At 54.7% G+C, this 57,671-nt stretch carries 41 protein-coding genes (1 of these 41 running past the window's edge); 25 read left to right on the forward strand and 16 right to left on the reverse strand.

The features are described 5' to 3' along the window. Nucleotides 1–422: 422 nt before the first annotated feature. A complete protein-coding gene (locus DQG23_RS36355; protein WP_113035955.1) occupies nt 423–2,654 on the reverse strand; it encodes a helix-turn-helix domain-containing protein in 2,232 nt (743 codons plus the stop codon). A 279-nt stretch (nt 2,655–2,933) separates the two neighbouring features. Between DQG23_RS36355 and DQG23_RS36360 the strand changes: the two genes are divergently transcribed. The 4 genes from DQG23_RS36360 to DQG23_RS36380 all read left to right on the forward strand — a co-directional run bounded on the left by DQG23_RS36360 (nt 2,934) and on the right by DQG23_RS36380 (nt 8,259). After that, nucleotides 2,934–4,583 carry an extracellular solute-binding protein gene (locus DQG23_RS36360; RefSeq protein ID WP_113035956.1) on the forward strand — a complete coding sequence of 550 codons (1,650 nt, stop codon included), beginning with the start codon at nt 2,934–2,936 and terminating at the stop codon, nt 4,581–4,583. A 117-nt stretch (nt 4,584–4,700) separates the two neighbouring features. Beyond that, nucleotides 4,701–5,996 (forward strand): Gfo/Idh/MocA family protein, encoded by a 1,296-nt coding sequence (locus tag DQG23_RS36365; protein ID WP_113035957.1) that lies wholly within the window; start codon nt 4,701–4,703, stop codon nt 5,994–5,996. A 460-nt stretch (nt 5,997–6,456) separates the two neighbouring features. Beyond that, nucleotides 6,457–7,356, forward strand: coding sequence for an ABC transporter permease (locus DQG23_RS36375; protein WP_113035999.1), 900 nt, complete (start codon nt 6,457–6,459; stop codon nt 7,354–7,356). A gap of 18 nt (nt 7,357–7,374) precedes the next feature. Beyond that, nucleotides 7,375–8,259 carry a carbohydrate ABC transporter permease gene (locus tag DQG23_RS36380; protein ID WP_113035959.1) on the forward strand — a complete coding sequence of 295 codons (885 nt, stop codon included), beginning with the start codon at nt 7,375–7,377 and terminating at the stop codon, nt 8,257–8,259. Nucleotides 8,260–8,587: 328 nt separating this feature from the next. Here DQG23_RS36380 and DQG23_RS36385 read toward each other — a convergent pair whose 3' ends face one another. The 3 genes from DQG23_RS36385 to DQG23_RS42405 all read right to left on the reverse strand — a co-directional run bounded on the left by DQG23_RS36385 (nt 8,588) and on the right by DQG23_RS42405 (nt 11,527). Next, nucleotides 8,588–9,649, reverse strand: coding sequence for a Gfo/Idh/MocA family protein (locus DQG23_RS36385; RefSeq protein ID WP_113035960.1), 1,062 nt, complete (start codon nt 9,647–9,649; stop codon nt 8,588–8,590). Between the two features lie 133 nt (nt 9,650–9,782). Then, the gene (locus tag DQG23_RS36390; RefSeq protein ID WP_113035961.1) at nt 9,783–11,354 is read right to left on the reverse strand and encodes an FAD-dependent oxidoreductase; all 1,572 of its coding nucleotides are present in this window, start codon (nt 11,352–11,354) and stop codon (nt 9,783–9,785) included. Beyond that, entirely contained in the window at nt 11,351–11,527 is a 177-nt protein-coding gene (locus DQG23_RS42405; protein ID WP_158560882.1) for a hypothetical protein, read from the reverse strand. The genes DQG23_RS36390 and DQG23_RS42405 overlap by 4 nt, the downstream gene beginning before the upstream one ends. Nucleotides 11,528–11,807: 280 nt before the next feature. Here DQG23_RS42405 and DQG23_RS36395 point away from each other — a divergent pair, with 280 nt between their 5' ends. The 7 genes from DQG23_RS36395 (at nt 11,808) to DQG23_RS42410 (ending at nt 24,834) form a co-directional block, all read left to right on the forward strand. Further along, nucleotides 11,808–13,352, forward strand: a complete 1,545-nt coding sequence (locus tag DQG23_RS36395) for an extracellular solute-binding protein (RefSeq protein WP_113035962.1) — start codon at nt 11,808–11,810, stop codon at nt 13,350–13,352. Between the two features lie 84 nt (nt 13,353–13,436). Then, the gene (locus tag DQG23_RS36400; RefSeq protein WP_113035963.1) at nt 13,437–15,284 is read left to right on the forward strand and encodes a sensor histidine kinase; all 1,848 of its coding nucleotides are present in this window, start codon (nt 13,437–13,439) and stop codon (nt 15,282–15,284) included. A gap of 368 nt (nt 15,285–15,652) precedes the next feature. Then, complete coding sequence (locus DQG23_RS36405) at nt 15,653–17,251, forward strand: response regulator (RefSeq protein ID WP_113035964.1); 1,599 nt, start codon at nt 15,653–15,655, stop codon at nt 17,249–17,251. 165 nt (nt 17,252–17,416) lie between these two features. Continuing rightward, nucleotides 17,417–18,187 (forward strand): hypothetical protein, encoded by a 771-nt coding sequence (locus tag DQG23_RS36410; RefSeq protein ID WP_146762452.1) that lies wholly within the window; start codon nt 17,417–17,419, stop codon nt 18,185–18,187. Between the two features lie 138 nt (nt 18,188–18,325). Beyond that, nucleotides 18,326–18,823 carry a GyrI-like domain-containing protein gene (locus DQG23_RS36415; protein ID WP_113035966.1) on the forward strand — a complete coding sequence of 166 codons (498 nt, stop codon included), beginning with the start codon at nt 18,326–18,328 and terminating at the stop codon, nt 18,821–18,823. Nucleotides 18,824–19,209: 386 nt separating this feature from the next. Continuing rightward, nucleotides 19,210–23,040 carry a family 10 glycosylhydrolase gene (locus DQG23_RS36420; RefSeq protein WP_158560883.1) on the forward strand — a complete coding sequence of 1,277 codons (3,831 nt, stop codon included), beginning with the start codon at nt 19,210–19,212 and terminating at the stop codon, nt 23,038–23,040. Nucleotides 23,041–23,064: 24 nt separating this feature from the next. Beyond that, nucleotides 23,065–24,834 carry an S-layer homology domain-containing protein gene (locus DQG23_RS42410; protein ID WP_158560884.1) on the forward strand — a complete coding sequence of 590 codons (1,770 nt, stop codon included), beginning with the start codon at nt 23,065–23,067 and terminating at the stop codon, nt 24,832–24,834. Between the two features lie 476 nt (nt 24,835–25,310). On the opposite strand, the gene DQG23_RS36435 is transcribed toward DQG23_RS42410, so the two are convergent. Then, complete coding sequence (locus tag DQG23_RS36435) at nt 25,311–26,375, reverse strand: Gfo/Idh/MocA family protein (protein ID WP_158560885.1); 1,065 nt, start codon at nt 26,373–26,375, stop codon at nt 25,311–25,313. 304 nt (nt 26,376–26,679) lie between these two features. On the opposite strand from DQG23_RS36435, the gene DQG23_RS36440 reads away from it, so the two are divergent. The 4 genes from DQG23_RS36440 to DQG23_RS36455 all read left to right on the forward strand — a co-directional run bounded on the left by DQG23_RS36440 (nt 26,680) and on the right by DQG23_RS36455 (nt 31,512). After that, nucleotides 26,680–26,973, forward strand: coding sequence for a small, acid-soluble spore protein, alpha/beta type (locus DQG23_RS36440; RefSeq protein ID WP_113035971.1), 294 nt, complete (start codon nt 26,680–26,682; stop codon nt 26,971–26,973). Between the two features lie 174 nt (nt 26,974–27,147). Next, nucleotides 27,148–28,212 carry an acyltransferase gene (locus DQG23_RS36445; protein WP_113035972.1) on the forward strand — a complete coding sequence of 355 codons (1,065 nt, stop codon included), beginning with the start codon at nt 27,148–27,150 and terminating at the stop codon, nt 28,210–28,212. 806 nt (nt 28,213–29,018) lie between these two features. Next, nucleotides 29,019–29,567, forward strand: coding sequence for a spore protease YyaC (gene yyaC / locus DQG23_RS36450; RefSeq protein ID WP_158560886.1), 549 nt, complete (start codon nt 29,019–29,021; stop codon nt 29,565–29,567). Nucleotides 29,568–29,622: 55 nt separating this feature from the next. Further along, entirely contained in the window at nt 29,623–31,512 is a 1,890-nt protein-coding gene (locus DQG23_RS36455) for an ABC transporter ATP-binding protein (RefSeq protein WP_238178211.1), read from the forward strand. On the opposite strand, the gene DQG23_RS36460 is transcribed toward DQG23_RS36455, so the two are convergent. Beyond that, nucleotides 31,509–32,294: a hypothetical protein gene (locus DQG23_RS36460; protein WP_146762455.1), complete on the reverse strand. Its 786-nt coding sequence runs from the start codon at nt 32,292–32,294 to the stop codon at nt 31,509–31,511. The two genes, DQG23_RS36455 and DQG23_RS36460, sit on opposite strands and share 4 nt — an antisense overlap. Before the next feature lie 148 nt (nt 32,295–32,442). On the opposite strand from DQG23_RS36460, the gene DQG23_RS36465 reads away from it, so the two are divergent. The 6 genes from DQG23_RS36465 (at nt 32,443) to DQG23_RS36500 (ending at nt 40,404) form a co-directional block, all read left to right on the forward strand. Continuing rightward, nucleotides 32,443–32,781 carry a hypothetical protein gene (locus tag DQG23_RS36465; RefSeq protein WP_238178212.1) on the forward strand — a complete coding sequence of 113 codons (339 nt, stop codon included), beginning with the start codon at nt 32,443–32,445 and terminating at the stop codon, nt 32,779–32,781. Nucleotides 32,782–33,305: 524 nt separating this feature from the next. After that, entirely contained in the window at nt 33,306–34,373 is a 1,068-nt protein-coding gene (locus DQG23_RS36475) for a glycoside hydrolase family 15 protein (protein ID WP_113035976.1), read from the forward strand. A 400-nt stretch (nt 34,374–34,773) separates the two neighbouring features. Continuing rightward, nucleotides 34,774–35,325: a DUF4912 domain-containing protein gene (locus DQG23_RS36480; RefSeq protein ID WP_158560887.1), complete on the forward strand. Its 552-nt coding sequence runs from the start codon at nt 34,774–34,776 to the stop codon at nt 35,323–35,325. Between the two features lie 57 nt (nt 35,326–35,382). Further along, nucleotides 35,383–37,806 carry a sugar phosphate nucleotidyltransferase gene (locus tag DQG23_RS36485; protein WP_158560888.1) on the forward strand — a complete coding sequence of 808 codons (2,424 nt, stop codon included), beginning with the start codon at nt 35,383–35,385 and terminating at the stop codon, nt 37,804–37,806. A gap of 115 nt (nt 37,807–37,921) precedes the next feature. Next, entirely contained in the window at nt 37,922–38,401 is a 480-nt protein-coding gene (locus DQG23_RS36490) for a GlcG/HbpS family heme-binding protein (protein WP_113035979.1), read from the forward strand. A 545-nt stretch (nt 38,402–38,946) separates the two neighbouring features. Further along, nucleotides 38,947–40,404, forward strand: a complete 1,458-nt coding sequence (locus tag DQG23_RS36500) for an MDR family MFS transporter (protein WP_238178213.1) — start codon at nt 38,947–38,949, stop codon at nt 40,402–40,404. A 274-nt stretch (nt 40,405–40,678) separates the two neighbouring features. Here DQG23_RS36500 and DQG23_RS36505 read toward each other — a convergent pair whose 3' ends face one another. From DQG23_RS36505 to DQG23_RS36515, 3 genes are all read right to left on the reverse strand, one after another. Continuing rightward, nucleotides 40,679–42,286: an MDR family MFS transporter gene (locus DQG23_RS36505; RefSeq protein WP_113035981.1), complete on the reverse strand. Its 1,608-nt coding sequence runs from the start codon at nt 42,284–42,286 to the stop codon at nt 40,679–40,681. A gap of 9 nt (nt 42,287–42,295) precedes the next feature. Next, nucleotides 42,296–42,739 carry a MarR family winged helix-turn-helix transcriptional regulator gene (locus DQG23_RS36510; RefSeq protein WP_113035982.1) on the reverse strand — a complete coding sequence of 148 codons (444 nt, stop codon included), beginning with the start codon at nt 42,737–42,739 and terminating at the stop codon, nt 42,296–42,298. Between the two features lie 346 nt (nt 42,740–43,085). Then, on the reverse strand, nt 43,086–43,934 hold the full coding sequence (locus DQG23_RS36515; protein ID WP_113035983.1) for an alpha/beta hydrolase family protein: 849 nt from the start codon (nt 43,932–43,934) through the stop codon (nt 43,086–43,088). Between the two features lie 147 nt (nt 43,935–44,081). Between DQG23_RS36515 and DQG23_RS36520 the strand changes: the two genes are divergently transcribed. Both DQG23_RS36520 and DQG23_RS36525 read left to right on the forward strand, forming a co-directional pair. After that, nucleotides 44,082–44,819: a WecB/TagA/CpsF family glycosyltransferase gene (locus tag DQG23_RS36520; protein WP_113035984.1), complete on the forward strand. Its 738-nt coding sequence runs from the start codon at nt 44,082–44,084 to the stop codon at nt 44,817–44,819. 563 nt (nt 44,820–45,382) lie between these two features. Continuing rightward, nucleotides 45,383–46,360, forward strand: coding sequence for a Gfo/Idh/MocA family protein (locus DQG23_RS36525; RefSeq protein WP_238178214.1), 978 nt, complete (start codon nt 45,383–45,385; stop codon nt 46,358–46,360). Between the two features lie 172 nt (nt 46,361–46,532). Here DQG23_RS36525 and DQG23_RS36530 read toward each other — a convergent pair whose 3' ends face one another. From DQG23_RS36530 to DQG23_RS36560, 7 genes are all read right to left on the reverse strand, one after another. Then, on the reverse strand, nt 46,533–47,711 hold the full coding sequence (locus tag DQG23_RS36530) for a M20 family metallopeptidase (protein WP_238178215.1): 1,179 nt from the start codon (nt 47,709–47,711) through the stop codon (nt 46,533–46,535). A 24-nt stretch (nt 47,712–47,735) separates the two neighbouring features. After that, nucleotides 47,736–48,851, reverse strand: a complete 1,116-nt coding sequence (locus tag DQG23_RS36535) for an alanine racemase (protein WP_113035985.1) — start codon at nt 48,849–48,851, stop codon at nt 47,736–47,738. A 25-nt stretch (nt 48,852–48,876) separates the two neighbouring features. Further along, nucleotides 48,877–50,517, reverse strand: coding sequence for a response regulator transcription factor (locus tag DQG23_RS36540; protein WP_113035986.1), 1,641 nt, complete (start codon nt 50,515–50,517; stop codon nt 48,877–48,879). After that, the gene (locus tag DQG23_RS36545) at nt 50,492–52,252 is read right to left on the reverse strand and encodes a sensor histidine kinase (protein ID WP_113035987.1); all 1,761 of its coding nucleotides are present in this window, start codon (nt 52,250–52,252) and stop codon (nt 50,492–50,494) included. The genes DQG23_RS36540 and DQG23_RS36545 overlap by 26 nt, the downstream gene beginning before the upstream one ends. Before the next feature lie 46 nt (nt 52,253–52,298). Beyond that, nucleotides 52,299–53,117, reverse strand: coding sequence for a carbohydrate ABC transporter permease (locus DQG23_RS36550; RefSeq protein ID WP_113035988.1), 819 nt, complete (start codon nt 53,115–53,117; stop codon nt 52,299–52,301). After that, nucleotides 53,114–53,995 (reverse strand): carbohydrate ABC transporter permease, encoded by an 882-nt coding sequence (locus DQG23_RS36555; protein ID WP_113035989.1) that lies wholly within the window; start codon nt 53,993–53,995, stop codon nt 53,114–53,116. Before DQG23_RS36555 ends, DQG23_RS36550 begins: the two co-directional genes overlap by 4 nt. 193 nt (nt 53,996–54,188) lie before the next feature. Beyond that, the gene (locus DQG23_RS36560) at nt 54,189–55,481 is read right to left on the reverse strand and encodes an ABC transporter substrate-binding protein (RefSeq protein ID WP_238178216.1); all 1,293 of its coding nucleotides are present in this window, start codon (nt 55,479–55,481) and stop codon (nt 54,189–54,191) included. A gap of 326 nt (nt 55,482–55,807) precedes the next feature. Here DQG23_RS36560 and DQG23_RS36565 point away from each other — a divergent pair, with 326 nt between their 5' ends. After that, nucleotides 55,808–56,503 (forward strand): DUF1961 family protein, encoded by a 696-nt coding sequence (locus tag DQG23_RS36565; protein ID WP_113036004.1) that lies wholly within the window; start codon nt 55,808–55,810, stop codon nt 56,501–56,503. A gap of 174 nt (nt 56,504–56,677) precedes the next feature. After that, a protein-coding gene (locus DQG23_RS36570) for a chondroitinase family polysaccharide lyase (RefSeq protein ID WP_158560889.1) crosses the window boundary here: on the forward strand, nt 56,678–57,671 show its 5' portion. Its footprint extends 2,228 nt past the window's final position; only the first 994 of its 3,222 coding nucleotides appear in the window; the start codon lies at nt 56,678–56,680; its stop codon lies off the right edge, out of view.

Below are 57,671 nucleotides of genomic sequence, written 5' to 3' on the forward strand. Positions count from 1 at the left end.
GAGAACGAGCAGTTTACCTGCGAAATAGTGAGGCCAGCCTCATGAACAATAAGGTTTTCTACACTAATCGCACGGTTCGTGCATTACCATTACGATACCCGTGTTTGCTTGATAACCAGGTCAGAAATCCCTAGTATAAGACTTGAAAGGCTACCAGGGCTATTTCAATAATCCGCGAGTCGGTCCTGTCGCGTGAAGGAAAAGACGCCTCCAAAAACACTCGATAAGAGCGTGGATGGAGGCGTCTTTTTCAGTTTATCGGAGAGTATGTCGCGGAAGCATCTCTAAATCTCGGTAAACCCGCCTGTCCTTATCTTATGCTTACGAAGTCGCATTTTTCGAAAGCGTTTATCCTTGTGTTCATTCCTGCCAAGGGCGGGGATGCCGGCATGGAAAATTGTTTTGCGGCAGTCCCGTTTACCCTACTTCTGCGGATTCAAAATTTTATCGCGGCGGTATTCCCCTGGCGTAATGCCGGTCAGACGCCGGAACATCCGCGTGAACGAGTTGGCGTTCTGGTAGCCGACCTTGGCCGCGATGTCCTGGATTTTCTCCTCGGTTGCCTCAAGCATTTCCTTCGCTTTCTCGATGCGATAGCCGTTCAAATAATCGCTCAAGTTTTGCCCCGTCTTCTCCTTGAAGTAGTTCCGCAAATAACCGGTCGAGATGTTCAGCCGGTCGGCGATCAAATCCTGGTAAATATCGTCCCCGTAATGCTCTTCGATGAAACGGACGACAAAATCGACGATCGGGTCGCGGGCTTCACGTTTGTCCCGGATGAGGGCCGACGCTTGCCTGAGCAGATGCCCGAAAAACGCGTCGTAATGCTCTACGGAGACGAGCCGCTCGATCTGGTCGAACGGGGAGCCTTGCGTATACAACTCATGCGTATCGATTTTGTGGGCCATGAGCGCCATCAGCACTTTGGATATGACATCGCTCGCAAATTGGCGGTAATGCAAGGCGGCCGCTTCGCTCTTGGCAAGCCGGTGGAGCGAGCCGCGCGCAAGGGCGAGCAGCTGCGCTTCATTCCCCGCCTCCAGCATGGCGGCGAAGCTGCGTTCTTCTTCGGACGACCACAAGATAAGCGGTTCGGTGGCGCCCGGGGCTTCCACGATTTGCGTCGCGTCGTCCAGCTTGCGGCTTCTGACCATTTCGCAGGCTGTTTCGTAAGCGGAGGTGAACTCCGACGGCTCCCACAGGCGATGCTGGCAGGCGATCGTGAGCTGGTAATAGGCTTTGTCTTGATCGAATACCCGTTTGAAGTAGCGAAGCTTTCCGAATATTTCGGAAGCAACGTCTTCATCCGTGAATACGATCACCATGATGCGGTCTTTCTCGATCTGCATCGTCATCGAGTCCCGGAACGCCTCGTTTATATTCAAATTGATAAATTCCAGAATATAAGTAGCCTTAAGCGGATGCTCGTTGCCAAGAAGCTCGTACTCCCGGGTATAGTGAACATGAAACATGATAAAATGAAACGGACGTTTCGTGTCGATCAGCGACTGCATCTCGATATCCGCCGCATGGATGCTTTTGATTTTGTCCAAGTAGCCGTATTTTTGCAACAATGAATTTTTGCGGTGAACCGATTCGATAATATGCTCAAGCCCTTCGCTGATCATATTGAATTCGTGGATATTGCTGCTGGGCCCGACGACCGGATTCATCTGCCTCAGCGACTCGACGATGCGCTGCACCGGATTTTTGAAGCGGACGCTGAGCAGTACGGATATGGCAACACTGGCTGCAATCGAGGCGGCGAACAGCGCAAACAGCAGCACGTTCATTTCCAAAAGTCGGGAAGCTACGCTTTGATAAGGTACGACGCTGACATAAGTAAGACCGGACAACGAACCCTGCTGATAGAAAAAATAGTTGTCCGCATGCAGCGCATAGTCCCGGTCAGGCGTCAGATCCGGCAGCTTGCCGGGCCGGGAGCCTGTGCTGAAGAACAGTTGCCCGTCCCGGTTCATAATATAGAACGGATTGTCCGGCGCTTCCTTCAAGGCGGCGAACATGCGATCCGCATCGACGAGCGCCACCGCGTAAAATTGACTGCCAATCTGGCTTTTGACGATAATCGGGAAGTAGCGGCCTTTGTCCGGTGACACGAGATTTGTTTGGTATATCCGAAATTCGGACGAAGGAAAAGCGCGGAAATGAAAGTCCTCTGCAAATTGTTTGGCCCAGAAGTCAGCGCCGTATTCCCGGCTGACATAATATTTGCCGAACATGTCCTCCGCCCGCGTATAGCCGTTTTTGTCGATGACGAAGCCTTGCTCCTTGAAGTAAATGAAAACGTTCTCTAAATCCAGGTTGTAGTTTCCGACGATCGTTTTAAACTCGTCAGCCAGCTCATTGATGATCGGAAAATCGGAGTCGATATTTCCTTTCTTGAGCGCGGCAACCGAATTGTCGAAATAGTATCGGGTCAATAGATCGTCAAGCTGGCTTAGCTGCTTCTCATAGCCGTCTACCGTCTTGGAAACGCTAATCGAATTGGAAGCGATCAGTTGATCTCGCATTTGACTGAAGAAAAATTGATAAGCAATCACGTTGAAGGCGAAGGAAATAAAGATGACAATCATGAACCCAAGCAGAAGCCTGGCAAACAACGATTTGCCGTTAAACCGGATGCGGCGTTTCATGGTGTCTGTCCTCCATTCCTCGGGCGTTAGCGTACGAATAGTATAATCGATGGAACCGATTTCAACCAGACTTCCCGGCTATTCCGTTTCGCAGCTCTTATTCCGGATCGCAGAAACATCGCTTTTTGGCGGATTTGTTCCGGTTCGGAATAAATGCGGCGAAACGGCTTGTTGTTTAATCGGAGAGGAAGCGTTTACTATGGGCTCAGGAACCAAACGTCGACACGCGGTGTTCGGGTGTCCAAAATAAACATGAAACAGAAAGGGGTTACAAAGTAAATGAAACGAACGGTCAAAATGATGCTCAGCTTAAGCTTGATAGCGGTTCCAGTACTTGCCGCATGCGGCAAGACGGACGAGTCGGGAGGAAAAGAGCCGGCTGACTCGGGCAAGCAGGGAACGGAGGCAAGCAAGACGGTGCCGGAGAAATACGATCCGCCGATCGAATTGACGACGGTGAATTACAGTTTCCCGACTACGAAGTTTGCAGACGGGGAAGACATCAATAACAACATTTGGACGCGGACGCTTCTGGAGAAGTACGGAGTCAAGGTAAAAACGTTGTGGTACGTGCCGGAAACGGAGTATCTCAAAAAGACGAACCTGATGATCGCATCAGGGGAAGTGCCCGATTTCTTCGCGGCGACTCCTCAGCAGTTCCGGCAATTATATGAAGCGGGTCAGCTCGAAGATATGACGAAGGTGTACAATGACTACGCGCCGGAATCGATCAAGAAAGTGATGCAGGAGGCCGGAGAAACGGTGCTGAAATCGGCTACGATCGACGGCAAGCTGATGGCGATACCGTGGTCCGGAGTTGCCAAGGAAAGCCCGGCTATTCTCTGGATTCGCAAAGACTGGAAAGAGAAGCTGGGGCTTCCCGATCCGAAGACGATCGACGATTTGGCCGCAATCTCCGAAGCTTTCACGAAGAAAGATCCGGACGGAAACGGCAAAGACGATACGTTCGGTCTGGCGATGGATAAGGATCTCGCGATGGCGGGCGGGCTGATGAACGGCTTCGGCGCCTATACCGATTTCTGGATCAAAGATGCTTCCGGCAGCTTGGCCTACAGCGAGATTCAGCCTCAGATGAAGCAGGCGCTGGCGAAGCTCGCCGACATGTATAAAGCGGGTCATTTCGATCCGGAATTTATCGTCAAGGACGGCAACAAAGTGAATGAAAGCATCGGCGCCGGCAAAATCGGCATGATGATCGGCGGCCGCGGATCAGCGAACTATCCGCTCGTCACGCTTACCCCGAACCAGGAGTGGCAGGCGTACCCGATGCCGACAGTGGACGGGCAGCCGTTCAAGGCGCAGCTGCCGCTTAATATTTTCAGCTATTATTGGGTTGTGAAAAAAGGGACGAAGCATCCGGAAGCCATATTCAAGATGATGGACTTCTGGCTGCAGACTTTCTACTACAACAAGTCCGAAGATGTATTTAACAAGTTCGTTGTACCTGCTTCCGCGGTTTGGACGTACTCGCCGGCCAAAATTTATTTGCCGGACATCAACATCGAAAATTATCGGAAAGCCGTCGCTTTGGAGGAAGGCAAAATCAAGCCCGAAGATCTTACTCCGAATCAAAAAACGATGATTGACCGGATGAATCAGTATAAAGGCGGACAGAAAAACCTGTGGGGCGAAGTCGCGCAGAACGGCCCCGGCGGGTCAGCCTCTATCATCGACCTCATTATCAAGGAAGACCGGTTCGTGCCGAACCAGTTCTATACGACGCCGACGGCGACGATGGCCGAGCGCAACGAGCAGCTGAAGAAGCTGAGAAACGAAACGTTCGTGAAGATCGTAACGGGTAACCAGGGGATCGATGCGTTCGACAAGTATGCGGCCGATTGGAAGAAGCAGGGCGGGGACATTATCACGAAGGAAGTAAACGACTGGTACGCGACTCAGAAAAAATAATTCGTATGTATCGGATCTGATGCAAATGATTGTGCTTCTGAACCAATTTGATCACGCTATTGTGTATCAATAATAACCTGTCGGAATCCGTTTCCGATTGCATGAAAGGAAGACCCCATGAATACGTCAGAAGGTTTCATTTCGGCCAATCGTCCCGTAACCGCGGTGATCGTAGGCGCCGGGCATCGCAGTCTCGTATACGCCTCCTATGCGGAGCAACATCCGGTGGAGCTGAGCATCGTCGCGGTAGTCGATCCCGATCCGGTGCGCAGGCAGCTCGTGGCGGATCAGTATAAGCTGGCGGCCGACATGTGCTTCGAATCGGTGGAGCAGCTGATCGCAAGACCCCGGCTGGCGGATGCCGCAATCAACGGGACGATGGACTCGGTCCACGTCCGAACCTCTTTGCCTTTGCTGCAGGCGGGTTATCATATTTTGCTGGAAAAACCGATCGGCATTTCCGAGGAAGAAACGCTGGAGCTTATGCAAACGGCCGAACGCTGCGAGCGTCTGGTGATGGTGTGCCATGTATTGAGATACGCGCCCTTCTATGCCGCAATCCGGCAAATCATCGAGGACGGCGAAATCGGGGGCATCGTCAATATCCAGACCTCGGAAAATGTCAGCTACCACCATATGGCGATGGGGTTTGTGCGCGGGAAATGGAACCGCAAGGATACGGGCGGCTCCTCCATGCTGATGGCCAAATGCTGCCATGATCTCGATCTGATCGCTTGGATGAAAGGCGGCGTAAGACCGGTGAGCGTCAGCAGCTTCGGCGGCCTGTTGCAGTTCCGTCCCGAGAGGGCGCCGGAAGGGGCGGGCACCCGCTGCCTCGCCGATTGCCAGATCGAGGAATCCTGCATGTACTCCGCGCGCAAGCACTATGTCGAGCAAGGGTTGTGGGTGCCGTACGTTTCGTACAACGAGCATCTCGGGGTGAAGCAAACGCAGGAGCAGATTTTGGAGTCGCTGCGGACGGATAATCCGTACGGGCGCTGCGTGTGGCATTGCGATAACGATGTCGTGGATCATCAGACCGTCATCGTGGAATTTGAGGACGGCAGCACGGCCTCCCATAATTTGAACGGGGCTACGTCCCGGCCATGCCGCTCGATGCATATCGTTGGCGAGAAAGGCGAAATTCAAGGCGTGCTGGAGGACGGCTATTTCGTCGTCAGGCACCCCGATCCGCGTCAAGGCAGCGAGTATTCGGAGCGCAAGGTGGAGCTGAACGTGTCCATGAATATGCATGGCGGAGGCGACCTCAGGCTTGTGGCGGATTTCGTGAACGCGCTTCGCGGCGGTACGCCGTCGTTATCCTCCACTTCCTTGGAGAAATCCGTCTACGGCCATCGGATCGGCTTCGGAGCGGATCGGTCGCGGGAGGAAGGCAGGATCATTTCTTTGTAATCCGTCAGATGCCATATCAGCCGGTAGCGAATGCGGGCTCAGAAGTCAACAACTGGTATGCGACTTAGATAAAAGAATACGCCTGTATCCAATCCCCGAAAGGCGCAGCGACTGCGCCTTTCGGAGTTTTGGCGGGGAAGCCCTTATTCCTTGACGCAGCAACTATTCCGAACGGAGGCGTCGGGGCATTTTCTGCGCAAAGGAATAAAAGTGGCGAAACGGCTCGTTGTAACGGGAACGCATCGCAGCTACGATGGGATTACCGTCCGGCGGCCGATGCGGCGGTCTGCGCGACAGCCGATAAGTAGGCCAAGGAGTCCGCCGCTGTATAGCTGCGCCGGACAGGGCGACGGCGCAAGCTTAAACGGTCCGCGAGCGTATACGGTCAAGGACATCAAGGAAAGGGGCATACGATTGTTATGAGACAGACATGCAAGGGGAGGCGACGGCTTTGAGAGCGATGATAACCGCAAAGCGGCTGAGAGAATTGCCGCTCCATCTGATGATATTGCCGGGCGCCGTCATCGTATTCATCTATCATTACATTCCGCTGGGCGGACTCGTCATGGCGTTCCAGAAATATATTCCGGCCAAAGGCATTTTCGGCTCGGAATGGGTGGGGCTGCGCAATTTCACGTATATCTTCAGCTTGCCGAGCACGATGGAGGTGTTCTGGAATACGCTGTTCATCGCGATGATGAAAATTGTTGCCGGGCTCGTTGCGCCGATCGTGACCGCGCTGCTGCTGAACGAAATCGGCAAAGCCGCCTTCAAGCGGACGGTGCAAACGCTCATTTATTTACCGCATTTTTTGTCGTGGACGATTTTGGCCGGTATTTTGATCGATATTTTATCGCCGGGACAAGGAATCGTCAATCAGGTGCTCGGCTTGGCGGGTATCGAGCCGATCTTTTTTCTCGGGGATAACAACTGGTTTCCTTATACGATTGTCATCTCCAATGAATGGAAGGAATTCGGCTTCAGCACGATCATCTACTTGGCCGCGCTGTCGGGCGTAGACCCGTCGCTGTATGAGTCGGCCGTTATCGACGGAGCCGGCAAGTGGCGGCAAACATGGCACATTACGCTGCCCGGCATCCGGCCGGTCATCATCCTGCTTATGACGCTTAGTCTGGGGCAAATTTTGAATGCGGGCTTCGAGCAGGTGTTCAACCTGTACAGTCCGTACGTATACGAAAGCGGCGATATTATCGACACGATGGTTTATCGGATGGGCCTGGAGAACGCCCAATATAGCCTGGCAACCGCTGTCGGATTGCTGAAATCGGTCGTATCGCTTGCGATGATCTCGGTATCGTATTTGCTGGCTTACCGACTGGCCAATTATCGCATCTTCTAGAGAAAGGGGGAGCCGGAGATGGTTGAAAATCCGTCATTGGGCCGTAAGCTGTTTGTTGCCGGAAATTACATTTTTATGGCGTTTCTAGCCTTCCTGTGCCTGTTTCCTATCATCCATGTTCTCGCGGTATCGTTCAGCTCGAGCTCAGCCGCGGCGGCGGGGAGAGTCGGGCTATGGCCGGTCGAATTCACGCTCAAGGCTTACGAATTCGTCGTCCGCAAAGAGGAATTTACCCGGTCGTTCGGCATATCGCTGCAGCGGCTTGTGCTGGGAACGGTCATTAACATGGTTATGTGCGTCGTGATCGCCTATCCTTTGTCCAAAGAGGCGCGCGACTTTAAAATGCGCACGATTTACGTCTGGTACTTCTTCCTTACCGTTCTGTTTGGCGGAGGGCTTATTCCGACCTATATGACCGTGAAGCACACCGGGTTGATGGACACGGTTTGGGCGCTCGTGCTGCCGGGAGCGGTTCCGGTGTTCAACGTCATTTTGCTGCTTAACTTTTTCCGGGGTCTGCCAAGAGAATTGGAGGAAGCCGCCTTCATCGACGGCGCGGGACATATGCGTACGCTGTGGAGCTTGTTTATCCCGCTGTCCAAGCCGGTGCTCGCAACGGTGCTGCTGTTTACGATGGTAGGCCACTGGAACGCCTGGTTCGACGGGCTCATCTATATGAACGATCCGACCAACTATCCGCTGCAGAGTTACTTGCAAACGGTCGTTATCCAGCAGGATTTGAGCGCTATGTCGGACAGTGACGTGGAAATGATGAAGCAATTGTCCAGCAAGACGGTCAAATCGGCGCAAATTTTCCTCGGCGCATTGCCGATATTGGCTGTGTATCCGTTCCTGCAGCGGTTTTTCGTCAAAGGGATCGTGCTCGGCAGCGTGAAAGGTTGAGCTTGATGGTAAAAGACGGGCTCAGGATTCGCGATTGCAGTCCGGATGCCCGGCGCTTGCCGTGACGGCAAGCGCCGGAAATAGAGGTTGCAAGAATCGTTAGCCTTGTGAAACATTAGAAATGGAGGCCGCAGTTCGACTTGCCCAATTGGAGCAGGAACTTCGCTGTCACTCCAGATGCGCCAATGTCATGCTTGGCACAAAAAAGAACCGTCCATTTCCGGACGGTTCTTTTGTCGTTGCGGATAATCTGTGCAGGAAGTTACGCGTGCGCAGCTCCAAACGTGCTGAAGCTGCATAACGGCAGCCGGTCGACCGCAGGCATCAATTAGAACGAAATTTCCGTTCCTTTTTCCGCGGATTCGTAAATGCCGCACAAAATTTTCATCATTTCCACGCCGTCCTCGACAGGGCTAAGCGTTTCTTTGCGGCCGAAGCACATATCGATGAAGTGATCGATCTCGTCTTGGAAGCCGGCGATGAAATCGAAGCCTTTGTTGTTGATTTGCGGATCGATGTTAAGAATCGTGTTGTATTTCTCGGTGATGAAGCTAAGTTCCGGTTCGAGCTCGACGCCGCCTTTGTCGCCGTACATTTTGACGGTGATTTCGTCTTTCTTCGCGTGCAGCGTGAAGCTGACGTCAACGAGCAGCGATGCGCCGTTCTCGAAGCGGATCAGGGCGTTGGCCATATCTTCGACGTTGTTCGCATCAGGCGTGTAATCAGCTGCTCTGTACTGAGCCAGGTTCTGAATGTGGGAACGGTTTCCGAGCTTCTTGTACGTGTTGCCGCTGATCGTTTTGACCTTCGGACGTCCCATCAAGTACCAGCAAAGGTCGATGACGTGTACGCCGATATCGATGATCGGGCCGCCGCCGGAGCGTTCCGTGTCAGCAAACCAGCCGCCCGGGTTGCCGAAACGGCGGATGCACGAAGCCTTCGCGTAGTAAATCTCGCCAAGATCGCCGTTCTCCATGAATTCTTTGACGATGCGCGTATTGGACGCGTAGCGGCGGACGAAGCCGACCTGCAGCGTTTTGCCGCTTTTCTTAACGGCCGCTTCCACTTCAAAAGCTTCTTCGACGGTTTTGCAAAGCGGCTTTTCGCAAAGCACGTTTTTGCCGGCGTTCAGCGCGGCGATGCTGATCGGCGCGTGCGAGTTGTTCCAGGTGCAGACGCTTACGGCGTCGATGCTGCCGTCTTCCAGCAATTTATTATAGTCCGTATAAACGTTAGGGATGTTGTATTTTTCGGCTTTCGCGCGGGCGCGTTCCTCGTTCAAGTCGCAGATCGCGACAAGCTCGACTTCCGGATTTTTGGCGTAAGCGCCCAGATGGGATTCGGAGATGGATCCGGCACCGATGACGCCGATACGAATTTTTTGGCTCATGAAACGAAGCACCTCTTTCTAGTCGTTAACGTTAAAATGGTCGTTCTTAAAAGGGCTCTTTCGAACGTATCTCCTATGTCGGAAGCCGTAAGCCGGGGCGTCGCGCCGGAACCGTGAGAAAGCCGCGTTAAGCCTATACGGGCCGCGTCGTCGGCCAAGACAGCTCGATTCCGCGCTGGGCAAGCATCCGCTGGTAGTCGGTCAGCAAATCGTCCTGATTGCGGACGGCCCGCGGCGCGGTTTGCCGATCCAAACAGAATGCGGCTAGATAACCCGCGGCTTCGCCGATGTTCCATTCGACGGGATGAAGCCGATAGCAGCCGTTCGTAATATGCGTGACGCCGAGATTTTTGCAGGCGGGCAGCAGATTGTTCATTCGCACCGGTATCAGGCTGCCGAGCGGGATTTGGAACGGCAGACTGGAAACGTCCACATAGTTCCGTCCTTCCGTGCTCGGGTGCAGATCGATCCGGTAACAACCGATTCCGACGGAATCGGCGAACACTTCCGCTTGTTTCTCCGGCCGGGCGGCTGTCGCGACATGCTGCTCGAGTACGGTAAACTCCGCGCGAATACGTCTGGATTCCCGGATATATGGGTATTTGGCAAGCCCGTCCTCCGTACCGACGACATCGCGGCGAAGCCGCAGCCCGGGGTAACCGGCTTTGCCGTCCGGACGCGGCGCCTCGGTTTGCATCCAATACAGAAGCGACAAGCTCAGCTGCTTGGCCTGCTCCAAATGACGCGCTTTCTCCTCGGGGCTGACGTCGATGATCGAACCGAGCCAGTAGTCATTCTGCGGCCAGTTGATAAGCGAAATATCGCTCTTGTACGTGCCCGGCGCAAAATGCGACTTGTCGGCGATCTTCCGGTAGTTGAACAGCGAAACCGACTTGCCGTCCGGAAACAGCTCGTAACGGACAGGCTCCAGCGTGTGCGGCTTGACGCCTGTCCAGCTGAGCAGCCGGTCCGGCCAAAAGTCCGCTTTGTACTCGCGCCAGAAGGCATAGTCGCGCGGCTTGTCGATCGTATGATCTTCGCCCTCCAGATGGTCCATGGCGAAGCAGTACGTAAACGACTGCATATTCATCGGTCTGGCCGTGTCGAGCGCGTTCGGCTCGCCGGTTTCGGCCTTCGATTCTGCGCCGGTTACATACTCCGCGCCGGCAAGCGGCAGCAAATCGCCGCACTCGGTCGCATCGAGGAAAAACGGCGCGACGATGACCGATTCGCTGCCGCTTTCGAGGCTGCGTACGGTCACGGAACGCACATTGTCGGCTTCGCTTTCCGCGCGCACGGGCTCATGGCGAAGCAGCAGCGTCAGCTGCCCGCTATGCAAGTAAGGCGCAAGCATCTGCTCGAGAACGGCAAGCGCAGCCCTCGGCTCGTGGCAAAGACGGCTGACGAAGCCGCCGCCCGGGTTCCATTCCGCGTTCGCGCGCGCCTCCGGCGTTACCGGAAAATGATTCCGGTAATACGAACGGACGCCGTCGCGGAACTGCCGGTATGTCCGCGTGCAGCCGAAGGTTTCGATCCACGGATGCTCGTCCGGCGGAACGGCTTGACTTGTCAATTGACCGCCGATCCAATCGGTTTCTTCCGTCATAATAACGGTCCTGCCCGCAGTCAACGCTGCCAGCGCAGCGGCGAAACCGCCAGTACCGCCGCCGATAACCGCAATATCCGCATGCAGCTCACGATTCATCCGCGCCACCCCCCGAACGAAACGGCGTTGCTCCGGGTATTCGAGCGGCGTTCAAGAAGCCCTTCCGCTTCCATTTTAGTTCCTTCATATTCTAGCATATAGGCGTGTTCATAGCCATGGCTCAGCCGCTTTTGAACAGCTGCTGCGGACTTGTCGCATATAATATTTTTCATGATGTCGCTCCCCCCAGGATATTATAAAAATCATCCATTCTCATGTTAGCTTGCTTAGGAGGGAAAAGGTAGGCGACGGCAATGACTTTCTTTGGTCAATCGGTGACAGGAATTTTTCGCCGCCGGAAACGGCATACATGCTCTCAGCACCGGGAAGCCGCGCGGTTGTCATGATTTGACAAGACAAAGTCATCGGCGCCCACTGGTTTTGACGACATATTGCGACTACAATGATAAAATGGATCATTACGCTCCGAAGACGGTCGGAAGGAGGGAAGGCATGAGGATCACATCATCTCGGATTATCGCGGCAGCTCTGCTGCCTGTCGTCGCCGGAATCGTCTCGGGCTGCGAGACGGACGGATCGCCGAACGGCCAGTCGCCGTCAGGAAAATTCCACGTTTCCAAAGATGCGGGAAAACGAATGACGATTTCGATCGTCGCGAACAGCCAGGGCAGCACCTTCCCTGACGGTACGGACGAGAACCACAATGAATATTTGGACTATATCGAGCAAAATACGAACCTGGATATTAAAGTGACGCTACCGCCCCTCGACGGGTATGACGATAAGCTGAGCGTCATGATGTCGTCCGGCGATCTTCCCGATATGCTCAACGCGCCGAATCCTTCCTGGTTCATCAACTACGTCAACCGGAACGCGCTGATGCCGCTTGACGACGTGATCGAGCGCTACGGACCGGAGCTGAAGGAACGGATTCCGCAGGAAGCTTGGGAGAACGTCACGGTTAACGGTCATATATACGCGGTGCCGAGCCTTAACGAAGTGAAAGGCGCGGAAATCATGTACGTGCGCAAGGATTGGCTGGACCGGTTAGGGCTGCAGCCGCCCAGAACGCTGGACGAGTATTACAAGGTCATGAAGGCGTTTGCGGAGCGCGACCCGGACGGGAATGGCAAGAACGATACGATCGGGTTTGCGATTCTGGAGCGGCTGGGCCGTACGGCTCCGATTTTCGGAGCGTTCGGTACGCAGATCATGCAGTCGGCGTGGTACGAAAGGGACGGCCGCCTTGTTGCGGGCGCCACCTTGCCCGAGACGAAGGAAGCGCTCGCTTTTTTGGCCAAGCTGTACGAGGAGAAGCTGCTCGATCCGCTTTTTCCGTTAAATAAATCGGCGAACTTTCAGGAGAAAATCGTGTCGGGCAAAGTCGGCTTGTTCTCGGCGGCCTGGTCGGACACGCGCGGCCCGATCGAAGCCAGCCGTAAAAAGGATCCGAATGCCGTATGGATCCCGCTTGAATTCCCGATCGGCCCGAACGGCAGCAAAGGGACCTACGATATGAGCTTGGTCCGTTCCTATAACGTAATCCCGGCGACGAGCAAGAATGCCGAAGGCGTCATCCGTTTTCTTAATTTTATCGGCGGCAAGGGGCACCGCGACTTGAAGCTCGGCTTCGAGAACGAAATATGGACCAAGGTCGACGGGAAAATGATCACGAATTTCGAGGAGCATACGAAGCACTACTACAGGGGGATTTACAGCGCGCTTGCCGATACGATCGAGCCCGACGTCAGCAAGGACCGCCTCGATTCCCTCGGCGAGCAGTTCAATTTATGGGACAATCTGCAGCGGATCGAGCGTAGTTTAATTCGGTCGAAATTTACCGGAACGCCGACGCCGGCGATGGGCAAATACAATGTCCGTCTGCTGAAGGAGCAGGATGAAGCATTTACGAAAATCGTGCTGGGCGCGGCGCCGCTGTCGGAATTCGACGCGTTCGTCGAGCGGTGGTACAGCGAAGGCGGAGAAGAAATCACCCGCGAAGTCAATGAATGGTACGATCGGCGCCAAATGAAGTAAGCGTGATGAACGGCGGTACGGTCGGACCATGAAACCGATACAGATTAAAATTCGTTTTGCGGTATTTTTGAAGGGGGGAGCGGCGTGAAAGCATTGCCGGCATGGCTGTACAAGCAGTTTACGCAGCATATTCAGGTGAGGCTGACCTGTTACTTTCTGCTCATCCTTTTGCCGCTTGTCGCTATCAGTTTATTTGCCAACATCCGTTCGCAGCAAACCTTGGAAAAGCAAATCGGAGACCGGACCAAGGGGGCGCTCACCGCGGCCGTCGAATATGTCGATCTCGCCTTGCAGAACGTGGACGCTTTGTCTACCCAGATCGCCTCGGATCAAAATTTGATCCGGCTGCTCAATCGTGTCGGTACCGACCTTTCGCCGGGCGCGATACTCGAATTTTCGCATCTGATGCGGGAAGTGACCAACATAAGCGCGATCAATCCGATATTGTCGCATATTTCCATTTTGCATGCGCCATCGGGTATGCTGGTTTCCTCGAATTTCGGGGGCAAGCAGGTGGAGAACGCCCAGCAATTCGAATGGGTGCGCAGCACCATGGAGGCGAACGGAGGGAACCAGCTTTTTCTGCCGACGGAGGAAGAGGCGAAGAAGTACGCCAATAACGATCTCAACGGATTGTACAGCCTGAACAATTTGTCTTTCGTCCGGACGATGGACGTTTATAATCAGCAGCGGCAGCCGAACGTCGTCATTCTTACGACCAACAGGGAGACGCTTGTGAAGCTGACGAGCGCGCTGCTGCCGTCGCAAAAAGCGCAAATCTACTTATATGTAGGCAAGCGGCTGGTAACGAGTACAAGCAGCGACGTGCTGCCGCCGGAGTGGGACGACGACAACAAGGACATGCTCGTGAAAACGTCGGAAGCGACGGGCGAGCAGCTGATCATGATCCGGGCCAAATCGCGCCAAAGCAATTGGTCGGTCGTCATGGTGCAGCCGATGGAAGAGCTCAGGCAGGAAACCGAGCAGCTCCAGATTTTCACGATCATCATTATCGGAATCAGCGTGCTGCTTGCATTCTGGATCGCTTGGATCATATACCGCAACATCACGTCGCCGCTCGAAAGTCTGGCGCACGGCATGAAGCAAATGCGGCTCGGCAATTTGAACGTCCGGCTCGAGAACAACCGCAAGGATCAGCTCGGTTATTTGACCGGCGCCTTCAACCAGATGGCGGAGGATCAGCTGCAGCTCATCCAGGGGCATTACGAGCAGGAGCTGCGGATGTCGAAGACGGAGCTGAAATTTTTGCAGTCGCAGATCAATCCGCATTTTCTGTATAACACGCTCGATTCGATTTATTGGGCGGCGAAGGACTACGATGCGGACGAGATCAGCGAGATGGTGTTGAACTTATCGAAATTTTTCCGGTTAAGCTTGAGCAAGGGGCGGGAGTCGTTTACCGTAAGCGAAACGATCGATCATCTGCACTATTATTTGCGGGTTCAGCAGATCCGGTTTTCCGAGCATTTTGCGGTCGAATACGAGGTGGCGGAGGAAAGCCGAACCGTTCCGGTGCTCAAGTTGCTGCTCCAGCCGATCGTGGAAAATGCGATCCTGCACGGGCTGGAAGCGATGGATCGCGGCGGATTGCTGCGGATTGCCGCCCGGATCGAAGACGACAAGCTTGTGCTGCAGGTGCGGGACAATGGAAAAGGCATACCCGCCGAACGGCTGGATTACATTCGAGGCACGCTCGATAAGCTGAAGGATTCGCCGCTCAAGCTGACTCCGTTCGGCGACGGGGCGGCAGGCGGAGAGCTGTTCGGTCTGCGCAATGTCGCCGCGAGGATGAATATGTATTACGGCGATGAAGCCGAGCTTCGCATCGAGAGTGAGGAAGGAGACGGCACGGTCGCAACCTTGCTGCTCCCTCTGGACAAGTGCTTGGAGGATACAACGGGGATGGCTTGACGGAGCGGACGGCTTTCATGACTTGGAAAACCGCTAGGAGGATGGTATAACGGTCGGAAAGTTTACGTGCCGCCTTTGACCTCGCGTTCTCCCTTAACTTACATTCATGGAACGCGAGGTCAACGAAGGCTCGAGGCCGTTATACCTAGTCGTTTGTTGAACCAAAGAGAACAGAATGAAATGGAGAAAGGGAATTGCCTTGCAGCGAGTTTTGGCTTTGCGTTCCATATTTCCGAAGGCCTATTCAATGAGAGAAACACAAAACAAGATGTCTGAAGCGGCAAGGCAATCCCTTTCGGAATGCAACGGACTCCTGCTCAGGGGTTCAACTTGAAAGTCAGGCGTAACGGGAAGGGAGACAAGTCAACATGAACCTGATGATCGTTGAGGACGAGCTGCGTCTGCGGACGAGCTTGGCCGAAAAAATACCGTGGGACGCGAACGGCATCGAAGTCGTCGGCTTGGCCGCAAACGGTATCGAGGCGCTGCAGCTGATCGAGCTGATCAGACCCGACCTCATTTTGCTCGATATTCAGATGCCGCACATGGACGGCCTGACATTCGTAAGAAAAGTCCGGGAGCGGGATCCGGACATGAAATGCGTCATCCTGAGCGGCCACGATAATTTTACGTATGCGCAAACCGCGATGGAGCTTGGCGTCAGTAAATATTTGCTCAAGCCCGCAGGGGACACGGACATTTTGCAGGCCGTCTTGGAAGCGGCGGAGCAGCTGCGCCGGGAGCTCGAGCAGCGGCACGACCAGTCGGAGCTGCAGAGCAAGTGGAAAGAGCATCTGCCGCATCTTCAGGATATGTTTCTGCAGAGCTGGATAGGGGGAAATTACGCTTCGTGGGAGATCGAGCTGCGCAGCCGCGAGCTGCAGATCGAACTGCCGGCCGAAGCGGTATATGCGGTCGCGCTGTTCGACATCGATCCGCTCTCCGAAGGGGAAACGCGGTTTTTGCCTGCAGACGTGCCGCTGCTGCGGTTTTCGCTTCATAGTATCGCGCGGGAAAGCTTTGCTTCCCAATCATGTCTGACCTGCACCGATGTGGAAGGCAAAACGGCCGCGATTTTCACGCTTCCGGAGACGTTGTCCGAGAACGAAGCGCTGCTTCAGGTGCAGGCGGCGGCGACAAAGCTGCTTAACGTGTTTAAGCAATGCCTGAAGGTGACGGCAAGCGCCGGCATCAGCGGCAGTACGCGCGTTCGGGACGGCGTCGGCAAGCTGTACAGGCAGGCGGGGAAGGCGCTGCAGGCGCGTCTTGTGCACGGCAGCGACATCGCTATCCCGTTTCGCGAGGAATATGGTGCGGGCGGCGGCCCGGCTCCTTCGCCGGACAGGGAGAAGGAGCTTGAAATCGGCTTCGAAACCGGCGATGCCGACAAATTGTCGAGCGCTTTAAGCGCGATCTGGACTCAAGGGCTGGAGAGCGTAAATTCCGCAGACGAGGTTCGCGGGCATTTGTACTACGTGAGCTGCCTGCTCGGCCGGATGATCCAGCGTCAAGGCTGGAGTCTGCAGCATGTAGCGGGAGAGGACGCCGCCTTTTTTCACAATCTGCAGGCGCTTGCGGAGAAAGAGCAGGCTTACGCCTGGCTGCAGCGGATCGCGGCGCGCATGGTCGAGTGCCGGCAGTCGGAGCGCAAATCCGCCGTGCATAAGACGATCCGCCAAATTCTAGAAATCGTCGACCAGGACATGGATAAAGAAATTACGCTGTTTACCGTAGCGGACCGGCTGTACGTCAATTCGTCCTATTTGAGCAGGCTGTTCAAGCAGGAAATGGGCAAGCCGTTTACGAACTACGTGCAGGAACGCAAAATGGAGCGCGCCAAACAGCTGCTGCTCGGCGGCTCGAAGGTGTACGACGCGGCGTCGATGGTCGGCTACAAGGATGTTAGCCATTTTACGCGCGTTTTCCGCAAATATTGGGGCGTTACGCCGGGCGAGATGAAGCCTTAGAGTAATTGTCTCGCCGCTTTTTATAAAGCTTGGACTCCGCTGGCGAAGCGAGTTCGAGCTTTTTTTGCGTTTCGCGGGTACGGCTGAAGGAATGGCTTGCTTTTTCGCGAAGTATTGTTTGCTGATTATCAAACGGTATTAATGCATTTTATTATGAGTATGGCGGTGGCACTGTTGTTTAAAGAAATGAACTGGTTCCCGTTCGTATCCTATACAGATAAATGGCATATTGATGAGACTGCGCCGTTCGACATGCAAACGGATCGTCTTACCGAACGGTTGCTGGAAGTGACGGATCGAAGCGGAGCCTATACCGTCAGGCTGGAATGGCATCCCGAGTTTGACCCGGACGGAGGCTTCCATGTCTTTTTGTTCAAAAAAACGGAATACAAGCTTGAAGTGTTCGGTACCGTGCGTGAAGATGTGGTAATTAGTAATCTTTACCACAAAGATACGCGGGATTTTCAACAGCTAAGGCGTTACCTGGAGGAATGCATTTATCTTGTCAATCTGCTTTCCACCGATTATGTCAAATGGAAAGAGAAGTTTCGCGGTAAGACTGTTACGGAGGCTCCTTATCTGTACTGTTTGGTGGGGAACATAGTAAATTATCGTTTATACGGAGAGGACAAAGAACCACGTAAAGGCGTCAAGGTATTCTCGGCAGGCACGAAAGTGTACTGTTTTCCTCCTTTGTGGGGAGACGGCTACGAAAGCATCAAGGTAATAGGCAAACCGAAGGATTCCGCGAAGCTTATTACCGTCATCATCGACGCCAAGCATGTGACCAATTGGAGGCTGCAAAAGGTATACAATTCCTACGTCGTAAGGACCATGCTCGGCAACGGCGGCTGGAAGATGAAGCAAGAGGCGAAGGCCATAATCGAAAATATGGTGAAGTGGCTCCCGGAACGCACGGAGCAAGCTGGTATTTAATAAAAGAGGAATTCATCCCAATATGTAGAAATATTGAGATGAATTTCTTTTTTTATCTGGAGGAAGTTCGGGCGGCGAGTTTACGGGCAAATCCCGGGATCGCTCCTTCTATACGATTATAGATGAGGAGTGGAACGTATGAGTGAGCAGGTGCAGGCGGAGGGGGAAGTAAGCGAGGTTATCGTCGTGCGGCTTCCGGAGATGAAAATGGTCGGGTTTCCGGTCAATGTTTCGTTTCGGGACGGCGTCTTCAGCAACATCGGTTTAGCGAAGCGGAAGTTTATGGAAAATAAAGCGGCTATCAAGCATGCGGTCGATCCGGACACGTATTGGGCGCCATGGTTCAACTGCGACGTGATGTTTACATACTTTTACTGCCTTCAGGTAAACAAGCTGTCGGACATTCCGGAAGGGATGATGGGCTTTACGATTCCGGCTGCGACGTACGCGGCGGTTCGTTATGAAGGGCCGCATCCTTGGTCGCCGGATCCGTATGGTCTGCTTGCCGAGTTCCGTCAAAGCAGCGGGCTGGAAAATTACGAAAAGGGCATGATTCTTGAAAAATACCGTTTTGACGCCGACTGTGTCCCTAACGAATATATCGCCATCGAGGTGTTCGGCCCGGTGAAGGCATAGGCTCGGCGCTTATCCTCCGGTGATCTTGAGCTAAGTTTGACTTGCCGTTCACTCCTAAGTCCCTCTCGAAAGCTGAAATAGGAACAACTCTGGTTGTCTCCGATGTTCGCTATATGAAGGGGCTTTTTTGCTTGTTTATTAGAAAATGTATCGTGCAAGCTGCTCTTAACCTCCGAAACGCCTGCCGGTGTCAAGGACGCCCCGGACGTTTATCCTTGTACGAAAATCGGTTTCGGTTTTGTTTCGTTTATGGCGCGCTGCGGCGGTTGTTTCGGTAAAAAGTCATATTGCGCCACGAAATGGTCATGACGTTCACCTATAAGCTGAAAGCGTTCCCAACTATAATGACGTGGATAGCGATTACTATATACTGGGAAGGTGGAGTTATGGGAAAAAGAACGTACAAGCTCAACGTATTGCTTATCGTCTGTTTGTTGTTCTCTCTGGTGCCGGCTCTCGGCGCGGCAGCCGCAGCGGAAACGGGCTCGGGAGACGCCTCCGTTTCGCAAGACGTGTATGCGGTTTCATCGGACGGGAATAAGAAGCTGAAGATGAACTACGTTAATTTTAATGTGAATAGTCCGACGCAAGTGGGCAATTATTTGGCGATTTATACAAGCGGTACGACGGTACATAATGACTCCGCGAATGTTGCGCTGAGGCCTGGCAGCATTTTTGTAAAAAGCGGGAATGCCGCGCTCCAAGTGGACTCGCAAGGCAAGGTGCTGAGGCTTGCCGGCCCGATAGGAGAGATCGACCCTGCGACAAAGAAGCCGAAAGCCTGGGAAGCGAATCAGTATGTCGAGATTCCGCAAGGCGGCTATGTCATTCTTGCAAGCGATGACGATTTCCCCGGGAAGCTATTCCGCAGAGGGTTGTACGAAACCTTCAAGGAGGGGGACACCATCTCTCTGCAAAAAGGCGGGCAAACCGTAACGGCATCCGATCTGTTAAGCCCAAGCCTGCAGCTTAAGACGGTATCCGGAACGAACGTAACGTCCGCTATCTATAACATTGAAGGCATCGTTCATCACTTTACCGCAGGCGCGGGCCTGACGGTCAAGGTCGGCGACGCCGATGCAGCGATTCAGGCGAACGGTTCGTTCAGCCAAACGGTTGCGCTGACGGTCGGTTTGAATACGATCGCGGTTAAGCTGTACAAAGGGGCCGCGCTGCTGCAGGAGCAGACGGTTTCGCTCGCTTATCAGCCTGCGTCGAAGGACCTGATCCAAATCGAGGCGCCTCCTGCCGATATTACGATCGTAACGCAAGGACCGATGAAAACGATCGACTACATCGATAAGGATATAACGGGGATCAGCAACATTTTTGCATTGTTTACGCCTGAATATGGAGCGAGCATCTCGGTCGGTGCGGTAAACGTAGCCATCCAGGTAAACGCTCAGGGTATCGTATCGAAAATGGTCAACCAAGCGGGCAGCAGCGGCGTTCCTTCCTGGACGCCGACGGCGACGGAGCTTGAAATTCCGCAAGGCGGCTACGTGGTTATCGCGCAGGACAGCAGCTATGCGAACAACGACATTAAGAGGTTCCTGGCTACCAAATTCAAACCGGGCGATACCGCTAAGCTGCGCAAAAACGGCGATGTGGTGGACGTATCGGCCGTCATGTCGGGACAGGGCATGATTCCGCGTCTGCAGCTCGACAACTTCGCCATGTTCACGACGGCGAACGCTTCGACGACGATTTCCGGCCTTGTGACGAACCCGACGAACGCAATCGTGACCGTCGGCGGACAACAGGTTGTGCTGCAGCCGGACGGCAAGTTCAGCTTCGATGCGCCTCTTGAGGCGGGAGCGAACTACTTGGACATCGTGCTCAAACGCGATAATGTGCAGCATGACAAAAAGACGCTAATCGTATACAGCAACCGTAAACTGACAAGCGAAAAGCAAGTCATTTTATGGGTCGACCAAGCATCGAACGCGCGTAAGTTTCAATCGAGCCAAAGCGTGCTGGACTTCCTGCTGAAAGCGAAGGATGCCGGTGTGACGGACGTCGCTTTTGACGTGAAGGGTGTAGAGGGCTTCGTTTCGTACAAAAACAGCGACCTGACGAACCGTCCGTACGTGAGCGAGATGACGGCGCCGGAACGGAGAGGCTCGAATCCGAACCTCGATCTGCTGGAGGAATTCCTCAAGCACAGCCACGCACTAGGAATGAAGGTGCACGCGGCGTTTAACGTATTTGCCGAAGGCTCGATTGCGGTGAAGGATTTTGCGCTGATCGACGAGCATCTGGATTGGGAGGAGCGGGTGTTCCGTCCGGAGGACAACGGGCAAATTTTACGCCTGAGAGAGAGCGACTACGGCAAAAAAGGTTTGGCCGGCGCGGGCGGCGCACAGGTGTTGTTCGTCAACCCGGCTAACGATGACGTTCGCGAGTTCCAACTGAAAACGTTCGAGGAAGTATTGAAAAACTACGACGTCGACGGGATCATTCTTGACCGCGGCCGCTACGACAACGAAACCGCCGATTTCAGCGATGTGACCAAGGCGAAGTTCGAGGCGTTCCTGCAGAAGCGCGGGAAACAGCTGAACAACTGGCCGGACGACGTGTTCCGCTATGTGAGCGGCAAGCGTACCGACGGACCGCTCATCCAAGACTGGTGGGAATTCCGTTCGGGCGTCATCGAGAGCTTCGTCAAGGAAACGGATGACTTGGTAAACACTTACGAAGCGGTCAAAAGCAGAAAGATTCAAACGTCCGCCTACGTCGGATCGTGGTTCGAATCGTACTACTTGAACGGCGTGCACTGGGGCAGCAAGGATTTCCGCTACGATCCGAGACTCGGCTTCCCGAATACGTCCGTTTACACGGATGAATATTACAAAACCGGTTACATCGGCTATCTGGACTTCTTGATGGTCGGTACTTATTACGGTACGGCGCAGGAAATTCAACGCTACCTGACGATCGATACGATTGTGACGAACGGAGAAGTGCCGCTGTATGCGGGCATGGATTTGACGAAGCTGCAGTCGCCGTCGCATCAGAAGGATATTTTTCAGAACGCGATGAGCGGTTCGGACGGACTGATGCTGTTCGACGCCTCGCTGGCCAACTGGCCGATTATCAAGGCCTCGGTGAACAACGAAGATTACGTGAAGGATTATCAAATCGGGATCAGCAAACCCGGAGACGCGGAAGACTTTCTTGAGGCGAGCTACTATAACGTCAGCCGCAACACGGGAGATATGAACGTCTACAATGAAGAATTCGGCACATCGACCGGCACGAACAAATACGGCGTCGAGGTCGTGACGGACGCGGCGGGTAAAGTGACGAAGGTCGTCAACAAAACCCAAGCCTCTACATGGAACTGGACGGTTCCCGAAGATAACAACAGCGCGATTCCGGCAGGCGGCATGATCGTTTCCGCACTTGACGACAGCGGGATCAGAACGAAGCGTCAGCTGCTTGCGAACACTTACAGCGTCGGGGATGACATTCGGGCTGCTGCTCTTTCCGGACATCTGAATTACGATGGAAAAACCGTGACCGAGCCGTTCCTCGATTTGGCGGGGAATGTGAAGGTTTTTGGAAAAGGCGACGCACTAGTCAACATTAACGGCACGGATATTGCAGTCAACGAGAGCGGTAATTTTGCTGGTAAAGTGAAGCTGTATGCTGGTGCCAACTCGATCGAGATCAAGGTGTACGTAGACGGCAAGAAAACGAACGCCAAAACGATTACGGTTACGGCTGCAGGCAGCGTTCCCGCTGCAGAGGCGGCAGTTGCCCGAGCGGAAGCAAGCGGATCTATACAAGATATCGAGCTTGCTCAAGCTTATGTGGATTTACTGGCGGACGGCAGCGATAAAACGCGGTTGTCGGAGCGTATTCAAGTGTTGTTGGGCCAAACCGTGAAGGTAGATGCGGTGTCTTTCACAAACGGAGAAGGGGTTCCGGTCACTTCCTTAGTGCCGAACGGCTTCCTGCGCGTGCAGGCGGGCGTTGCGAATACTAGCGAACAGCCGCAATCCGTAGAACTGATTGCCGTACTGAAAAACAGCGCGGGAGGAATTGAACGTATCGCAGCCGTGCAGCAGCAGCTTGCGGCGGGTCAGAACGCTACGTTCCGCGCCGGCTTCGATCTTCCGGTTAGTACGGCAGGCATGACAGTGGAAGTATTTGTTTGGGATAGCTTGAGCGGCATGAAGCCGTTGTCCAACAAGGTTCGGTTTCCGAACTGATTATAGGCCGGGGGAGTGCTTGCCATGTATAAATCCAAAACCGTAAGAGCACTGATGGTAATCGTCCTTCTGGTCGTCCAATGCAGCATTGCCTTCGCCGTATCGGCGGAGGCGGCTGTCAGAGCGTCGATAAACGCCGATACGCGTCAGGTGACGATAGAAGGTCAAGCGGTAGCGGGCGTCACGCAGCTTACGGCGAAAGTGACCGGGCCGCAGTCGGAGATTGTCAATATCGAGCAAATCGCAATTGGAAACGACAAGAGCTACCGCATTGAATTTGTACTGAGTGAATATGCGGCGGAAGGCAGCTACAAAGTATATATCGGCGGGAACGGCATAAACGCGGCGGAAAGCGCATCGTTTACGTATGTCAAACCGTCGACGCCGAGTCCAGGCACGCCGGAGCCAAGTCCAGGCACGCCGACGCCGAGTCCAGGCACGCCGGAGCCAAGTCCAGGCACGCCGACGCCAAGCCCGGGCACGCCGACGCCAAGTCCAGGCACGCCGACGCCAAGTCCGGCTACACCGAAGCCGAGTCCGAGCACGCCGACACCAAGTCCGTCAGCTGGCGTAATCGTACAAGGGACGATTAGCGAGACGAAGGACGATACAGGCAAAGCCGCAACGAAGGTAACCGTCGGGGCGGAGCAGCTTAAGCAGGCAGCCGAAGCGTTGAAAAAGCAGGGGAACGGCGCAGCGGAATTTATCGTCGAGGTGCCAGCCGACCGTTCGGTCGCCCTGGTGAGCGTATCCGCACAAGCGTTGGCCGATGCGGAGAATGCGGTGCCGGGCGCACTCATCACCGTTAAAGCCGGCTCCGCAAGTTATCACCTGCCGGCGGATCTGATTGACGTCGCAGCGCTGGCGAAACAGCTGGGCGCCGAAGCTGGCGACGTTCAAGTAACGATAACGCTGGAGAAAAAATCCGGGGCGGAAGCCGATGCGATTGCTGCGGTCGTTAAAGCTGCCGGCGGAGAGATCGTCGGCGACGTGTACGAATTCCGCGTTACGGCGCATGCGGGCTCAAATAAGCTGGAGCTGACGGATTTCGGCAATCGTTATGTTACCCGTTCGTTGACATTGCCGAAAACGGTCCCGGGCCAAGCGACGGCAGTCGTCATCGATCCGGAAACGGGCGAGCTGAGCTTTGTTCCCGCGCGTTTCGTACAGAAGGACGGAACGACTACCGTGATCATGAAGCGGACCGGAAACAGCACTTACGCCGTTGTCAGCCTGAACAAAACATTCGCCGACGCGAAAGGCCACTGGGCGCAAGCCGATATCGAGCTTCTGGCTTCCAAGCTGCTCGTGAAAGGCGTGGCGGATAACGCGTTCGCGCCGGAGCAAGCGGTGACGCGGGCTGAATTCGCATCGCTGCTCGTGCGCGCGCTCGGATTGACGGAGCAGCGCGGGGAGCAGGCATTCGGCGACGTGCGTGCCTCCGACTGGTATGCCGGCGCTGTTGCAGCCGCATCGGCCGCCGGGCTGATTGAAGGCTACGAGGACGGCAGTTTCCGTCCGAATGCCGTTATCAGCCGCGAAGAGCTGGCGGTGCTGGCGATGCGCGCATTCGATTTCGCCGGGGCGAAAGCTTCAGCTGAACAATCGCTTCAGCAGTTCGCCGACGCGAATGCGATCGGGACATGGGCGCTGGACGGCGTTCGCCGTGCAGTGAGCGAGGGAATCCTGAACGGGATGACCGACTCCGATTTCGCGCCGCAGGAGCAAACGAGCCGCGCTCAAGCAGCGGTTATGCTGAAACGGCTTGTCCTGAAGCTCGGTTTTATGGACTAGATCAAGTATAATACTAGGGATTGATGAAGACTTGGTTACGAAAGCAAACACGGATATCGTAATGGTCATGCACGTACCGTACTATTAGTGGAGAAAACCTTATTGTTCATGAGGCTGTCCTCACTATTCCACCGGTAAAATGCTCCTTCTGGCCCGTTAGTGAGGCAAACGCGACTATCAATTTCGTTTACCTCACCAATAGTTGCGTTTTCCTCATTAACTCACCAGAGCGCGGGTTTTCGGTTAGAAAAAGTGAGGTTCTCCCAACTAACAATAACTTTTGTCTCATTATGTCCCCAGAACATGGTTTTCGGCGAGATGGGGGTTGCAGCAGCATACAAACTGGATTGTCGTAGAAAAAAGAAGCTTTCAAATCCGCGGTTAGAGCGGAGTGGAAGCTTCTTTTTAACTTATGAGTGTACATGTTTCACATGAGATAACAAAGCCATTCAATAGCTTGTCGTTCAAATCGACGGCTATAATTCGTCGATCATCGGATCGTTGAGCTTAACTCTTCGTCCCTGCCGCGCTGAAACATGGCAGGCCAGCACCATTCGCAGCGATGTTCGGCCTTCCTCCGCTGAAGCCAGCGCCCCGCGATCACCCCGCAAAAATTGGGCTAACGGCTCGGCCAGCCCGCGTATGCGGAAGCCGTGATTCGGCGGACTCGCGATATCGCTTGCCGTCCAAGCGAGGGTGCCGGCATCGTACCGCTTAAGTCCCGGGCTTCCATCCGGACGGGGGACGTTGCAGCTGGTCGCGTCGCCGTAGTTTTGCACGATCGTCCCCCGCTCGCAAACGATCTCCGTCGTATTTTCCGCTGCGCTGCATGTGAAGGAGCAGTTTACTTCGGCGATCGGACCGCCCGGGTAACGGAATATGGCGATCCCGTTATCCATCGGTATGCGGGGGTTGTACAGCGATTCGATTTCGGCGGTTACGCTTTCCGGTACGCCAAGCCAGTAGTGCAGCAGGTCGATCGGATGGGAGGCGTCGTCGGCCCATATATCCCGGTTGTATTCCGGCTTGACATGCCATGAATCGGCGAAAGTCGGCTGCAGTCCCATGGCCAGCCCGTGCCTGCGGCGAACCGAGAATACTTGGCCAAGCTCGCCGTCTTCCATCCATTGCTTCATCTGAATATTTTGCGGATCCACTCTCATCTGCCAAGCCATTGTGAACGGTATGCGATGTTTATTTACCGCATCGACAATCCGATCCGCTTCCCGCATTGTCAGCGCCATCGGCTTTTGCAGAATAACCGCTTTGCCTGCGGTGGCCGCCAGCTCCACCAATTCCGCATGCATCGACGTCTCCGACGAGATGACGACCGCATGGATATCATCCCGGGCCAGCAATTCCCGCGTATCCGAGTAGGGTTGCAGGTCGAACGCTTTTTCCGCTTTCTGCAGTCTGTCCGGATCGTGATCCCAGCCTGCGACGACGCGTATGCCGTGCTCAGGGTTGTTCCATTCCTCACAGTAAGAATTGACATGCCCGTGCGCAAATCCAAGTATGCCCACACCTGTCGGTCGGTTCATTTTCATTCTCCTCTCGGGGAAATGTAAGCTTGCATTGCTGCAGTTTCCATAAATCCATCATACCTGCCGGTCTAAACGAAATCATGGCGGATTCGGCCTAAAGATAGCTTGATCGGGACGTTTTTCAAGCGTTTTGGCGTCTGAAAGGCTGCGGGGATGGTCTAAGGTAAGCTATCCGCACAAAATGATGGTTTTTCCCGACTGCCTGTCCGCTTCCGGCCTTCTGTCCATTCGGCGTGAAACCTGCTGTCCATGCATATCCGCCGGCGTGTAGGGCAACCTTTCCATAAAGGGGGTGAAAGCGATGGCAAGAAGACGCGGAGGCAGGCGGCTGCTCGTTCCGGAGGCGGAGCAAGGCATGCGCCGTTTTATGGCGGACGTGATGCAGAAGCAGGGCTATGCGGTCGATCCGAATCAGCCCGATCAGGTGAAATACGAGGTGGCCCGCTCGATGGGCATACCGCTTAATGCTGAAGATAACGGCCAGCTGACGACGGAGTCGGCGGGCAAGATCGGCGGGAAAATCGGCGGCACGATGGTAAGGGAAATGATCAAGCTGGCGCAGCAGCAGCTCTCGCAGGGCAAGCCCGGGCGGTAAACGGAACGATCGCCGCTTTCATTAACGCAATTTGACTCGCACTGGGCTCGGCGCAAAAGATCGACACGTTTGTTGAGCTCGGACGGCAATCAAGTTCGGGCTTTTTTTGAACGGCAAAAACGGTTACAATAGAAGTTGCTTTGTCAATCGCTACATATTGGGGAGTAGGTACAGATGGGGAAAGGTAGAATTGCAGAGCTCGATTTCGTACGGGCCGTCGCAATTTTGGCGGTGCTTCTCATACACGGGACTGCGGATGCGACTGTCGAAATCCCATTTGGCAGCCGTTCGCAAATCGTATTTTTGCTCATCAACAAGCTGAGCAATTTTGCGGTACCGGTGTTTTTGATGATCAGCGCGCTCGTCATGTTTTACCGTTATGAAGCCGGCTGGAACGGGCGGGAAGCCTTTAATTTTTATCGGAAACGGCTGCAGTACGTGATTGTACCGTATTTGATTTGGATGTTCTTTTATTATGTGTTTTATCAGTGGCTCGGCAACAATCGGGACCTGTCGGCGATCAGCATCGACTGGCTTGATTTCGCCAAAAAGCTGCAATGGGCGGACGTCGGCTATCATTTATATTTTATCGTCATTATCGCGCAGTTTTATCTTGTGTTTCCGATTATCATGTCTTTGGTCAAAGCCTTTGCATGGTTCCGCCGTTATTTATGGCTGGTCGGCATCGTCATTCAGGGCGGCGTTTACTCCTACCATCACTGGGTGAACCCCTTTGAGCATAGCGGGACGCTCGTTACGACCTATGCGGCGGTCATTTGCATCGGCGGATGGATCGGGCTGCATTACGACAAGTTCCGCAGCGCGAGCCGGCATCTTTGGTGGGTGTTCGGACTGGCCATGCTGTTCGGTTACAGCTTGTTCAATATTTTCGTTCTTATACGCACGAATATTTCGTTCGGGGCGGTCGCTTACGAGGTCGTGTTCCACGGCTATGCGATCTTCATGGGCATTAGCTTGCTCTGGATCGGCCGCAAAGTGATGGAAGGTTATACAAGATTGGCCAAATGGATCGTTTCGTTCAGCGCGGCGTCGTTCGGCATTTATTTGATTCATCCGGCGCTGCTGTCCTATTGGAAGGTAAGGCTCGTTTACCCGGGCGATTCTATCGCTTACCAGGTGTCGGCGATCGCGTCGACGATTATGCTGCTGATCGTTCCCTGGATTATTATCGCGCTGATCAAAAAAATAAAAGGCTCCTGGATATTGCTCGGACGCTAACTTCCATTCAGCCGCTTGTGATCGTGCACATGCCGCTTGCACCGGCATTAAGGAATGTACTTGCCGGAGGATAACCGCCTGAGCGGTTTGCTTCGGTGCAAAATGGATAGCGGCCCTCGCGTTATCGCATGTTTGTCCTCTGCTGTCATCTGCCCTAGCCGATGCGGCAGAGGTTTTTTTAAAAGTGTGAAGCAAATGTCGGACAGCATACTATAAGTATTGGGCCCATAAGCCGTTTGCAGCTTAGTACGCTATCAAGGTTACGAAAGCAACCACGAACTCGTAATGCTTATGCACGAACCGTGCGATTAGTGGAGAAAACCTTATTGTTCATGAGGCTGTCCTCACTATTTCGCAGGTGAAACGATCGTTTTCGCCAAACAGTGAGGCAAACGCAACTATCAATTTCGTTTGCCTCACGAATAGTTGCATTTGCCTCATTAGGGCACTGGAACAAGGGTTTTCGGGGGGCGATAGTGAGGTTAGCCTCACTACTAGTTGCGTTTGCCTCATTCCCTCACCAAAACACGGATTTTCGATTTGAAATAGTGAAGTTTGCCTCACGAATAGTAATCTTTTCCTCATGATGAGGATCGCTAGTGCTTATATTTCAACGGTAAACGCGCTTGTCCCAGCTTATGCTTACGAAGTTGCTTTCTTCGAAAGCTTCAGGACGGCGAAGCCGTTTATTACGAAAATGCGTGAGGACGGGGCACGTTTTCATCATAGTCTTCGGCCGAGAGGCCATGAACGTTTGTTGTTGCTCCATCTTGCCCTAAAATATGATGCCGGGAGGAAAATCGGCGATGGAACGGAACAGCTGTCTGGGCGGCAAAAAAATTGTGCGGGAGCACGGGTTGATCCCGTTCTTCAAGCTGATGGCGGAGGACGGCGTGAATACGTCGGGGCTGTGGTTTGTATGCATCGGCACGGACCGGTCGTCGGGCGATTCGCTCGGTCCGCTTACCGGAACGCTGCTTATGGAAGCGGGATATGCGAATGTGATCGGTACGCTGGCAGAGCCATGCGATTCCGACAGATTGCCGCGGCTGCTTCAGCGCATTCCGGCGGGAGCCGTCGTGCTGGGAATAGACGCCTGTGTCGGCAGGCCGGAAGCCGTCGGTTATTTCCGTTTGGCGCGCGAGCCGATCGAGCCGGGGCGTTCGATGGGAAGGCCGCTGCCGCCGGTAGGGGATTGGTCGATCGCAGCGATCGTATGCGAGAATAAGGGGAACCCTGCATTTGTTCTGCAGCGTACCCCGCTTAACCGGGTGCTGACCATGGCAAGGGATATCGTAAAGGCCGTGCAGAACGTGTTTCCGCTGGCCGTTGCGGAGGAGTCGATGAAGCGGTAAGTACGACACCTACACATACAGAGTTTGACTGGGATGAGAGAGGGAGGTAGACGGCATGCGTGGAGAGGGCATGATGAGCGGGGGCGGTTACGGAGGCGGAGGAATGGGCGGAAGGAAAGGGCTGTCGCCGGGAGACCGGCCGAAGGCAAAGCTGAAGGATGTAAGCCTGACGCGGATTTTCGGGCTGTTCCGGTCGTATTGGCAGCTGCTGCTGGCCATACTGGCGCTTGCTTTGCTAGGGGCGGTCATCGGGCTTGTGCCGCCTCTCGTCATGCGCGACATCGTCGATAACGCCATCCCGCAAGGAGACCGCGAGCGGCTGCTGCTGGCAATCGGGCTTATGGTCGGGCTGCCGCTGATAAGCGGATTGCTGGGCGTATGGCAAAACCATATGAACAACAAGGTCGGACAAGGCGTCATGCGGGATTTGCGGCGCGGCTTGTTTCGCAATTTGCAGAAGCAATCGATGTCGTTTTTTACCCATTCCCGTTCCGGAGAGGTCATTCAGCGGCTGACCGGGGATGTGCAGGCGGTACAGGGAGTCGTAACGGGCACGATCGTGAACGCGATTACGCAGATGGTGATTATGGCGACTACGCTGATCATTTTGTTCCGGCTCGATTGGCGTCTCGCGCTCATCTCCATCGTGATTTTGCCGCTGTTCGTCATTCCGGTCCGCTCGGTATCGCGCGCCCGCAAAAAATTGCAGGCTGAGACGCAGAAGGTGCGGGCCGAAATGGCGGCCGAGCTTGGAGAAACGTTCGGCGTATCCGGGGCGATGCTGACGCGAATATTCGGCAAAGAGAGTGCGCAGGAAGCCCGGTTCGCGGAGCTGAACGAAAAAGTGATGGCGCTCGAGCTTCGTCTGAATCTCGTCGGCCGCTGGTTCGGCCTCGTGGTCGGCGTTCTGGCGCCTACCGGGGCGGCGATCATTTATTTGTACGGCGGCATAGGCGTTATGGACGGCAGCATGTCGATCGGCGACATTATCGCTTTCACGGCGTATGTGGGCAGACTTTACGGGCCGACCTCGACGCTGCTGAATTTGCACGTGGAGGTATCGACGGCGCTTGGCGTGTTTCAACGAATCTATGAATATATGGATATGAAATCGGATATCGTCGATGCGCCAGATGCGAAGCCGCTTCCGCCTTTAACCGGCCATATCGCATACCGCGGCGTATCCTTCGAATACAAGCCGGGACAGACCGCTCTTGAGAACATTTCGTTCTCGGTGAGACCCGGTCAGCTCATGGCGTTAGTCGGTCCGAGCGGCGCGGGCAAATCGACGCTGATCGGCATGATGGCCAGATTGCATGATCCGACGGACGGGGCTGTCGAGATGGACGGCCACGATCTGCGGCAAGTAACGCTGCAGTCGCTTCGCGAGCAGGTGGCGTTCGTTACGCAGGAATCGTTTCTGTTCCATGAGACGATTCGCGAGAATATGAGATTCGCCAAAGAGGATGCGACCGACGGGGAAATCGAGGATGCGTGCCGCAAGGCTTACATCCATGACCTTATTGCCGGCTTGCCGGAAGGCTACGATACGATGGTCGGAGAACGCGGCCATCGATTGTCGGGAGGAGAGCGTCAGCGTCTCGCGATCGCACGGGCGATTCTGCGCAATCCTCGCGTGCTCGTGCTCGACGAAGCGACCTCCCATCTCGATTCCGAATCGGAGGCATACGTGCAAACGGCGTTAGAGGAGCTGATGCAGGGGAGAACGACGATCGTCATCGCGCACCGGCTGTCGACAGTGCTTGCGGCCGACAGCATCATAACGCTGGAAAACGGCCGTATCGCCGAGCAGGGAACGCATGCCGAGCTCCTGGCCAAAGAAGGATTATATGCCAAGCTGTATCATACGCAATTCGCCAAAGTGGAGGAGCAGGGAGCGGCTTATGAAGCCGACCGGCTGCAAGCGAACGGGCAGGGCGATTAGTCCACCGGCAGCATCATGGAGGCGCTGCCCCCCGTAAATTCCAAACGATAAGGGGAGTAGCGGCCGTTCCGGTATGAGTAGGTCAGCGTAGCTTCTCCGATAAAATCGGCGGGGGAAAGCTGTGCAGGAAGCTCAGCGACGAGCTCGTTATTCCGGATTTCATAGCGGACGATGCTTCCGAATCCGAGCTCGTCGAACCAATTGGCCGGTTCCGAAGTAAAGGCTTGCCGATCGAGCCGGACCGAGCTGCTGCCCGCGCCGATAGCGATGTCGATACCGTCGTCCGTCACGGCGGTTTTCATATGCTTGCGGATCGTTTCCAGCGGATTGTCGACGGCCGTTTCCGTCAACGCTTCCGGGTCGAGCACATGCACCCGGCTTTCGCGTACGCCTGTGCCGTGCCCGGTAGTCAGTACGACCAGCAGTTCATCTTTGCCGTCCTTGTTCATATCCAAAGCGTACATCTCAGGCAAGTAGCTCGGACTTGTCACATTCGACCAGTCGAAGGGCTTTTGCACGCCGTTTACTTCGAGCACCAGCTTCTTGTACATGCCGTTTTGCTCTTCTTCCGCGGTGATCGCCGCTCCCGTTTTCGCCTCCTTGGCGATGGGGGCGGCTTTTTGTTGTTGCGTTTTTCCTTCGCCCGGCTGCTGCTGCGTCTGCCCGCTCGGTTCGGAAGGCGCTTGCGGCGCAGGATCATCCGCTCCCCGATAAAGGTAGAAAGCCGCAAGCAGCAAGCCGGCCGATGCCAATATGGCGAGCCTTCGCGTTCGGTTATTCACGTCTGAAATCCACCTTTCGGCTTTCTATAAAAAGTCGTTACAAAAAAAATATTTCCCGTTTACAAATTTCGAGCCTCTTTTTAACGTTTCGCTCATATACTTTATATTACCTGTTGAACAGAGTATTGGGAACGAGGAGATGAACGGGATGACCATGATCAATCATATAAACATGGCGGATGAAAACGGACGCGTATACTGCTGTTTGCGCAACAAGGTCGTTTCGCTGGATGCGAAGCATAGGAAGACGTTTTGCAGCGGCTGCAAAATGTATCGGGGAGACGCGGGAGGTCAAGGCGTGGAATGCGCTTGGGACGACGCGCGCGGCGTAAGCGAGCCTTATACGGTGAGCGACCCGCAAGGCGAATGGCTAAACAATCAAATCCGGAAAGTGAAACCCCAGCTTGGCATGCTCCCCTCCTCGCACGATGCCTGGAACTCCTTTATGATGACCACCGTCGAAGAAACGATGCCGGAATCCGGCTGACTCCTTTAGGGCTTTGGCCGTCTTGGACAAGCTGTCGTTGTCGCGCTGAAAGCGCAAATGGAAGCACGCACCCCTTTCCGCGGTTTAACTTGATGCTGACTGCAACACATAGGCGAATGCATGGATTATTCATGAAATCAACCGTTTGGCGTATTCAAGCCGATTTCATATGCATGTCTGGAGTCACGGTCGCGGGGAGGGAGCGCATGTTGTCACAGCGTTCCGTTTTTCCAGCAGCCTTTTTGTTGTTTAACGAGATTGTAAAAAAGCCACCTGTTGATTGGGAAGAAGAACGGAGGGGCATGTGACATCGAATCTTGCAGGCCTCCGGTACGCGCATGCATCCGAAGCAGCTTTCCTCCGGAAAGCTTATCGCCTTGTTTTGTCGAATTATGTCGAATGCGAAGCGGGATAACGAAAAAGTATTTATTTTTTGTATAAATTAGGGACGAATCCGCCTGTTCCTGCACATGATGTAGAAGGCGCCGTGCCGGGAATCATACAAGCGCAGGAGGGTTGCCCTTATGATACGGGAGAGCTATAAGGTGCTGGATCGTTTGAGGTTGCCTCACGGTCTGTACCTGGCGAGCACGTCGGATCATTACCGCTATGTCTGGCTTCGGGATAGCGTGTACATGTCGCTGCCATATTTGGATAAGGCGGACGGAACGTTCGAGAAAGCGTTTCACCGCATACTGGATCTGTTGACGGATTATGAATGGAAGCTCGATCTGATCGTAGGACAGAAGCCGGTTTACGAATGGGAGTACCTGCACGCTCGTTACTCGTCCAGCGACGTGCGGGAAATTCATTCGGAGCCGTGGGGTCATGTGCAGCACGACATGATCGGAGCGATTCTGTTCGGTATCGGAACGGGCGAGTCGAAGGGAAGGCAGGTCATTCGGAGCGTAAAAGATCTGGAGCTTGTCGGCAAGCTGATCCGATATTTGGAACGCATCGAATATTGGCGCGATCCGGATAACGGCATGTGGGAGGAAGGGCGCGAGCTTCATTCGTCATCGATCGGAGCTTGCGTGGCGGGGCTTGATGCCGTGCAGCGTCTCGTGCAGGTGCCGCAGCGGCTGATCGACCTTGGGCGGGAAGCGCTCAGAACGCTGTATCCGCGGGAAAGCGAATCCAAGCCGGCGGATTTGGCGCAGCTGAGCCTCGTTTATCCTTACCGGCTGCTGACGGGGGAACGGGGAGAAGCGATCGTCCGCCAAGTGGAGGAGCAGCTGCTCCGCGAACGGGGAGTCATACGTTATAGCGGAGACAGCTATTACAGCGTTCTTGAAGAAGAGCACGGCCGCGGTCACGATCAGGCGTTCTACAAGGGCTCGGAGGCGGAGTGGACGTTCGGTTTGCCGTGGCTGGCGCTTTGCTGGCTGGAGCTCGGCGACCGGAATAAGGCGATGGACTACGTAAGGCAAACGGAACGGGCTATGGTCGAGCCCGGGGTGCTGCCTGAACTGTTTTTCGCCGGGACGGCGGAGCCGAATCCGAATACGCCGCTTGGCTGGAGCAGCGCGATGTATATTTTGGCGGCCGAGGCTTTGGAACGCGCCCAAGCCGGTGCGAACGCCGGAGATTGATGCTTGAGTGAAAGATCAATTTGCGGCCCGTCATGTTCTTGCGCTCCTAAAGCACGAACATTCGCCGCGATCGTTTGGAAATCTGAATGGAAGCCGCCAATGTTGCCGGCAAGCGAATTTCGCTTGGCCGGTTTTTGTTTTTCGTCGTTTTTCTCGCGATCCGGTCTTATGCATTTTTGCTTTACTGCGTTTGATTTCGTTTATGCACGTTCGACTCACGGTTTAATGTTTTACAGAAATAACAAACGTTTTCATAGCTTTATCGAGACATAATTCGTAAATGAGCGGGCATATACTGAATTCACCTGTACCTTACAAGCATGCATCGAAGGCAAAGGGGAACGTCCCAAGCAGGGTTGTTCGAGTGGAATACATACAACTACATATCGGGGGGAACGCGATGGAGGATAGGCGTAATCGCCGTATGGAGCAAACCGCGCCGGGAGGGCAGGAGGCGGGGGATCGGGCCGGTACGTGCGGCGCGATACAGCCGGTCATGCAGGCAGAGAAGGAACAGCGGACCTTCGAGGAAAGCGATTTTTGTTTTGAAAACTATGAAAACGACAGGCTGGAGCTCTTGCCGAGAGATTGGACGACGCTTTACGCCTATTGGGACATTACCGATGAACGCAAGCGGATGGTCGAACGGTATTGCAACCGCAAATGGGAGCAAGTGCCGAAGGTGCTGCGCATTTATGACGTCAACGAAATATCGTTCCCGGGCGGCAATGCGAACGACTGGTGGGATGTCGAGCTTGCGGGGGGAAGCAACCACGGCTTTGTCGGCGGGATGAAATCCGATTGCGTTTATTGCATGGATTACGGCATACGGTTGAAGGACGGCAGCTTCGCGGCGATATTGCGCTCCAATTGCGTGAGGCTGCCGCGTCATGCGGGGGTTGGAGAAGCAGACGGTACCGAGAAGACTCGGATAGATTCTTCAATCGAATGAAATCTATGAAAATCGAAAAGTTAGCGGAATAGAAGACTTTAAGGGGGAATGCAAAGCATGAAAGCAGTAATTATGGCCGGCGGCAAAGGGACGCGTCTGCGCCCGCTCACCTGCAATACGCCTAAACCGATGGTTCCGCTTCTCGATCGGCCGGTGATGGAGTATACGATCGAGCTGCTCAAGAAGCACGGAATTACGGACATCGCGGTCACGATGCAATATTTGCCCGAGGTGATCCGGAATTATTTTGGCGACGGCAGCGAGTACGGGGTGCGGCTGCGGTACTTCGAGGAGGACAGTCCGCTCGGCACGGCGGGCAGCGTCAAGAACGCCGAAATGTTCCTCGACGAAACCTTCATCGTCATAAGCGGCGACGCTTTGACCGATTTCGATCTTTCCGCGGCCATAGCTTACCATAGAGACCGGAAGGCATTGGCGACGCTCGTGCTGACGCATGTCGAAAGCCCGCTCGAGTACGGCGTCGTCATGACCGACGATTCGGGAAAGGTCATCCGCTTTCTGGAAAAGCCGAGTTGGGGCGAGGTATTCAGCGACGCCGTCAACACCGGCATTTATATTTTGGAAAAAGAAGTTTTCGAGCTCTACGGCTCCGGCGTCGAGTACGATTTCAGCAAAGATCTGTTCCCGCTGCTGATGGAGAGAGGGCTGCCGCTGTATGCTTATGCCGCAGAGGGATATTGGTCGGATATCGGCAATTTGGAGCAATACCGGCAAACGCAAATCGATATGCTGGACGGGATCGTGCAAGTGAGAATTGCCGGCACGGAAGTGCTGCCGCGCGTATGGGTCGGCGAACAGGCCGATATTGCCGCGAACATCCGATTTGCGGCGCCTGCGTTTATCGGCCGGGGGGCGGTTCTGGAGGATTATGCGGATATCGGCGAATATTCCGTAATCGGCAGCGGATGTCTTGTCAAACAGCAAGCGAGGACGGAGCGGGCGGTGCTCTGGAGCCATGCGTCCGTCGGCCGCCGTGCGGAAATTTGCGGAGCGACGCTTTGCCGGAATGCTTCGATCGAGAGTGACGCTTTCGTTGCGGAAGGGGCGGTCATCGGTGATTCGAGCCGCGTCGGAAGCAAAAGCGTCGTGACGCCGGACGTCATGGTATGGCCGCAGAAGACGATCGAGCCCTACGCCCATGTGACGGATTCAATCGTCTGGACGCGTTCCCGGAGCAAGGCGCTGTTCGGACAGTGGGGGGTCAAAGGAACGTGGGGAGCCGACCTGACGACCACGTTCGCCGCCCGGCTGGCGCTTGCATACGGCTCCTTGCTGAAGATCGGCTGCAAAGTGGGGCTCAGCCACGACGCGACGCCTACGGCGGCGCTCATTGCCGGCGCATTTGCTTCCGGTTTGCACGCATCCGGCATCGATACGGACGGCTACGGCACCGCGACTTCATCCGTCGCCAGGTTTGCCTGCTGGGATGCGGGAAACGTGGCGGGCGTTCATGTCAGACAATGCCCGCTGCCGGAGGAAGACGCCTTCGTCATCGAGTTTTACGATGATCGGGGACTCCCGGTCAGCAAAGCGGTCGAGCGCAAAATCGAGAACGCCTACGCCCAAGAGGACAGCAGGCGCGTAAAGCACAATCAGCTCGGCAGCGGCCGTGAAGTAAGCGGCATTGCGGCCCGTTATTGCGAGAGGCTGCTGTCCCGCGTCGACCGGTCGGCCATATGCGGAAGAGGCTACAGCATCGTGCTTGCGTACGAATACCGGAATATGAGAGGCATCATACCGGAGCTGCTCGAAGCGCTGGACTGCGCGGTCATTCATCTGAACGGCCATGGCGTCACGCGGGAGGAAGTCGCGCAGATGGTGAAGCTGAGCCGTTCCGATATCGGGGTGCTGCTTGATGCGGACGGCCAAAATTTGACAGTCGTGACAGAGGAAGGACAAATCGTCGACGAATCGGTCCTGTCGGTCCTGCAAATCGTTCTGCAGCTGCAGCAGCAGGAAGGGGAGCTTTACGTGCCCGTTCACGTCCCCGGCATTGTCGAAGGACTGGGCGCAAGGTACGACCGTAAAGTGATCCGTACGAAGGCGGACCGCCGCTCGGTGATGGAAGGCTGCCAAACCGACGGCTTTCATCCCGCCTTCGACGGCTTATATATATTCGTTCATCTGCTTGAGCAGCTGGCGCAGCAGGATTGCGACTTGTCGGAGCTGGTCGGCGCTATTCCGAGCTTCTCGATGATGAGGCGCAGCGTAGACTGCCCATGGCAGGATAAGGGCAAAGTCATGCGATGCTTGATGGAGGAAATCGAGGGCAAACGCGTCGAGCTGATCGACGGCATCAAGGTATTTCACGAGGGCGGCTGGACGCTCATTTTACCGGACAGCGACGAGCCTGTCGTACAGGTTTACGCACATGCCGTTTCGCGGCAGAAAGCCGAGGAGCTCGCCTATATGTACATGCGGAAAATCGAAGATTACCGAAGAAGACAAAGCGTATCGTGATGAGCGGAGCCGGGAGCCGAAACCGGCTCTTCTTTTTTTGTCCGAAAGGGAATCAAGCACGAATCCGGGCGGATGACCATACAATACCGGAGATACGGTTAAGGAGAGGATTATTTTGCATAGATTGACGCTTGAAGTTGCCAAAACATTGCTTGCCGCCGCGGAAAGGAAAGCGAGAGAGCTCGGGCTTTCCTGCGATATCGCGATCGTTGACGACGGGGCTAACCTTGTCGCGTTCTACCGCATGGACAATGCGCGGATAGCCGGCATCGACATCTCGCAAAGCAAGGCCTGGACAAGTGTGGCGATGAGAATGCCTACATCGAATTTGGCCCAGAGCGCTCAGCCGGGGGGGCCGACCTTCGGGATCAATACGACGAACAACGGGAAGCTCGTTATTCTGGGAGGCGGCATTCCGCTGGTCAGAGGCGGCACAATCTACGGGGGTGTCGGGGTGAGCGGCGGTACCAGCGCACAGGATATCGAGGTGGCCAATGCCGCGGTCCATGCATTCGAGAGCATGCGCGGGGCGAGCGAACCCGGAGGACCGCAGTTCGGGTCGGTACGCATAGGCTCGGTGAATCCGTATATTTAAAGCGGCAAACAACATATGCTCCGCCCGGAAGGGATTGCCATTGACGATGGCGATCCCTTTTTTACCGTGATTCAGCGCTGCCTGCTGCCCGCCGAGCGCGATGTCTCGTTATGGAACATGACGGTTCTGTTAAATACGCACCGAACGGGAAAAATAAACTTCATCTTGCGCTTCAAACTACTCGATTGTTCGCTCATTTTCGTTTATCATCAAATGGCGAGAATATCCCGTTTTTTTAAAGTTTATCAGAACTGAGAAGGTCGGTTCCTTAACCCTTTTTAGATGGAAAAGTCGTTGTTTTTAGTGCGCGATGGGGAACGTATGTGCTATAATGGCTGAGGAAGGAGCTTGTAAAAGGCTGGAATAAAAGTGGAAAAACGTTCCGGTACCCGTCGGAAACGCGTTTGCCTGCGGCCTGCTGTGCCCGCATCGCGGTGACCGGCAAAAAGAGGTTAAAAACTGTGCGAAGAATCTCCGTCTTCAAGCCATAAGCGCTGGCAGCAAGAGCATTCAAGAAATGCACAGATAAAAAGAGGAGTGAGAAAGTGAATACTGCTGGAACGTCAGCATCCCCGGCTTCGCAAGAGCTTGGGAATGTAAAAAAGCTTCCGATTATGATTTCGCTTATTATCGGGGCATTTTTCTCGATTTTAAATGAAACGCTGCTGAATATCGCTTTTCCCCAACTGATGGTCGAGCTGAAGGTATCGGCTTCGACGCTTCAGTGGCTCGCGACAGGTTATATGCTTGTTGTCGGCGTGCTGGTCCCCGCATCGGCCTTGCTGGTGCAATGGTTTACAACGAGACAAATGTTTTTGGGCGCCATGACGCTGTTCACCGTAGGCACGCTCGTGTGCGCAATTGCGCCCGGATTCGAATTTCTGCTGACCGGCCGTTTGCTGCAAGCGGCGGGAACCGGTCTGATGCTGCCCGTCATGATGAACACGATACTCGTGTTGTATCCCCCGGAGAAGCGCGGAGCCGCAATGGGAACCATAGGGCTTGTCATCATGTTCGCTCCGGCTATAGGACCTACGCTTTCCGGCCTCATTCTGGAGTCCTTGCAATGGCGCTGGTTGTTTTTCATGGTGCTGCCTTTCGCCGTATTCTCCGTCGTGTTCGCCTTCATTTATTTGAAAAACGTGTCGCAGCCTACTAAGCCGAAGGTGGACGTGCTGTCCATCATTTTGTCTACGATCGGCTTCGGCGGCATCGTCTACGGGTTCAGCAGCTCGGGAGAAGGCCATGGCGGCTGGACAAGCCCTGAGGTATACGGAACCGTTATTGTAGGCGGGATCGCTCTTCTGCTGTTCGTATTCCGGCAATTGAAGGTGAAGGAACCGCTGATGGATCTTCGCGCGTTCAAGTTTCCGATGTTCTCACTGACCACGATCCTCTTGATTATTATGATGATGACGCTGTTTTCGACCATGTCGCTTTTGCCTTTCCTGTTTCAGGGAGCTCTAGGCTTAACGGTATTTGCATCGGGGCTGCTGATGCTGCCGGGCAGCCTTCTTAACGGACTGATTTCTCCGATCACGGGTAAGCTATTCGACAAGTTCGGCCCGAGGGCGCTTGTCATTCCAGGCTCTGCGTTCTTGGTCATCATCATGTGGTTTTTCACGCAGGTGACCGCCGAGACGACCAAAACGACGTTTCTCATCCTGCACATCTGCATGATGGTATCGATCTCCATGATCATGATGCCGGCGCAGACGAACGGCTTGAACCAACTACCGCCGCGCTATTATCCGCACGGGACGGCTATTCTTAACACGCTGCAGCAGGTAGCGGGTGCGATCGGAGTTGCTTTATTCATCGGCGTGATGTCATCGGGACAACGCAAATTTCTGGAGACTTCGACCGACCCGACTTCGCCGGCACAAATGGCTCAAGCGATGGTCTCAGGCGTGCATAACGCCTTCATGATCGGTCTTGGTTTTGCCGTACTCGCCTTCCTGCTGGCGCTGTTCCTGAAACGCACGCAGTCGGCGAAGGAGTAGGGAAGCAAGCTTTACTCGAACATCCTTACACACAACTGACCAAAACGCCCTTTCGCTTCCCAGAAGGAAGACGGAAGGGCGTTTTATTAGAATACAAGAATTTATATGCTTCACCTATCAAGTGCTTATATTTCATCGGTAAACGCGTTTGTCCGTAGCTTATGCTTACGAAGTCGCTTTCTTCGAAAGCGTTTAGGACGGCGAAGCCGTTTATCCTTGTTTGAAATATTTCGGCCGGTTCGGGACGCGTATCCGAACCGGCCGATTGGCGTATTTAAGCTTCCGCTGCAGGCTTAGCCGCGTTTCCTGCCGCTTCCGGCATACGATTGGACGTACGGAGCGGTATTTCACGCAGGAAGAAGACGAGCAGCAAAGCGACGACAAGCAGTGCGCCGCCGGACAAAAAGACGGTTGTCAGCGAATGGCTGAGCGCATCCTTGAGCATATCGATCATCTTCACGAACATCGGCTGGATTTGATCGGGCAAATCCGCTTTGATCTGATCCAGCTTGGCGTGATCGAGCAGCAGCTGCGGATTTTGCAGAGCGGACATCTGTTCGGCCGTCTTCGGATCCAGCTTCGACATATCGACGCCTTTGCCGTCGGCGATATCCGCCTTCAGGTTGCTGGCGAGGCTAGACGACATGATCGTACCCATAACCGCGATTCCGATCGTACCGCCCATGTTTCTGAACAGCTGGGAAGAAGCGGTCGCTACGCCGAGCATGTTCGGACTCACCGCATTTTGCACCGTAAGCGAGAATACCGGCATGCCGAGTCCGAGGCCGAAGCCGAATACGATCATGCTGAGTACGGCGAACCAGATGCTGTTCATGTAAGCCATCATGATCATGCCTGCAACCATGATCAGAATGCCGAACAGCGCAAACCGCTTATATTTGCCGGTTTTCGTAATCCATTTCCCCGTAAAGGCGCTGATAACGACCATACTGATCGACATCGGCATCGTTACATAACCCGAGTACGTAGGGGAAATGCCCTCGACCCCTTGCACGAAGAAGGGCAAATAAATAAGGGCGCCCATCATCCCGGCATTCATAAGGAAGCCCGAAAGATTCGAGATGGTGACAATGCTGTTGCGGAACAGTGATAACGGGAGTACGGGGCTTTTGACCTTCGTCTCCACGATTGCGAAAATAACCAAAGCGACAAAAGCTGCAGCGAACAAGCTAATGATTTGCGACGAGCCCCAATCGTATTTTGTGCCCGCCCATGAGAAGCCGAGCAGCAGCGGCACGATGGCGAGAGTCAGGAACAAGGAACCGAAATAGTCGATCGATTCGGATTGTTTTTTCTCGGCTTTCGGGAACAATAGCAGAATAAGCACGAAGGCTAATACCCCAAGCGGCAGGAAAATCCAAAAGACCCATTTCCAATTCATATGGTCGACGATAAAGCCGCCGAGCGTGGGGCCGAGTATACTTGAGAATCCGAAGACGGCCATCATGATGCCGGTCCATTTGCCGCGCTCCCGCGGAGCGAACAAATCCCCGACTGCAGTAAAGGCGGATGCCATAATGATGCCGGCGCCGATCCCTTGAATGCCCCGGTAAGTAATCATTTGAAAAATATCCGTCGACGTTCCTGTCAAAAACGCGCCAATCATAAAGAAGACGATACCGGACAGGATGAAGGGCTTGCGTCCGTAAATGTCGGAAAGCTTGCCGACCAGCACCGTTGCTATCGTCGAGGTCAGCATATAGATGGTGATGACCCAAGTGTAATAATCCATTCCCCCGAGAATGGCAATAATGCGGGGCATCGCCGTACTTACGATCGTTTGGTTGATTGCGGCGAAAAACATCGCTGCGATGATCGCAATCATGATCGTTATTTTTCGTTTATGCGTTAAATGCTCCATGTTTCGCTTCTACTCCTTTTCTGAAAAATCTGCGCGGTTTAATACATCCAATAAAATTCTCTTCATATGCTCCAAATCTTCATCCGGCAGATGTTTGAAAAAAGAAGAGACGGTTTCTTTGTTTTTATTGATGAGCATCTCGATCTTCGAATTCCCTTGCTCCGTTATCCGCAAAAAAACGACCCGGCGGTCTCCGCTGCATCGTTCACGCTCAATCAGGTCTCGTTCGATCAGCTTATCCGCCATTCCCGTAATCGCACCGGGCGTGACATCCAGCGCTTCGGCCAGTGCCGCTACTTTTTGCGGTCCTTCTTGGCTCAAACGATATAACAAGCGGAACTGCGTAATCGATAATTTATCGGCTTCGACCAGCTTATCCCATTCCTGCTTCACCCGTTTATAGAAGCTTTTCAGAAGTGCGTGTAATTCTAAGTACTGGGAACCGCTAGCCATGTCCCTCCCCCTTGTCTCATTTGTTTTATTAGTAAATAGTTTAGTAATAAACTTTATTTTAGGATTTTACTCCGATCCATATTCAGCGTCAAACCGGGTGACCTTGGATATACCCCGATTTAAGACGATTTACAGCCGGAAAGGTTTAAGAATAGCCGTTTCTCTGTTGATTAGGGGCAAGGATGAACGGTTACGCCGTTCCTTAAGGACAACGCGTTTACCGAGTTTTAGAGCCGCACCTACAATATACTTTCCGATAAAACAAAAAGAGAATCCTCCCGGATTCTCTTTTTACAGCCCTATGTTGCTCTCTTCGAGTCGAATTCCATCTTAACCGGATTTCCTGTCAGGGGCTGTTAGTGGAAGAGCCTTGAGGCAAATCGGCAGCACGATGAGAGGCGAACCATTCGTCTATGGCATGGATCGCGCGGGCTTCCGCCTCGGGGGGGAAAAGATGGCCGAGCCCTTCGAACAGCTCGAGCTTATACTTCGCGCCGGCGCGTTCCAGCGCATCGGCCAACAGCCGGCTGTGTGCGACGCCGACGTTGTCGTCGGACGTGCCGTGCACAATGAGCACCGGCTTCCGGATGCGGTCCGCCCAGATGTGCGGCGAGCGATCCTCGTACGCCTCGCGGTTTTTGCCCGGATGGCCGACGACGCGCTTCAGCATGCGGCGCAAATCGACGCGCTCCTCATAGGTGAGGAGCAGGTCGCTGACGCCGTTCCACACGGCGGCAGGGCCGGCGTCGGCGCAGTCGCGCGCGGCGAGCAGCGCCATAATCGCGCCGCGCGAAAAGCCGGCCAGCGCGATCGGAGCGCTCGTCACCACGTCCGGAAGCGAGCGCATAAGCTTGAAGGCGTTGTATACGTCGAAGCGGTCTTCCCCGCCGAATTTATCGATGCCTTCTCCGCTTGCGGAGCCGCGGTAGAACGGCGCGAAGACGGCGTAGCCTTTGGCGGCCAAGGCGGCCGCATGATTCATCCGGACCATGCCGAAGCCGCCAATGCCGCCACGGCAGTATAACAATCCCGGGTACGGACCTCCACCCCCGGGAACGAGCAAATACCCTTTGACATGCAAATTGCCGCTTTTATAGGTCATCTCATGCAGGGAAAGTCCCGGCGCCGGCGCATCCAGCAGTACGCTGGAGACAATCGTGCCGTCCGCGATTTCCGTATCGCTATTGTTTGTCATGGCGATCTCCTTATGCGGGCTCTTTTTCAAGTATCATACAGTTGTACTTGTGCCTATGCAAGATTGGCGGATTTCGGCCCGAACGGCAGACATGACTCCCTACATGGAAACATGCTACTATGGGGATAGAATAGGAGGGGTTCCTTCATGAATAAAGCGGCAAAAATTATGGGGATTTCATTTCCGAAGTTCACCATGGATCAATGCCTTCAAATACTAAGCGATGTAGCGGGACGGAAGAAAACGGAGCTTTTCCATGTCGTAACCGGCAACCCGGAAATTGTGATGTCTTGCCAGCACGACGATGAATTGCGCGGCATTATCGACCGGGCGGGTCTTATTACTGCCGACGGGATCGGGATCGTTATGATTTCCCGGATGAGAGGCGGGGATCTTCCGGAGAGGGTCACCGGGTGCGACCTATTAATAAAGCTGCTCGAGACCGGCGACCGGGAAAAATGGTCATTTTATTTTCTCGGAGCAGACGAACCGACGAGCCTCAAAGCGGCGGAAGTGATCGCTCGAAAACACCCCAATGTATCCATAGCGGGCAGGCATCACGGTTTTTTCAAAGAAGAGGAAGAAGCGAAAATCGTGGAAGAAATCAATGCCGCGGCTCCCGACTTTTTAATAGTCGCGCTTGGAGCCCCTTATGCCGAACGGTGGATCCATAAATATAGGAACAGCTTGAATGCCAAAATCGCAATCGGCGTCGGCGGAAGCCTCGATACGATCGCGGGGAAAGTCAAAAGAGCGCCCGAAATTTGGCGGAAAATTCATTTGGAATGGCTGTTCAGACTGATCAAGCAGCCGTCGAGATGGAGAAGACAGTTGATTTTACCGCGGTTCGCGGTCAGGGCGTTATTTTATAGGGAGAAGAGCTGAACGGTGCGGGACTAAGACGAAAAGGCGTGGCTTCGCCAAAATTACAACTGCCATTGAGGCCCTTTTGTACGCTGTAGTCCGAAAATTCCCTCTTGGAGCAAGGAAACTAGGCTTCACATACGCTGCAATCCGAATTTGCCTGCTTGGAGAACGGTTTTACCGGTATGTCAAATCCAAAAGCCGCTGCAAGCGGGCATTTTCGGACTGAAGGCGAGGAACGGAGTTCGGGTTCGATTTCAAGCGGGCAAAATCGGACTGCAGCATATGCAAGTGGCGAGCATTTGACGTTCATGGAAAGAAGAAGTTGCATCGGATCGGCGAGCGGCGAGTGCGATTTCGTGTTTGTGGCGCCCGGGAGGATTTGCAGACTCGAGAAGCTGCTTGAAGTCCGGAAAGATAGGGACAGGATGAAAAGTAGTTGGCGGAGAAGGCGTCTGATTAACAGGGCTTAGGCGCGATCGAAATGGCTGTCCTTTTTATGTCGAGAAATGCCAGGCCTTAAGCGATTTGGTACAATCAGGTTAGGAATATAAGGGGAATCCATCGCCAAAGGAGAGCTTGAGTTGATTAAAGTTGCGATTATCGGAGCAGGCGGTATAGCGGTAGGACATTTGGAAGCGTTTAAACTTGTTCAAGGGATGCAGGCGGTCGCCATTGCCGACATCAATGAAGAAAGAGCCGCGCAGATGGCGAACGAATACGGTTTGACGGCCTACACGGATTACAGGAAAATGGTCGTCGAGCAAAAGCCGGATGCGGTCATCATTACGCTGCCGCATTTTTTGCATAAGCCTGCCGCAATCGAGTGCGCGGAGCTTGGGTGCCATATTTATTTGGAGAAGCCGATGGCAATGGATGAAGCCGAATGCGACGAGATTATCGCAGCTGCGGAGCGTCACGGCGTTAAACTGATGGTCGGTCATACGCAGCATTATTTGCCTGCCAACCGGTGTGCGAAGGAGATTATCCGGGAAGGCAGCCTCGGCAAGCTCGTTATGATCAATGACGAGCGTCATTCCTTTTATTTCACGGACGCACGGCCCCAGTGGTTTCTCGAAAAGGACAAGTCGGGCGGCGGCATCATGATGAATCTGGGCTCGCATTCGCTCGACCGGATTCAGTGGCTGACGGATTGCCGGTTTACGCGGATCAAAGGCTCGATTTCCTTTCACGGAAACCGCGGCGATGTCGAGGGCAGCGGGATCGTTTACGGAGAAACGTCGATCGGCGTTCCGGTCACATTATGTTTGTCAGGCTACAAAGGCTCGACGAAAAATGAACTGGAGCTCATGTTTACGGAGGGTATGCTTCGTGTCGATGTAGGCGGCAAAGTGGAGATAAGCCGCGGCGGCGCTTTCGAGGAGGTGCCGATCGAGGATCAAACGGAGCCGTTCCTGCTCCAGCTGAACGATTTCCGCAAGCTTATCGAAACCGGCGCGGAGCCTTACTGCAACGGCGAATACGCCAAGTCGGTCATCGCTGCCGTACAAGCGATTTACCGCTCGCACGAGCTCGGCGTCGAGGTCGATGTGAAGGCGTGAAAATGACGATAGCAAGGGGCTCGAGGGTGGTCCCGGCGAATGAGACGCCAGGCGCTTGTACGGGTGCCGGATGTTAGGTGAAATCCAAAAAAGAAGCTTTCAAATCCGCTGAAAACGCGGAGATGGAAGCTTCTTTTTTTCTACTAAGAAGGCAGGAAAGCCGTTTATTCTCCTATTTCCCGAATGCCAGCATCGTGCCCGCGATAATTTCGGCGGCAAGCGCAACTTGCTTCAGCTCCACCCATTCGTCCTTCGTATGGGCTTGATCGATCGAGCCAGGTCCGAATACGACGGACGGGATGCCAACCCTCGTCAGCTTGCTCGCATCCGTCCCGTAAGGAACGCCGTGTGTCCGCACTTCGCCGATTTTCTCCGCAGCCTTCGCCGTTACTAATCTGACGATTTCGCTATCCGGGCTCGTGTCCATCGCATAATCGAGCACGAAGGGCGGATGGACGATAAGCTTGAGCGTTCCGTCTTCCTGCGCGAATCGCGTCAGCTCCTCTTGAATTTCGCGCCAAACCTGATCGCTGTCTTCACCGGGAACCGTTCGCCGGTCGATTTTGATGAGGCATCGCTCGGGTATCGTGTTGGGGGCCACGCCGCCCGTAATTTCCGTCACGCTAAGCGTCGGCCGGCCGACGAGCGGATGAAAGGCGCCTTGCAGACGCTCACTCATCGTCCGGTCGATGTGGTGCACAACCTTCATCATGCCGCTGATGGCGTTAACACCTTCTTCGGGCTTGGATGAATGCGCGGAAACCCCGATCGTCTCGATCATGCAGCGGACGACTCCTTTATGCGCGACGACTGCATGAAGCCCGGTCGGCTCGCCTACAACGGCGGCGGCCAATCGGTGCCCGGACTCAAGGACGTCCAGCACGCCGAGAAAATTGACCTCCTCGTCGACGGTCGCGGCCAAATAAACGGGAACGGGAGGTTTGATCCCGTTCTCGACAAACCATTCCAAGGCCGCCAGCATAGCCGCCAGCGACGCCTTCGTATCGCAGGCACCGCGGCCGTAAAGCTTGCCGTCGCGAATTTCCGCGCCGTACGGATCAATCGTCATGTTCGCGATCTGCACCGTGTCCATATGCGCCTCGAGCAGCAAGCCGGGCGCATCGGCCGATATTCCCGGCAGGATGCCGATCACATTGGGCCGGTCCGGCCGCACCTCTCTGCGCTCGGAAGCCAGACCGAGCCGTGAGAGGAAGGCTTCGACATAGTCGGCCATATCGCGTTCGGGTACGCCGCCTTCGAAATTCGGATTGACGCTCGGAATGCGCACCAAATCCTGCAAAATTTGAGTTACTCTCGCCTCGTTGATACGAATGCTTGTCATGCTTGTCATGCAGCTCTCCCCCGATCGTCAGGCTTAATAGTTGCGTCCGCGCGCATCGACCTTGATACGCTCCGTGACATCGCCTCCGCGTACGCCATAGATGTAATCGTTCAAATTCGGAATGACGCACGAATGATTGGGAATGATTTCGATCCGATCGCCGATCGACAGCTTCACCTTGCCGGGGTCGAAGCGGAGCATGCCGTGCTCCTCGTTGAGCGCGGCTACCGTAATGTCCGGGCGGCCGACAACGATGCCGAAGCCGTCGCCGTGATGCGCCCTGTCGCTGGTCAGCGCCTTGGTGCCCGCATCGATCGTTGCCATGCCCGGCAGCGGCATGCTGACGACGGTAGCCGCCACGCGAAGCGCGCAATCGGCTTCCTCAGCCAAGCCCATCTGTACGGCCGATACGTCGTTGAATATATAATTGCCCGCCCGTACCTCCGTAACGCCGGCCGCATACTCGCATAGCTTCGCGGTTGGCGTCGACCCTGAGCTGACCGTGTTTACCGCGATGCCCGCTTGGCGCAAATCCGCGACGACACGGCCGATCGTCTCGGATTCGTTCTGAACGTCGGCGGCGATCGCGTCCGGATTTCCGCTGCGGTAGATCAATCCGAAGTAGGCCATAATGCCTTCGATTTGAATGCCCGGCAGCTCGCGAAGCTGTACGGCGAAGTCGACGATGTCTTGTCCCGGCTGTCTTCCGCCGCGATGCAGCCCGCCGTCCAGTTCGATCAGAACGCGTATAGGCTTGCCCGAGCGGACGCCGACGGCCGATAATCCTTGCGCGGCTTCCCAGCTGTCGACGGTTACGGAGACGCGAATCCGGTTATGCAGCCGTTCCAGACGCTCGAGATTTCGTTCTCCGACGATGGCGAAAGCGATAAGGATATCGTCGATGCCGAGTTCCGCGAACGTTTCCGCCTCGGCCAGCTTGGCCACCGTAATCCCGACCGCGCCGGCGGCAAGCTGCATGCTCGCGAGCCGCAGCGTTTTATGGGTTTTGATATGGGGGCGGTGGCTGAGTTGATGATCGGCCAGTTTCCGGGCCATTTTCCCGATATTGCGTTCGACCGTGTCCAAATCGACGAAGGCGTACGGCGTCGCCGGGGTATCGTTGAAAGAAGTGTCGGATGTCCGTGTCATGGCGTTTCACCTCGATAAGTTATTTTCAACATCCTTGCGATGGGGCGTATTTGTCCCGGTATTCCTGCGGCGTAAGCCCCGTATGTTTCTTGAATACGTTGATGAACGAATGCGCCCGTTGATAGCCGATGCCGGCTGCGATTTCGTATATTTTATCAGGCGTGTGCAAAAGCAGGTGCGCGGCCTTATCCATGCGGAGCCGGTACACGTAATCGCTCAAATTCTCGCCGGTTTCCAGCTTGAATATTTTCGAGATGTACACCGGATGCATATAAACGTGCTCCGCGATGGCCGTCAAGGATACGTCATCCGCCAGACGGCGCTCCACGAATTGCTGGACGTCGGCGATCAGCTTCGTCCGCGACGATTTCGTTTCGCTCTCGGTTTCGCTGCGCAAGCTTCCCATGACCGAAGCCGTCCAATCCCGGAGCTGCTGGACGGACCGGTACGGCACTCCTTGCAAAAGCTTTTCGTAGCCGGCTCCGATCAGTCCGGAGAGCGGCCTGCCGTTCTTGTGGGCGTAATAAGACGCCGCCGAGGCGATGGCGAAATAGGCTTCGAGAAGCAGCTCCTCGATCTCGCTGCGTTTGGTTTGAAGCTCGCCGAAAATACGATCGAGCCGCTCGTCGGCCAGCGTCCATTGCCCTGCTTCAAGCAGCTGCGCCAGCGTCGGCAGCTCGTATAAGGAAGCGACCGACCTTACCTCCGCCGCTTCAGGCGGCTCTTCGGCTACGGTCAGGACGAGATCCTGCTCCGCGCCGACTCTTCTGCGCAGCGCGGATAAAGCGCCGTCGTAAAGCGCCGACAGATCGTGCGGAAACGTTCCTCTGCGGCTGATCAGCACCGTCGCCTCGCCTTTCAAAAACGTATGAACGGCGTCCTGCAGCTGTGCGGCCGTCCGTTCGAGCGATTGCTGCTGCTCTTCTTCCTTGTCGCCCTCGCCGGCTATCGCCGAAACGGCAAAAACGAGATAATCATGCGTATCTTTCCCGTACCAAAGCCTATAGCTCGGAGTAAACAGCTCCTCGGCGATATTGCCGACGGCATATTCCACAAGCGCCAGGCCGCGCTGGTCGTATCCGTAAAACGGCTTCTCGAGACGTACGAGCAGCAGGGAGAACGGCTCGCCGAAAAAATCGGGCATGCCGAGCATCGCCATTTTGTCCTGCAGATCGGACGCGGAATACCGCTTGCCCAGAATCAGCTCGCTAAGCAGGGTGCTTCGCAGCTGGGGCAAATTCTCGCGGAGGGTCCGCGCGATCCGCTCCTGCGAAATAATCGCGTTCCACTCCTCCCGAAGCGCCTGCAAAATTCGCGAAACGGTCTCGAGCAGCTCGTCGTCGGGTACCGGCTTGAGCAGATAGCTTGCCGTGCCATGAAGAATCGCTTCCTTGGCATATTCGAATTCGGCATGGCCGGACAGCAAAATGCATTTCGTTCTTTTCCATTTGTCGCGAATCTGCTCGGAAAGCTCAAGGCCTGACATGCCCGGCATCCGGATATCCGTTATGACGATGTCGATCGTTTGCAGGCTCAGCCGCTCAAGCGCTTCATAAGCGGAGTACGCCTTATGAACGGCCGTTATGCCGATCCGTTCCCACGGAACAAGCTCGGAGAGGCGTTCCACTACGTGGGCCTCGTCATCCACGATCAATAGCTGCGCCATCTTCCGCATCCCTCCTCCACATAAGCGTCACGCGCAAGCCTCCTAGCGGGCTACGCGACAGCCGTAACCCCGCGCCTTCGCCGAACACGTAATGCAGCCGCTGATGCACGTTCCAGACGCCGAAGCCCGAAGCCGTCTCGATCGGGAGCGACAGCTGCCGCTCTAAGCTTGCGAAGGCTTCATCCGTCAGTCCGATGCCGTTGTCGTCAACGACGATTTCGCATGTATCCTGGTACAAGCAGCCGGTGATGCGGATGATCCCGTCCCCCGGCTTGTTCTCGATGCCGTGAACGATCGCGTTCTCCACGATCGGCTGCAGCAGCAGGCGGGGGAGAGGCAGCTCCAGCATGGCTTCCGGAACGTCGATCTCATAATGGAGCCTTTGCAGCCGCAGGTTGTGAATCGTCAAATAATTGCCGACGAGCTTCAGTTCCTCGCGAAGAGGTGCCGTCCGTTCTTCCATGCGTGTCGTATAGCGGTAATATTCGGCCAAATTTTGTGCCATCGCCACAACGGACTTCGTATCTTGAAGCATAGCCGTATTGATGATGAAGAACAAGCTGTTATAGAGAAAATGCGGATTGATCTGGGCTTGAAGCTGCTTGAGCGTCGCTTCGTGCAGCCGGATTTTCTCGGCGTAAACCCGCTGGACCAAATCTTGAATTTGTTCGGCCATTTCGTTGAACCGCTCGAACAGAAAATCGAATTCATTATCCGGCCGGAAACGGATGCGCGCGGACAAATCGCCTTTCTTAAGCAATTGAACGCCGTGCAAGAGCTTGCCGATCGGCTTCTGGACGTTGCGGTACAGCAAATAAGCGGCCAGCAGGCTCATCGCCAGCAGCATCCCGAGCGTCGTGTAGAACAAGGCGTTCGTTTGGCGGATCGGCGCCAAAATGCTGTCGACAGGCACATAATCGACCAAATACCAGCCGAGCTGTTTGGATTTCACGTAGTAAACGGCGACCTGCCGTCCGGCAAGCGTCGTGACGAGCCGTCCGCTTTCCTTCATCTGCTGCGGATCCAGAATGGGAAGGAGTGCTTGGACGGAGTCCGCATTCATCGTCGAGCCGCCGATCGGAGGGAGGCCGCTGCGGTAAAGGAACGGATCGCCTTTGCTACCGAGCTTGACCTGGTCCAGCATCGAGGAAATGTTGGCGGCCGGAAAGCTTACCTGGATCATCGAGTCGATTTCCGAAGGCTTGACTGCACCGACGGGATCGACGATTTGCCGGGTAAAACGCGCTCCGGGCGTCCTCGCATCGCTTCTGACGGTCGCATCGTATGTCCAATCGGCGAGAGGTGCGAAATTGCCGACATCCTCCGGATCGTATTCCTTAAACAGATTCGATGAAATGACCATGCGATCCTTCGGCAAATACAGCGTCAAATCGTTCGTCCATGCGCTGGACACACTCTGGAGGCTCAGCTTCTGCATAAGTCTCGTTTGTTCGCGCAGCTTGTCGTAGGGCTTCGGCTTGTCCGAGCGGTGATCGACAAACTCGCGCAAGTAAGGGTCGGAGCTCAAAATACCGGGAAACATCGCAAGCTGCTCGACCGTCGTATCAAACTGCTGAAGGAAGAAGGACAGCCGGCTGAGGCTCGACGACTGAATTTCGTCCCGGACCACATCAACGCTGACCTTGTTCGTGTAAATGTACAAGAACAGTACAGGCGTCAGCAGCAGGACGATGAGTACAATCACCTTGCTGAAAATCGTCGGTTTTCCCGCCATCGGCAATCCCGCCCTTACGATTGGTATATATTATACTTGTTTCATGTTATCCCTTCACGGCGCCTGCCGCCAGACCGCTGACGATATAACGCTGAGCCACCAGCGCGATTATGAGTACCGGAAGCGTAATGATGCAGGCGGCGGCCATCAAGGCGCCCCAGTTGATTTCCGAGTAGGACATGAAGTTGAATACGGCTACGGGCAGCGTTTTGGTCTTGTCGCCGGCCAGAATGATCGAGAACATGAAGTTGTTCCAAGAGAAAATGAACGACAGAAGCGACGATGTTATAATGCCGGGGCCCGATATCGGGAGCACGATTCTCCGGAACACTTGCGTGCGGGTGCAGCCGTCGATTAGCCCGGCTTCCTCGATCTCGGTCGGAAGCCCTTCGAAGAACGAAATCATAATCCAAATAATGAACGGAAGCCCGACCAGCATATGGCTCAAAATAAGCGAAGTGAAGCTGTCCACCATCCCGAGCTTGGAGAAAATAATGAACCACGGAATCAGGAAGGTGATGCCGGGAATAATACGCGCGACGAGAATGACGAGTCCGAGTCCTTGCAAGCGGTAACGGGCGATCGCATAAGCCGCAGGAAGCCCGAGCAGCAGCGATCCGAGCGTCGACCCGAGCGCGACGATAAAGCTGTTGACGATAAACTTCAGGAAATCGTACTGGTTAAAGACGCTTTCATAGTTTTTGCCCGTAGGCTGAAAGACGAAAAATTGGTCGGTCGACATGATCTGCGACTGCGTTTTGAACGAGGCCAGCAGCATCCAGATGAACGGGAACGAGAAGGCGAGCACGACGACAAGCGTCAAGCCGGATAAAAGGGCGTTCGCTAACCGTTTGTTCTTTTTCATGAGGACACCTCCAGCCGTTTGCGGAACCAGATCATGATGAGCGTAAGGCCCATAACCAGCGCGAAAAAGACAACGAGCAGCGAAGACGCCATCCCGAGCTTGAAGTATTGGAACCCGAGCGTATAGCCGTAAATGTTAAGCGTCTCGGATTTCATGTTCGGACCGCCCTGTGTGGTGGAATAAATGATGTCGAACGTTTTGAGCACGTCGATCAGCCGCAGCATGACGGCGACGATAATCGTCGGACGCAGCATGGGCAGCGTAAGGTGCACGAATTTTTGCCAGACCGTCGCTCCGTCCACATCGGCCGCCTCGTAAGGCTCGGAAGGCAGCGTCGCTAATCCGGCCATGACGATCAGAGCGACCATCGGCGTCCATTCCCACACGTCGATCAAGATCAGGGAAGGGATAACCTGCTTCGGAGACGCGATCCAGAGCTGCGGGTCGAAGCCGAGCGATTTGAGCAAAATGTTGGCCACGCCGATCGACGGCTCGTAAATAAGCAGCCAAACGAGCCCCATGGCGACGGGGGTCGCCACCATCGGCAGCAGGAACAGCGTTTTGACGATGTTTTTGCCGCGAAAATCGCGGTACAGCAGCATCGCGATCGCTACGCCGAGCACCGTCTCGAGCGCAAGGGCGCCGATGGAGAAAGTAAACGTATTTTTGACGGATTCCCAAAATCGGGTGTCGGACAACAAGGCGCTGTAATTATCGAGCCCCACCCATTTAGGCGGCGTGGTGGACGACATGCTCCATTCGAAGAAGCTTATTCTAAATGTGTAGACGATGGGGAATACCATCATCAATAGAACAAACAAGACCGCGGGCATCGTGTAAATCCATTTCAAGTTGCGGTCGAACCAGTTCGTCGGCATACTATCATCCTTTCCATATCGAGCTGCGGATAAGCAAAAGGGGGCGCCGCATAAGCGCGCACCCCCGTTCCCGCTCGGATTCATTAAGAAGGCTTATTAGGTGCGCCGGATATATCCGTTCACGCACTTTCTCGCAGGGCAGCGGCTTCTCTCAGGAAAAGCCGGGCCCTTTATTTTCCGTTCTCTTTGTCGATCAGAACCTGGAATTCCTTATTCGCCTGATCGGCCGCCGCTCTTCGCCGCTGATCGCCTTCTGGACGATCGCGCCGATGATGTCGCGCGCTTCGCTGACTTTGTCGACCGGAGGCAAGGAATGATCGACGCCGCCTTTTTGCGTTTCTCTCGTCACTTCCGCCAGCTCCTTAGGGAAAGCGGTCGTGCCTTCCGGATTGTCCCATACGGACATCCGCGCGCCCGGATTGCCTTTTTTCTGCGTAGCCAGCACGATCTCTTTGCTCGAAGCCCATTGGATGAAAGCCCAAGCTGCGTCTTTGTTGGCGGACTTGGCGTTCATTGCGAGTCCCCACGACGTAATGTTAAAAGGCTGAGAGCCGTTTTTGCCGGCCGGGAACTGAGCGAAGCCGACTTGATCGGCGATTTTCGATTTTTCCGGATCGGTCGCGTTTTTGAAAAGAGAGTTGGCGTCCGCGAAGAAGGCGGCCTTGCCTTGGGCGAATACGCCGATCGCTTGCGGCCACGACATGTTGAGCACGCCCGGAGGGCCGTAATCCTTCAGAAGCGTAGCGTAGGTCGTCATGCCTTTGACCGCTTCCGGCGTGTTGACGGTCGCTTTGCCGTCCTTCATGAAATCGCTGCCCTCGGAATACATGAACGAGGAAATTTGCGACACGAGAGCGGAACGCTGGCCGCGTGCGGCGAAGCCGTACATTTCGTTTTTCGGATCGTTCAGTTTTTTCGCCGCTTCCAGCAGCTCGTCCATCGTTTTGGGAACGGCGATGCCGGCTTTTTGCAGCAGGTCCTTGCGGTAGTACAAAATGTGCTGCTCCGTTATGATCGGAATGCCGTAAATTTTCCCGTCAACGGTATTGGAACCGATGGACGCTTTGGAAAAGTCGTTGAAATCGTATGCGGCATCTTTCTTTGTGTAGTCGTCCAGCGGCGTGATCCAGCCGTTCTTGACGAACAGCTTCGCTTGTTGGAGAGGGCTGTACATGAACACGTCCGGCGTAGCCGAGGCGGCCGTCAGCTGCACGGTCAGCTTTTGCGCCAGCTGGTCTTCAAAAAAGCTCTGCACGTCGACCTTCATTCCGGTGCTTTCTTCGAATTGCGGCAGCATCTCTTTAATGGCGTCGCCCCAAGGATGGTTGGCCGTTACGATCGACAGCTTCTTCCCTGCGAACGGCTTGTCCGCGGTTTGACCCGATTTGTCATTGCTTGTATTCGCGCCTCCGCAAGCGGAAAGCAGAGCGGCGGACATTGCGGAAAGGATACCGACATTCAACACGCGCTTCATGGTTTGATTCATAACCTGTGACCTCCCAATTGTATGCGTAGCCGCGGGAGCTTCTTTCGTAAGCGTTATCATATGGATGCCGCCCCCGCGTTATTTACAGACTAAATGATTTTAGATTGTCTTTAAATAACGCAGATTAAACATCGATAACGCAGGTTCAACGAGCTTTGGCGAATGTGGTGAAACGGCCGAAAACCCTTATGCTGCGCGGAAGGTAAGATTTCGCATATGCCGGGAAAGAAACCGCTTATGTACAGCGGATCGGGCTTTGCTTAAACTAAAACAATTGATAAACCGTAGTTTGGACATCTCGGAAGCGGCCTGTGGGCTGCAGCAAAATGCGAAGGGGGAAGCGCACGGTGCCGGATGTACAGAAAAAGCTTGTTTACGAAAATCCGCTCGCATCGGAGAAGGACGTCAGCGGTTTTCGCCTGGAAGGCGAAGCGTCCGTCACTTTTGCAAACGGCCGGATGCGCATGGAAAATAAGCTCGATCCCGAGATCGGGCAAGCGTCGAATTTCGTTTTTTGGTGTCCGGAGGATTTTTCGGCGAATATTGCCGTCACTTGGGAATTTTGGCCGATCCGCGAGCCGGGATTGTGCATGCTGTTTTTTGCCGCGGCAGGCAGACATGGGGAGGACTTGTTCGCGCCTTGGCTGCCTGTCCGAAGCGGGGAGTACCATCACTATCACAGCGGAGCGGTGAACGCTTTTCACGTCTCGTACTTTCGCCGGCGTTATCCGGAAGAGAGGGCGTTCCACACATGCAATCTGCGTAAGAGCTACGGCGCCCATCTCGTTTGCCAAGGGGCCGATCCGATCCCGGATGCGGCGGACGCACAAGGCCCGTACCGGATGGAATTGATCAAGCACGGCAGGGAAATTTCCTTTGCGATAAACGAATTGCCGATTTTCCGCTGGACGGACGACGGCCATTCTTACGGCTCTTTACTTGACGGGGGCAAAATCGGCTTTCGCCAAATGGCGCCGCTTATCGGCGAATATGCGAATTTCAAAGTATACGAGCTGGAGTAGAGGTTGCGGGGACGAGGAGGACAAGAGGCGTTCCAGATGCATTCTGAGAGCGGTATAGCAGACGGAATGCTTACCGGGAAAACAATATGGACCGCCAATCAGCCTCCTAATCGACCGCAGATAAAGCATGTAACTTGTTCATTTTGCCAAAATACGCATGAAGGAGCTTACATCATGACTATATACAGTTTTGAAAGCGGTATCTCGGAAAACATAACCTGCGATGCGGGATCCGTACTGTCGATCAGCGAAAAGCACTTTAAAGACGGTGCAGCGAGCCTTCAGTGGGATTTCGCGGAGGAAGCGTTCCTCTCCGTCAAGGAAGCGATCGGCTATCGGCCGTTCCGGGAAGGCGCAAAAAGCCAAGCGCGCGATTCGTTCGCCGTCTGGATCTATAATAAGGAGCCGCGCCGCGGCAAGCTTGTTTTCGAATTCGGCCGCGGCGCGGAGGTCGACTGCCGGCTCGAGTTTGCGCTCGATTTTCGAGGCTGGCGTACGGTATGGGCCGCATACGAACGGGATATGGAGGGCAATCCGCACCCGGAAATGGATACGCTTACGATCCGGATGCCGAAGGAAGCGGGCTCCGGCACGCTGTTCATCGACCAGCTGATGCTTAATACGCCGATCGATCCGCGCTTCCATACGCGGGATTTTCAGGCAGCCGCCGTCAATATCGGCGCGGATCAGTCCGCCAACGCGCATTGGCTGGCATTGTACGCATTCGAGCAGCTGGAGCCTTACGTAGGCATGTCCGATACGGTGCCGCCCGAGGAAGCGGAAGCGCACGCGCGGATGAACGAAAAATTCGAAGCGCAATATTACGCGGAGAAGCCGGTTACGCAGGCGGATATCGAGCAGCTGCGCGAGCGGTATGCCGGGTACGGTATTGTGCGCGAAGAGGATTCGATCAAAGGCCGGCCTGTCGCGCTTCCGTTTTTCGATCATTTTCCGGGGGAGCAGAAAGAACGGTTAAAGTCGCTTACCGGCAGCGTACAGCTTAGCGAGCTTTGCGAATTTTTGCTGGAGGCGGCTCTTAGCTTCTGTTCTTCCGTTCAAGCGGAGCATAGGGCGGAGCTGCAAGCGATGGTCGTCGATGTGCTCGATCATTTGGACGATCAGGGCTGGACCTATGGAAGCGCACAAGGGACGGTTCACCATTTCGGCT

Origin of the sequence: Paenibacillus contaminans, from assembly GCF_003285015.1 — a bacterium.
Classification (GTDB): Bacteria; Bacillota; Bacilli; order Paenibacillales; family NBRC-103111; genus Paenibacillus_V; species Paenibacillus_V contaminans.

Excerpts from the sequence above, each read along its gene's own strand:
- DQG23_RS36355 (WP_113035955.1), bottom strand. The coding sequence starts at position 2,654 with ATGAAACGCCGCATCCGGTTTAACGGCAAATCGTTGTTTGCCAGGCTT.
- DQG23_RS36360 (WP_113035956.1), top strand. The coding sequence starts at position 2,934 with ATGAAACGAACGGTCAAAATGATGCTCAGCTTAAGCTTGATAGCGGTT.
- DQG23_RS36365 (WP_113035957.1), top strand. The coding sequence starts at position 4,701 with ATGAATACGTCAGAAGGTTTCATTTCGGCCAATCGTCCCGTAACCGCG.
- DQG23_RS36375 (WP_113035999.1), top strand. The coding sequence starts at position 6,457 with ATGATAACCGCAAAGCGGCTGAGAGAATTGCCGCTCCATCTGATGATA.
- DQG23_RS36380 (WP_113035959.1), top strand. The coding sequence starts at position 7,375 with ATGGTTGAAAATCCGTCATTGGGCCGTAAGCTGTTTGTTGCCGGAAAT.
- DQG23_RS36385 (WP_113035960.1), bottom strand. The coding sequence starts at position 9,649 with ATGAGCCAAAAAATTCGTATCGGCGTCATCGGTGCCGGATCCATCTCC.
- DQG23_RS36390 (WP_113035961.1), bottom strand. The coding sequence starts at position 11,354 with ATGAATCGTGAGCTGCATGCGGATATTGCGGTTATCGGCGGCGGTACT.
- DQG23_RS42405 (WP_158560882.1), bottom strand. The coding sequence starts at position 11,527 with ATGAAAAATATTATATGCGACAAGTCCGCAGCAGCTGTTCAAAAGCGG.
- DQG23_RS36395 (WP_113035962.1), top strand. The coding sequence starts at position 11,808 with ATGAGGATCACATCATCTCGGATTATCGCGGCAGCTCTGCTGCCTGTC.
- DQG23_RS36405 (WP_113035964.1), top strand. The coding sequence starts at position 15,653 with ATGAACCTGATGATCGTTGAGGACGAGCTGCGTCTGCGGACGAGCTTG.
- DQG23_RS36415 (WP_113035966.1), top strand. The coding sequence starts at position 18,326 with ATGAGTGAGCAGGTGCAGGCGGAGGGGGAAGTAAGCGAGGTTATCGTC.
- DQG23_RS36420 (WP_158560883.1), top strand. The coding sequence starts at position 19,210 with ATGGGAAAAAGAACGTACAAGCTCAACGTATTGCTTATCGTCTGTTTG.
- DQG23_RS42410 (WP_158560884.1), top strand. The coding sequence starts at position 23,065 with ATGTATAAATCCAAAACCGTAAGAGCACTGATGGTAATCGTCCTTCTG.
- DQG23_RS36435 (WP_158560885.1), bottom strand. The coding sequence starts at position 26,375 with ATGAACCGACCGACAGGTGTGGGCATACTTGGATTTGCGCACGGGCAT.
- DQG23_RS36440 (WP_113035971.1), top strand. The coding sequence starts at position 26,680 with ATGGCAAGAAGACGCGGAGGCAGGCGGCTGCTCGTTCCGGAGGCGGAG.
- DQG23_RS36445 (WP_113035972.1), top strand. The coding sequence starts at position 27,148 with ATGGGGAAAGGTAGAATTGCAGAGCTCGATTTCGTACGGGCCGTCGCA.
- yyaC (WP_158560886.1), top strand. The coding sequence starts at position 29,019 with ATGGAACGGAACAGCTGTCTGGGCGGCAAAAAAATTGTGCGGGAGCAC.
- DQG23_RS36455 (WP_238178211.1), top strand. The coding sequence starts at position 29,623 with ATGCGTGGAGAGGGCATGATGAGCGGGGGCGGTTACGGAGGCGGAGGA.
- DQG23_RS36465 (WP_238178212.1), top strand. The coding sequence starts at position 32,443 with ATGACCATGATCAATCATATAAACATGGCGGATGAAAACGGACGCGTA.
- DQG23_RS36475 (WP_113035976.1), top strand. The coding sequence starts at position 33,306 with ATGATACGGGAGAGCTATAAGGTGCTGGATCGTTTGAGGTTGCCTCAC.
- DQG23_RS36480 (WP_158560887.1), top strand. The coding sequence starts at position 34,774 with ATGGAGGATAGGCGTAATCGCCGTATGGAGCAAACCGCGCCGGGAGGG.
- DQG23_RS36485 (WP_158560888.1), top strand. The coding sequence starts at position 35,383 with ATGAAAGCAGTAATTATGGCCGGCGGCAAAGGGACGCGTCTGCGCCCG.
- DQG23_RS36505 (WP_113035981.1), bottom strand. The coding sequence starts at position 42,286 with ATGGAGCATTTAACGCATAAACGAAAAATAACGATCATGATTGCGATC.
- DQG23_RS36510 (WP_113035982.1), bottom strand. The coding sequence starts at position 42,739 with ATGGCTAGCGGTTCCCAGTACTTAGAATTACACGCACTTCTGAAAAGC.
- DQG23_RS36515 (WP_113035983.1), bottom strand. The coding sequence starts at position 43,934 with ATGACAAACAATAGCGATACGGAAATCGCGGACGGCACGATTGTCTCC.
- DQG23_RS36520 (WP_113035984.1), top strand. The coding sequence starts at position 44,082 with ATGAATAAAGCGGCAAAAATTATGGGGATTTCATTTCCGAAGTTCACC.
- DQG23_RS36530 (WP_238178215.1), bottom strand. The coding sequence starts at position 47,711 with ATGACAAGCATGACAAGCATTCGTATCAACGAGGCGAGAGTAACTCAA.
- DQG23_RS36535 (WP_113035985.1), bottom strand. The coding sequence starts at position 48,851 with ATGACACGGACATCCGACACTTCTTTCAACGATACCCCGGCGACGCCG.
- DQG23_RS36540 (WP_113035986.1), bottom strand. The coding sequence starts at position 50,517 with ATGGCGCAGCTATTGATCGTGGATGACGAGGCCCACGTAGTGGAACGC.
- DQG23_RS36545 (WP_113035987.1), bottom strand. The coding sequence starts at position 52,252 with ATGGCGGGAAAACCGACGATTTTCAGCAAGGTGATTGTACTCATCGTC.
- DQG23_RS36550 (WP_113035988.1), bottom strand. The coding sequence starts at position 53,117 with ATGAAAAAGAACAAACGGTTAGCGAACGCCCTTTTATCCGGCTTGACG.
- DQG23_RS36555 (WP_113035989.1), bottom strand. The coding sequence starts at position 53,995 with ATGCCGACGAACTGGTTCGACCGCAACTTGAAATGGATTTACACGATG.
- DQG23_RS36560 (WP_238178216.1), bottom strand. The coding sequence starts at position 55,481 with ATGAATCAAACCATGAAGCGCGTGTTGAATGTCGGTATCCTTTCCGCA.
- DQG23_RS36565 (WP_113036004.1), top strand. The coding sequence starts at position 55,808 with ATGCGAAGGGGGAAGCGCACGGTGCCGGATGTACAGAAAAAGCTTGTT.